Origin of the sequence: Haemophilus sp. oral taxon 036 (assembly GCF_002998595.1) — a bacterium.
GTDB lineage: Bacteria > Pseudomonadota > Gammaproteobacteria > Enterobacterales > Pasteurellaceae > Haemophilus > Haemophilus haemolyticus_K.
Window position 1 is genome coordinate 1,705,928 of the sequence record NZ_CP027235.1, and the last position, 57,671, is coordinate 1,763,598.

A 57,671-nucleotide genomic window follows, 5' to 3' on the forward strand; every position below is an offset into this window, starting at 1 on the left:
AAACCAGGGCAAAAGTTACGTGCTCGTGTGGAAAAAACTAAATAGTAAGTAACAAAAAGTGCGGTGAATTTCTACCGCACTTTTCATATGAAAAGGTATGAAAGTATATAAATCATTTTTAATCGCTACTGCCTCGTTGTTTTTATTCGCTTGTTCTAGTTTTCAAAATGATGATTATACGATGAACTATAAAGGCCAAATCGGCGATCCGATTATGGCTATAGCCATGTTGAGCGAACAACAACATGAATGGGCGGGTACACCTTATGTGCTCGGCGGTGTCTCACGTCGTGGCGTAGATTGTTCCGGTTTTGTGCAGAAAACTTTCTTCGATCGTTTTAATCTTCGTTTGCCAAGAAGTACAACTGAACAAGCTAATTATGGTAAACATGTCCGCAAAGAAGATATTCAAACGGGTGATTTAATTTTCTTTAAAACCGGCCGAGGCCCTAATGGCTATCATGTGGGAATTTATGTAAAAGAAGACAAATTCCTTCATGCTTCCACCAAAGGGGGCGTTGTCTATTCTTCAATGAATAATCCTTATTGGTCTAAGGCATTTTGGCAGGTTAGACGGATTTAGATGATTTAAGTATAAGTGCGGTTTTAACCGCACTTGTATTTACTAGAATTATTTAGCTGCTTTTAATTCTTGATAATATTGTTCATAGAATTGAATTGCATCGCCAACGTCATCTTGCCAGTGGCTATTTTTTAATACATCAGCTGGTGGATAAATCGCTGGATCTTCAGTGATTTCTTTTGGTAATGCTTTTTTCGCTTCTAAGTTAGCTGTTGGATAGCCAATTGCTAAGGTTAATTTTTCTGCAGCTTTAGCACCTAACATATAGTTAATAAGTTTATGTGCACCATCTGGGTTTTTAGCAGTTTTAGGAATTGCTAGAGTATCAACCCAAAGTACAGGGCCTTCTTTCGGAAATACCATGTCTAAAGGTGCTTTTTCTTTTTTGGCAATACGTACAGAACCATTCCATAATTGACCCACTTCAACTTCACCTGAGATGAAAGAATTCGCAGGGTTATCGGAATTGAAAGAAAGTACGTTTGGACGTAGTTTTAATAATTCTTCATAGGCTTGTTTGATAATGGCTGGATCTTGAGTATTTGGATCTTGACCAATTTTCAATAAAGCGATGTTGAATACTTCGCGCGCATCGTCTAATAATTGAACTTTGTTTGCAAATTCTGGTTTCCACAAGTCAGCCCAAGAAGTGAATTGAGTTCCTTTATAAGTGTTGGTATTGAATGCAATACCTGGTGCACCTAATAATTGAGGAAGAGAGTATTTGTTACCTTTATCATAAGGTTTATTGAGCCAATCAGGATCTAATTCTTTAATAACAGGTAATTTGCTGTGATCGAGCTCCATTAACATGCCTTCTCTAGACATTTTAGAGACGAAGTAGTTAGATGGTGCAATAACATCATAGCCACCAGCAGCACCTTGAGTTTTGAGTTTTGCATACATTGTTTCGTTTGATTCTAAGCTTGAAACGATAACTTTGATGCCTGTTTCTTTAGTAAACTCATCTAAAAGACCATCTGGTACATATTCAGTCCATGTGTAGAGGTACACAGTGTCATTGGCAGTAGCCGGAGATTTTGCAGCTTCAGCTTTGCTATCTTTATCATTACAAGCAGTTAAAGTTGCAGCTACTAAGCCTGCAGTAATTAAACCTGCGAATTTTTTCATTTTTGTTTGTTCTCCGTAAAGAGTCGTAAAAAAACCACCTGACGAATGACAGGCATAAAAAAACGCCTTGATTGTGCGTCAAGGCGTATTCTATTTTAAATTCAAAGGTTTGTGAAACCTTTTGTTTATTAATGGTTATTTTTTCGTGTAATTAGCTGACTTAAAACGACAAGAGCCAGTGAAAGCACGATCATAATCGTTGCTAAAGCATTAACTTCAGGTGTTACACCGGTTTTCACTAGGGAGAATATTCTCAATGGTAAGATTTCATAGCTTACACCGCTGACGAATGATGAAACGACAACATCATCTAATGAAATAGTAAAACTTAATAACCAACCAGATACAACTGCAGGTAATGCTAAAGGAAGGATAATTTTACGTAAAATAGTCACTTCGCTTGCACCTAAGTCTTTCGCCGCTTCTAACATTCTAGAATCAAAGCCATTTAAGCGAGAGAAGATAGTTACGGTCACATACGGTAAACAGAAGGTCACATGAGCCAGTAATAAAGACCAGAAACCTAATGAAATACCGACAACCATAAATAATGCAAGTAAAGATACTGCCATTACAATATCTGGTGACATCATGACGATAAATAACATACCGCTTACCGCTTGTTTACCGCGGAATCGATAGCGATAAAGTGCGATTGCAGTTAATCCACCTACAATTGTAGCTAGGGTAGCCGCAAAAAATGCAATAGTTACTGAATGAATCGCAGCTTGTATTAAGGTATCGTTATTAAATAAACGCTCGTACCAGTTCCAGCTAAAGCCTTTCCAACTTAAACCATAACGATCTTCGTTAAAGGAATTGGTAACCAAAATAATAATTGGGATATACAAATAAGCGTATACCACAAACATAAATGCATTACGTAGTAAACGACTCATTATTCTAACTCCACTTTCTTATTTAATAGTTTATTCGCGCGGTAGTACACGAAAATCAACAATGCCATTAGAACAGTTAAACCAATACTGATTGCAGAACCAAATGGCCAGTTACGGGAAATTAAGAATTCGCTCTTAATTACGTTACCAACAAGCAATACTTTTGCTCCGCCCAGTAAGTCTGCAACGTAGAACATACCCATTGCAGGTAATAACACTAATAAACATCCTGCGATAATGCCTGGCATGGTTAGTGGTAAAATGACACGGAAGAAACGTTGGAATGCATTTGCGCCTAAATCTCTTGCTGCCTCTAATAAGCGACCGTCTAATTTCTCAATCGCAGAGTAGAGTGGCAAAATCATAAATGGCAATAGCAAATAAACTAAGCCAATGATTACCGCAATTTCTGTATTCAAAATGCGAATGGGTTCACTCAAAATTCCCATGTCCATCAACATAGTGTTAAGTACACCTTTCACACCGAGAAACACTTTCATTCCATAAATACGGATCAATGAGTTTGTCCAGAATGGTAAAACTACAAGGAACAATAAGAGCGGTCGATATTTAGGATTAATTTTGCTCATCATGAAAGCAAATGGATAGCCAACTAATAAGCAAATAATGGTAGCTATGCCCGACATATACAATGAATTCCACACAACTTGTGCATAAAGCGGATTAAATAAGTTTGTGTAGTTTTCAATGGTGATTGGGAAAGCGTAAAAGTCGCTACCGTCTCTAGTCAGAAAACTTACGGCGAATACCAATAAGTTTGGAATCAACACAAAGAAGATGAGCCAACTGAAGATAATCGCAACAGTAATTTTCTGGAATTTATTATTGATTATCTTCATCGTTGAGAACAACCTCCCAGCCTTCATGCCATGTTATGCCTACGCGTTGACCTACGCTATGATCCATATGTGGATCGTCTTCGTTAAAGAATTCACTTACAAGTACATGCATGCCATTATGATCAAATTCTACCGTTGATTCTAATGTCATTCCTTTGTAAGTGCGGTCAACAATGTGGCCAATAATTGCTTTAGAATGTTCATTTTCATCTAATTCTTCAATCACAATATCTTCAGGACGAAGTAGTACTTGAAGTTTTTGATCTTTCTCAACAGGCATATCTGTGTAAATATCACAAACTCGACCTTCAACATTCGCGAGTACAACTTGTTCAGACTTACGTTCAATCACAGTCGCTTCAAATACGTTAATTTCACCAATGAAACGAGCAACGAATAAGTTAGCTGGATCTTCATAGATTTCACGTGGAGAACCATCTTGTGCAATTTTACCTTTACGTAACAACACGATGCGATCAGACATTGTAATTGCTTCTTCTTGATCGTGGGTGACGAAAATAAAGGTAATGCCAAGCTGACGTTGTAACATTTTGAGTTCATTTTGCATTTGTTTACGCAATTTGTAATCTAATGCAGATAAAGACTCATCAAGTAACAACACTTTTGGTTTATTTACTACGGCGCGAGCGATGGCAATACGTTGTTGTTGCCCGCCAGAAAGTTGGGTTGGCTTACGATCTGCCATTTCTTCTAGCTGTACCATACGCAAGGCTTCTAAAACACGCGGTTTAATTTCGTCGTTTGGTACTTTTTGCATGCGCAAACCAAAAGCCACGTTCTCAAAAATTGTCATATGTGGAAATAGTGCATAGCTTTGGAATACCGTATTAATATGACGTTTTTCCGCTGGCACATTGGTGATATCTTCACCGTCTAAAATAATGCTACCTGAATCCAATTCTTCTAAGCCTGCAAGTAAGCGCAAAACTGTGGTCTTACCACAGCCTGAAGGGCCGAGAATAGTGACAAATTCACCGTTATTAATTGTAAGATTGAAATCGTTAATAATGGTGTTAGAACCATAGGATTTTTTGATTGAACGAAGCTCAATAATAGGCTTGTTTTGAAGCTGATTTTCCACTAGCTTTGGTTTTCTCCCTAATTTCACCAATGATTTGGTACTGAGTAGAAATAAAACCTGCAAGACTGCAGGGGCGACATATAAAAATAGACGCCTATGATATAGTGAATTGTTAATAATTAAAAGGACTTAATACCTTAGAAAGTAAAAAAACTGCCGTTCATAAAAATAACAAGAAATTTAACCGTACTTTAGATGAATTTTACTTCGTTAATTTTATAAATATTGTTATATATCAAGATGTTTTCTATTTTTCTCGTTAAACTAAAAAAGATATTTTTAAAAGGAGTGAGAATATGATTTCTCAAACAGATAAAACAGAACTTTTAGAACGATTTTTACATTATGTGTCTTTTGACACCCAATCAAAACCTCATGCGAAGCATTCTCCCAGTTCTGTCGGGCAAATGAAGTTAGCCATGCAGTTGCAAAAAGAATTAGTCCAACTTGGTTTGGAGAATGTTGAAGTCAGTAAATATGCGGTGGTAACAGCATTTTTACCCGCTAATGATCCTAACTTAACGAAAACCATTGGTTTAATTGCGCATCTTGATACGTCTCCGCAATGTAGTGGTAAAAATGTACGCCCAGAAGTGATAGAGCAATATCGTGGCGGAGATATTGCATTAGGTATTGGCGAGGAGTTTATTAGCCCTGTTTATTATTCTTTTATGCAAAAATTGGTGGGGCAGACTCTGATTGTTGCCGATGGAACGACTTTGCTTGGGGCGGATAATAAAGCAGGAATTGCAGAAATTATGACCGCACTTTCCATTCTTCAAAAAGAAAATATTCCTCATTGCAATATTCGCGTTGCTTTTACGCCTGATGAAGAAATTGGTTTGGGAATCCATTATTTCCCAATGGAAAAATTTTCCTGTGATTGGGCATATACCATTGATGGGGGAGAAGTAGGGGAATTAGAATACGAAAACTTTAATGCTGCAACGGCAAAAGTGCGTTTTTTTGGGCGGAGTATTCATCCCGGTTACGCAAAAGGAAAAATAGTGAATGCACTGACTTTAGCTTGTGAATTTCAGCAAGTTTTTCCTGTTGATGAAGTACCAGAAAAAACGGATGGGAAAGCGGGCTTTTATCATTTAGAAGATTTTTCTGGCGATATTGAGCAAGTAGAGCTCACTTATTTGATTCGTGATTTTGATGAGCAGAATTTCGCACAAAGAAAAGCTTTTATTAAAAGTCAGGTGGAAAAATTTAATGCTAAGAAAGGTTTGAAAAAGCCTATTGAGTTAGACATTCAAGATAGCTACCAAAATATGTATGATGTGGTAAAAAATGTTCCTCAATCAATTGAACTTGCCGATCGAGCAATGAAAGCGGTAGGGGTTAAACCAAGTCATAAGCCGATTCGAGGTGGTACAGATGGGGCATTTTTAGCATCTAAAGGTTTAGCATGCCCGAATATTTTTACTGGCGGCTATAATTTCCATAGTAAACACGAGTTGGTTTCTTTACGAGGCATGGAAAAGACTGTCCAAGTAATTATCGAAATGCTGAAATGTAAAGATCTGTAAAGAAACGTAAAGATTTGTAAAGAAATGTAAAGATTTCTCTTGCTATTCTTTAGATTAGTCAATATAATGACCCTGTTTTATCGAGATTCCTTTGATAAAGCTAAACTTTAGAGATTTTATTCATAAATTCCTTTTTGATGCTCCTAATGATTTAGGGGCTTTTTTTATCTATTGTAAATGCATTGTGTCATTTAGTTTTTCAAGGCTAAAGCCTTTTTCACTGTCATAATGAATAATGCTAATAGCAGTATTTAATAAAGATACTGATTTGTTTTTGTCTCTGTGATTTTGCCAAGTTGCGCCATTGAGTAAAGCAATTAATAGACGCAAGGTATGCCCATGCGATACCACTAAAATATTCCCTTCTTGATGAACCTTAATGATGTCTTGTAGTGCTGCGATAGCTCGTTTGGCTAGTTCTTCATAGGTTTCTCCACCATTCGATTCAGCTTTATAGTTTGCAGGATCATTAATCATTTGTTGGAATTCTGGCAAAGGTCGGATCAATTCTACATTTGTTCCTTCCCAACTACCAAAATAATGTTCATTTAATCCACGATGTTGGAATAAGGGAATGTCTTGATCGCCAATAATATAATTGGCTGTGTCAATGGTACGTTGTAAACAGCTCGAATAGGCCGCAATAAAATCGACATTTTGTAAAGCTTGCCCAGTTTTTACCGCACTTTGAATGCCTTCTTCTGTTAATGGAGAATCTCCACTGCCTTGCATTAATCCTTGTTCGTTCCAAACAGTGCGGCCATGACGAATAAAATAAAAGGTCAGTTGTTTTTTCATTTTTAGGAATATTTATTGGTAAGGTTTATACCTTAAGTGAGGAATGTAATATTAAAAAGGGCGCTTAAAAACGCCCTATGTTTGGTTTTATTAACGAGAGTAATATCCCGCCATTGAGCTATATACCGCATTTTCACTTTGCAACACTTGATATTTCGCGTTCAAAATCGCAAGTTGTGATGATTTTTCAGTATTGGCTGCAACTAACCATTCGCGTAATTCGGACACGCCAGCATTATAGCGATTTCGATAATATTGCGTGATACGCTGATTGTAACTATGGGTTTGCTGTAAATTACTTAATGTACTTTGCGCTTGAGTAAAGGCAAAGTAGTTGGTATCCACATTATTGAGAGCCGTGGTAATACGTTGTTCGTAATTTAAACGTGCAGTTTCATAGTCAGCTTCAGAAATTTTAACGTTCCATTTTACGGTGTTCCAATTTAAGAACGGTAGGCTAATTCCTACTGTGCCAGCTGCCACAGGATTGTGTAACGCCGTGCCAACAGTACTTGCTGTTGACGATAGGCTTCCACCTAAATTTACTTCAGGGAACCAACTTTTTTGAGTTGCTTTGGCATTTTTGAATGCACTACTTAAACGGAATTGTGCTGCTTTTACATCAGGACGATTTGCAATCACAGATACAGGAACATTCAAATTCACCCCAGCAGTTTTCACATTCATAATATGAGGGAATGTGATATTTAACGTATCGTTTGGTTTTAAGTTCAGCAGATTGCGTAAGGTTTGTTCTGCCGTTTTGCGTTGGGTTTCAAAATTTAATTTGTTATTACGCGCCGTTAATACTGCTTGTTGCGCTTGATCAACACTGACCCCATCAGCCACACCTTGGGCTAAACGCGTTTGCATAATATTACCAATGTCAGTGTAATATTTGATTGTTTCGTTGGTTGTGCTAATTGCATCATTTAAATAAGCAATTTGATAATAAGTTGTTACTACAGAATTGATTAATGATAAACGAGCAGATTCCATGTCTTCTGCGCTTGCTTTGTGCGACCATTCCGCAGCATCAGCGGCATTGGCTAAACGTTGCCAAAGATCTAATGTATAGCTCACATTTAAAGAACCTTTGTGTGAAATGGCAGAGTTTGCACTTGTGTCAACTCGACGTTGTGCCGCAGATGAAGTTGAACCATTAAACGCAGGCACTAAATTTGCGCCCACTAAATTTGCACTATAAAGCGCACGGTTTACCGCCACTGCTGCTTTAGCTAAATCTTTATTGTTTATTAAAGCTTGTTCTACGACGCGATTTAATTGCGCATCGTTATACAATGACCACCAATTTTCTTTTACATTATATTGCTTGGTAATTTCTTCATATTGCTTGTAATCTTCAAGGCTAGCTTGATAAGAATCGCCAATATTGGTACATCCCACTAATGCACCAGACATCAACAAAGCAAGCGTCATATTTTTCATTTTAAACATTGAGTTTTCCTTCTTACGAAAATGAGTGGAAAGTGCGGATGATTTTAACCGCACTTTTGTGTTTTACAAAATGTCTTTATTCTCTTGCAAGAGCTGTAATTGGATCTAATTGTGCTGCGCGTTTTGCCGGCATATAACCGAAGATCACACCAATCAAGGTCGAGAAGACCACTGCAGCAACAATTGAGCCCGTTGAGAATGCCATCGTAAAGTCAGTCATAAATACGTTAAATAGCAGACCGATTAAGCCTGAAAGTAGAATACCCGTCACACCGCCAATTAAACAAATCAGAACGGCTTCAATTAAAAATTGTTGCAGAATATTGAATTGTCTTGCCCCAATAGCCATGCGCAAACCAATTTCTTTGGTTCGCTCTGTTACGGAGACCAACATAATATTCATCACCCCAATCCCACCAACGATTAATGAAATAAAGGCGATAGAGGAAATGAGTAATTTCATCGTGCCTGTTGTGCTTTCAATAGTTTGTTTAATGGTATCGCTATTCATGATAAAGAAATCTTTTTTACCATGACGCATAGTGAGCAATTCAGTAATTCCTTTTTCAGCGACAGTCGTATTCACTGAATCATCAACTTTAACGGTAATCGAACCAATTTTTTTGCTACCCGAAATACGATTCATCACGGTGGTGTAAGGTGCATACAGATTAAGTGAACTGCTTGCTCCGCCCATTTGTTTATCAGATACCACACCAATAATACGTAATGGACGTTTATTAAACATCACAATTTTGCCGATAGGATTTTCATCCGGGAAAATCGACTTTTTCGCACTTTCATCGATTAAGGCTACTTGATTGTTATCAGCCACATCTTGAGCAGAAAATAAATTACCGGATTTTAGTTTTAATCCATCTACATCAAAATATTGTTCGCCTACACCTTTTAAACTGGTTGAAGAGAAAGTCTGGTTACCATAAATTAATGTGCCACTTGATGAGCTATTTGGTGTGACACTTTGTACATAGCTTTGTTGATTTAAAGCAGTGGCATCATTAATTGTAAGGTTCTGCATCTGTTCAGCACGACGATCACCAAAACCAGTACCATTAAAGATGGTCATGGTACTTGTACCAATGCCTTTAATGTTAGCCAAGATTTTTTGTTGAGAACCATTTCCCAATGCCACGACGGAAACCACAGAAGTAATCCCGATAATAATCCCGAGCATGGTTAAAAGAGAACGCATTTTGTGGGCAATAATTGCACTCACAGACATACGAAAGGCTTCAACAAATTGATCTTTGCTGAACCCAAAGTGCGGTTTAGATTTGGTTGGATTTTCGACCGTACTTTTTACCGCTTCTTTTTGCGTATCGCCAATGATTTCGCCGTCTTTAATTTCAATCACGCGATTCGCACTGGCGGCAATTTCTCGGTCGTGAGTTACCATAATAATAGTATGGCCTTCTGCGTGTAATTGACGCAGAATTTCCATCACATTTTGACCGCTTTGAGAATCCAATGCGCCAGTGGGTTCATCAGCTAAAATAATTTCACCGCCATTCATCAATGCACGCGCAATACTCACACGTTGTTGCTGACCACCAGAAAGCTGGCTTGGTTTATTTTGCCATTTATCGCCTAAACCTAATTTTTCTAAAAGTTGTTTCGCACGAGAAAGACGTTTTTCTTGGGACATCCCCGCATAAATTGCAGGCAAGGCGACGTTTTCTGCTGCGGTCAAGCTCGACAATAAGTTATAGCGTTGGAAAATAAAGCCGAATTTTTGGCTACGTAAATCTGACAGCTGATCTTTGCTTAATTCAATGGTTTCTTTGCCATTGATTTTGTAAGAACCACTGGTGGCAGTATCCAAACACCCGATGATGTTCATCAAGGTTGATTTACCGGAACCAGATTGCCCAATAATCGCGACGAAATCGCCTTTTTCAATATTTAAAGAGACATTCTTCAAAATATGAACACGATTTTCGCCTTCACCGAAGTAACGGTTGAGATCCTTAATTTCAATAATATTCATTAATTTTCTACCGCACTTTTAGAACATTCTTGGACCACGAGGCATAGAGCCTACTTTTTCACCATTGGCCACTTGTGACACGATAACTTTTTCACCTTCGTTTAAACCAGATTTGATTTCAGTGTGGAAATCATTTTGTACACCGGTTTCAACTTCACGCTGTTCAGGTTGATTTTTGTCATTCAATACATTAACAAAGCTTTTGCCATCACGTTTTTGAATCGCCATATTGGAAACCAATAACACGTCTTTCGCATTGGCAATTTTGATGTTGTTTTCTGTCGTCATTCCGATACGTAATGTTCGATCAGGGTTATCAATCAATACATTAGCGTAATAGTAAATGGCACTGGTTGTGGAATTACTATTGCTTGAACTTGTCGAAGATGATGTTGAAGAACTATCTGTTGTCGTGGTATTGGCTGGATCAACAGAATCAATGACAGAGTGATACAGGGTTTGGCTATCCGATAAAATCGTAAAGCTCACTTTTTGGCCGGCTTTAACTTTGGTAATGTCGCCTTCTGAAATTTCAGGTTTAATTTTCATTTTGCTTAAATCGGCAATGGTTACAATTGTTGGTGTCGTTTGGTTGGCATTAACGGTTTGACCTTCTGAAACAGGCACAGAAATAACGGTACCATCCATTGGAGCGGTGATTTTGGTGTAGCCCACATTGGTTTCTGCGGTATTCACTTCAATTTCAGCTTGTTTGATATTGGCTTCAACTGCTTCCACTTCAGCTTTTGCATTATCAAGAGTGCTTTTAGCCGTATTCACATTATCTAAAGATGTCGCTTTTTGTGTATAAAGTTTTGATAGGCGGTTATAGCTTGAAAGGGCAACATCATAAGCGGTTTTCTTCGCTCTTAATTGTGCTTGATAGCTCACCAATGCAGCCTTTTTAGTATTTAGGGTATTAATTTGGGTTGTAGAATCAATGTCTGCGATCATTTCGCCTTTTTTGATTTCTTGCCCTAGTTTGACATAGAGTTTGGTGATTTTACCCGAAGCCTGGGCGCCGACATCAACTTCATTCACGCTTTCAACCGAACCAGAAGCGACAACGGTTTTTTCCACATTGCCACGGGTAACGGATTCCGTCAGATAGGTGGTTTCTTGTTTGTTATTGCTTGAGAAAAAATAATAAGCTGCACCAGCAGCGACGAGTAATCCGAGTAAAATAAAAAAGCGTTTTTTCATAAAGACTTTGTTATCCTAAATAAAAATGAACGTTTGTTCAGTAAAGGTTTATTCTAAAGGTAAACTTTTCAGTTTGCACGAAAAATCTTCAAGTTAGACCTAAAAATCCTAAAAGATTCAGTATTAATTTAATCAAAGTGCGGTTAGTTTAGCGATCAAATTCACAAAGCCTTGCTTTTCGTATAGAATGGCAAATTATTTTTTCTATTTATGAGAAAGTTATGAGCAATACAGAAATTCTAGAAAGTGCAGAAAATACTCGCACTCACAATTTTATTACCCAAATTATTGATGAAGATTTAGCTTCGGGTAAACATAAAAGCGTTCATACCCGTTTTCCGCCTGAGCCGAACGGCTATTTACATATCGGTCATGCGAAATCTATTTGTTTAAACTTTGGCTTAGCCAAAGAATATCAAGGTTTATGTAACCTACGTTTTGACGATACCAATCCGGTGAAAGAAGATGTGGAATATGTGGATTCCATCAAAGCTGACGTGGAATGGTTAGGTTTCAAATGGGAAGGCGAACCGCGTTATGCATCTGATTACTTCGATGCGCTTTATGGCTATGCGATTGAATTAATTAAAAAAGGCTTGGCCTATGTAGATGAGCTTTCTCCAGAAGAAATGCGTGAATATCGTGGTACGTTAACCGAGCCTGGTAAAAACAGCCCATATCGTGACCGCACTATTGAAGAAAACTTAGCTTTATTTGAAAAAATGAAGAACGGTGAGTTTGCAGAGGGTAAAGCAAGTTTACGTGCAAAAATTGATATGGCATCGCCATTTATGGTCATGCGTGATCCAGTAATTTATCGTATTAAATTCGCTAGCCATCATCAAACAGGTGATAAGTGGTGCATTTATCCAATGTACGATTTCACCCACTGTATTTCTGATGCAATCGAACGTATCACTCATTCAATCTGTACATTAGAATTCCAAGATAACCGTCGTTTATATGATTGGGTGTTGGAAAATATCAGTATTGAGCGTCCATTACCGCATCAATATGAATTCTCTCGTTTAAATTTAGAAGGCACGTTAACGTCTAAACGTAAATTATTGAAATTAGTGAATGAAGGCATTGTGGATGGTTGGAACGATCCGCGTATGCCAACGATTTCTGGTTTACGCCGTCGCGGTTATACACCGGCTTCGTTACGTGAATTCTGTCGTCGTATTGGTGTGACTAAACAAGATAACGTGGTGGAATATTCTGCGCTTGAAGCCTGTATTCGTGAAGATTTAAACGAAAATGCACCACGCGCAATGGCAGTGATTGATCCTGTTCGTGTCGTGATTGAAAACTTTGAAGGCGAAGAAACCTTAACGGCACCAAATCACCCAAATCGTCCTGAATTAGGTGAGCGTCAATTACCGTTTACGAAAGAGCTATATATTGATCGCGCAGACTTCCGTGAGGAAGCGAACAAACAATATAAACGCTTAGTATTAGGTAAAGAAGTACGTTTACGTAATGCTTACGTGATTAAAGCTGAACGTGTCGAAAAAGATGCAAATGGTGAAATTAGCACGATCTTCTGTACTTACGATCCTGAAACTTTAGGTAAAAATCCTGCTGATGGTCGTAAAGTCAAAGGTGTTATTCACTGGGTTTCTGCAGCACGTAATCACCCAGCTGAATTCCGTTTGTATGATCGCTTATTTACCGTACCAAATCCAGGTGCTGAAGATGATATTGAAAGCGTGTTAAATCCGCATTCTCTCGTGGTAAAACATGGTTTTGTAGAACAAAGCTTGGCTGCGGCAGAAGCAGAGAAAGGTTATCAATTTGAACGTGAAGGTTATTTCTGTGCAGATAGTAAAGATAGCCGTCCTGAACATTTGGTATTTAACTTAACAGTAAGCTTAAAAGAAGGCTTCTAATTTTAATCAACCAAGTGCGGTCAAAAAAAAATGTGATTTTGACCGCACTTTTTATTTGTATCTACCATGCAATCCAGTATGCAACTTGAACCTAATTTTTGGCAAACAAAATCCCTGCTTGAAATGACCGAATCTGAATGGGAATCCTTATGTGATGGCTGCGGCAAATGCTGTTATCGCAAATATATTCAAGGGCGAGGTAAACGCCAAAAACTCTATTACACCAGAATTGCTTGCAACCTTTTAGATGTTGAAACAGGAAAGTGCGGTAATTATTCAGAGCGTTTTAAAATTGAAACCGACTGCACCAAACTCACTAAAAAGAATTTACCTGATTTTCATTGGTTGCCTGATACTTGTGCCTATCGTTTGCTTTATGAAGGAAAAACACTCCCTGAATGGCATCCACTCATTTCTGGTCATTCAGATTCCTTGAAAAATGCTGATGTTTTAATCAAAAATGGTGTGCATGAACGCGATGTGATTGATTGGTTTGAATTTATTATTGACGAAGATCACACTTTTAAATAAAGCCGGTTGTCATCACTTTCAGCTTGGTTATAATCCCTAACAAGAGTTATACAGTTGTCATGTGGTGTCTATGCAAATCTCGGATTCTCTCAAACAAAAAGCAGAAAAATGCGGTATCGCGCTTTCTCATTATGATATTGATGGACATCTTATTTTCGCAGATGAAAAGACGGTTTCAACTTTTGTTGAGCTTTTGCAGCCTCCGCCAAAAGCGAAAGGACAGTTTGATGATGTACTGGCAGCATTTGAAAATGAACCGATTGATTATCGACTCAATCGTCTAGATTTGCCGCCTGCCAGTGAATATCGTTATCAGCTGATTGATGAATCTAATGCTATTCTGGTAGAAAAAACACTTTCAAATTTATCCGCACTTTCCTTGCCTCCACTTCCTTTTGGCTATTATCAATTATCTATTTTTTCCGATACTGAACAGTACCGTGTTCGTTTACTTATTTCTCCTAAAACAGCGTTTCAACCACCCGTATTAAAAAATAAAAAAGTGTGGGGCGTGAATGTGCAACTTTACAGTTTACGCTCAGAACAAAACTGGGGCATTGGCGATTTTGGTGATTTAGCCTATTTGATCGAACAAAGTGCAAAACAAGGTGCGGATTATGTGGGAATTAATCCATTACATTTGCCATATCCAGCTGTGCCAAACTGGGCGAGCCCTTATAGTTCATCCTCTCGTCGTTGGTTGAATTTTTTATATTTAGCGATTCCAGCGTTACCAGAATTTAAGCGTTGCCGTTCAGTGCAAAATTGGTTTAAGCGTGAGGATATTCAAGCAAAAATTGGTGCTTTGCGTGAAAGTGATTGCGTCGATTATTCTTCAATATTGGCTTTAAAATTAACCGCACTTGAATCCCTGTTTGATTTCTTTCAACGTAGTCAATCCGCTGAAATTGTGACACGTCGAAAAATCTTTGCTGATTATTTAAAAAACAAAGGTGAACCTTTGTTGTTACAGGGGTTATTTAATGTATTAGATTTACAAGAACACGCCGATCATCAAGCAGAAGAAAATAGCATCGGTTGGCTTGGCTGGCGTAAGGAATGGCAACATTTAAGTGCAGCAAAAAGAAAAGCCCTATTAAAAACAAACCATGAGCAAATCCAATTTTTTGCTTGGTTGCAATGGCTCACGGAAGAACAACTTTCCGCATTACAAAATCTTTGTAAACAATCTGGTATGAAGTTGGGCATTTATGGCGATTTAGCGGTGAATAGTTCTCGTGGTAGTGCTGATGTATGGAGCGATCCTGATTTATATTGTGTAAATGCCTCTATTGGTGCGCCACCTGATCCCTTAGGCCCTGTCGGACAAAATTGGAATTTGCCACCTTATAATCCAACCGTGCTAAAAACACGTGGCTTTGCACCATTTATCGATATGCTACGTGCCAATATGCAATATTTCGGTGTGCTACGCATCGATCATGTTATGGGCTTATTCCGTTTGTGGTGGATTCCGGAAGGAAAAACCGCGGCTGATGGCGCTTATGTTCATTATCCTTTTGATGAATTAATGGCGATTCTTGCCATTGAAAGTGTACGTAATGAATGTTTAATTATTGGTGAAGATCTCGGCACCGTGCCTGATGAAGTGCGGTGGAAATTAAACGAGTTTCAAATTTTCTCTTATTTTGTATTGTATTTTGCCCAACGAAATGGCGAATTTCCTCTTATATCTGATTATCCTCGAAATGCTTATGCCACCATTGGCACGCATGATGTTCCCTCATTACAAAGTTTTTGGCATTGCCGTGATTTAGAATTATTTAATCAACTCAGTATTCTGAATGGGGAAGTGCTCAAGCAAAAATACGATCAGCGCGTTGTTGATAAACAATCCTTATTAAATAGTTTACATCGTGATAATTATTTACCACCGCATTATGAAGGTGATGCGCTTTCTATGGCGATGCACGATCATTTAAACCGAATGATCCATCATTATTTAGCGGAAAGTAATAGCCGATTGATTGGTGTGCAATTAGAAAATTTACTTAGCCAAGAAATCAGTTTTAATTTGCCGGGCACCTCAAATGAATACCCAAACTGGTGTAAGAAACTTTCTCAACCGTTAGAGTTTATTTTTAGCAATGAAGCTTTAAAAACGTTCTTTGTGCAAATTAACCAAGGGCGAAATGTATAAGGAGTAAATATGACAACCGCAGTAACACAAGCAATTATTGATGGTTTTTTTGATGCGAGCAATGGCGATCCTTTTGCTACGCTTGGTATGCACGAAACTGAGCGAGGAATTGAAATCCGTACGTTATTGCCAGATGCCAATCGAGTGGTAGTTATTGAGCGTGAAAGTGGTAAAGAAATAACGGAACTGGATTGTGTCGATGAGCGTGGCTTTTTTGTTGGTGTTATTCCAAATTGTCGTCATTTTTTTGCTTATCAATTACAGGTTTTTTGGGGCAATGAATCGCAAATAGTCGAAGATCCTTATCGTTTTCATCCTATGATTGATGATTTAGAACAATGGCTACTTTCTGAAGGTTCTATGCTTCGTCCATATGAAGTGCTTGGTGCGCATTTTATGGAATGTGATGGTGTGAGTGGGGTGAATTTCCGCTTGTGGGCACCGAATGCCAGACGCGTTTCTATTGTGGGTGATTTCAATTACTGGGATGGTCGTCGTCATCCTATGCGTTTTCATCTAAAAAGTGGTGTTTGGGAGCTCTTTTTACCCAAAGCCAGTTTAGGACAGCTCTATAAGTTTGAATTAATTGATTGCTATGGCAATCTTCGTTTGAAAGCCGATCCATTTGCCTTTAGTTCGCAACTTCGCCCTGATACAGCATCGCAAGTGAGTGCATTGCCAAATGTGGTGGAAATGACGGAACAACGTCGTCAAGCAAATCAAGCGAATCAACCGATTTCCATTTATGAAGTACATTTAGGATCTTGGCGTCGTAATTTAGAAAATAATTTTTGGCTAGATTACGATCAAATTGCTGATGAATTAATTCCTTATGTAAAAGATATGGGCTTCACCCATATAGAATTTTTACCGCTTTCTGAATTTCCATTTGATGGTTCTTGGGGCTATCAACCACTCGGACTTTATTCGCCCACCAGTCGCTTTGGTTCACCCGAGGCATTCCGCCGTTTAGTAAAACGCGCACATGATGCGGGAATTAATGTGGTTTTAGATTGGGTGCCAGGTCATTTCCCAAGTGATACTCACGGCTTGAGTGCTTTTGATGGCACGGCTCTTTACGAACACGCTGACCCTCGCGAAGGTTATCATCAAGATTGGAATACCTTGATTTATAACTATGGGCGTAATGAGGTCAAAAATTTCTTATCCAGTAATGCACTGTATTGGCTTGAACGCTTTGGTGTAGATGGTATTCGCGTGGATGCCGTGGCTTCGATGATTTACCGCGATTACAGCCGTGCAGAAGGTGAGTGGATTCCAAATCAATATGGCGGACGTGAAAACTTAGAAGCTATTGAATTTTTAAAACATACCAACTGGAAAATTCACAGCGAAATGGCCGGTGCTATTTCTATTGCGGAGGAATCTACCTCTTTTGCTGGTGTGACTCACCCGAGTGAAAATGGTGGATTGGGATTTAATTTTAAATGGAATATGGGCTGGATGAACGATACGCTCGCCTATATGCAGCTTGACCCAATTTACCGCCAATATCATCACAATAAAATGACTTTTGGGATGATGTATCAATACAGTGAAAATTTTGTGCTACCACTTTCACATGATGAAGTGGTGCATGGCAAATATTCGCTTCTCGATAAAATGCCAGGTGATGCATGGCAAAAATTTGCGAACTTACGTGCTTACTACGGCTATATATGGGGGCACCCGGGTAAAAAATTGCTCTTTATGGGCAATGAATTTGCTCAAGGTCGTGAGTGGAATTACGAAGAAAGTTTGGACTGGTTTTTGCTTGATGAAAATATCGGTGGTGGCTGGCATAAAGGCGTATTGAAATTAGTAAAAGACTTGAATCATATTTACCGAGAAAACTCACCGCTCTTTGAACTGGATTATTCACCTGAAGGCTTTGATTGGCTTGTCGTTGATGATGCGGCAAATTCTGTATTTGCTTTTGAGCGTCGAAGCTCAAATGGAGAGCGCATTATTGTCATCAGTAACTTCACACCTGTGCCACGCTATAATTACCGTATTGGGGTAAATGTTGCAGGCACTTATGAAGAAATTTTGAATACTGATTCTATGTATTATCAGGGCTCCAACGTGGGCAATTTTGGCTATGTAACAAGTGAAGAAATTGAAAGCCATGGACGAGAAAATTCTATTTCGATTTCTATTCCACCGTTGGCGACAGTTTATTTGAAATACAATTTGTAAGATATGTTTACGATTTATAACAACGGCAAACCAGCACCAATGGGCTATTTAATATTCACCGAGAATGGCGTGAAGGTGACTAATTTTGCACTGTTTTCTGCTGCAGCGAGTGGGGTTGAACTTTGTCTGTTTGATGGCGATAAGGAAACGCGCTTTCCTATGGTTCGCACAAATAATGTATGGCATTTAGCTGTAGCAAGCGTAGAGGTTGGGACAGAATATGGATTCCGCATTCATGGTGAACATGCCAATCCGAATAAATTAATGCTCGATCCTTATGCGAAAGCGGTGAATGGTAAACCGGATCTAACTACCGAAGAAAGTCGTTCTTGGTTTTTAATGAATGATCATCGCGATAATGCTCATATTGCGCCAAGAGCGGTGATTATTTCTGAAGATTTTGATTGGGAAAATGATACCGCACCCAATACGCCTTGGGCTGAAACCATTGTGTATGAATTGCATGTCAAAGGTTTTAGCCAACTTAACGACAAGATTCCCGCTGAATTACGGGGTACCTATGCGGGCTTAAGTCATCCTATTAATTTAGCTTATTTAAAAGAATTAGGTGTGACTGCTGTGGAATTGCTGCCTGTAAATTTCCATATAAATGAACCGCACTTACAGGCACGAGGCTTACAAAATTATTGGGGATACAATCCCTTAGCGATGTTTGCGGTCGAACCTAAATATGCGGCAACAAATAATCCATTAGCTGAATTTAAATCGATGGTGAAGGCGTTTCACAAAGCGGGTATTGAAGTTATTTTAGACGTGGTATTTAACCATTCTGCAGAATCAGAGCAAACTTACCCAACATTCTGCCAGCGTGGTATTGATGATCAAACTTACTATTGGCGCAACGATCAAGGGCGTTATATCAATTGGACAGGCTGCGGCAATATGCTCAATTTATCCTCTGATGTAGGGCGAAAATGGGTCGTAGATTGTTTACGTTATTGGGCTGAACAGTGTCATATTGATGGTTTTCGATTTGATTTAGCCTCTGTGCTTGGGCGTGATACACCAGATTTTAATGCACAAGCTCAGCTTTTTACTGACATAAAAAATGAGCCAAGTTTACAAAATATTAAATTGATTGCAGAGCCTTGGGATATCGGACATTACGGTTATCAAGTAGGAAATTTCCCAAATTACTTTGCGGAATGGAATGATCGTTTTCGTGATGATCTTTGCCGTTTTTGGTTATGGAAAAGTGGTGAAATCGGCGCATTTGCAGAACGCTTTGCAGGTTCTAGCGATTTATTTAAGAAAAATGATCGCTTGCCACATACGACGCTTAATTTTATTACCGCCCATGATGGTTTCGTCATGCAGGATTTGGTGAGTTATAACCAAAAACATAACGAAGCGAATGGCGAAGAAAATCGTGATGGTCGCAACGAAAATTACAGTTATAACCATGGGGTAGAAGGTTCTACTGAATCCCTTTCTGAACCGCAAAAAAGTGCGGTGGAAAATAACCGCACTTTTGCACAAAGCGGATTATTAATGAGTTTATTGCTGGCGAATGGCACGCCTATGCTTTTGGCGGGCGATGAGTTCGGTAACACTCAATATGGTAACAATAATGCCTATTGCCAAGATAACGAAATTACTTGGCTGAAATGGGCAAATTTTAACAAGGAATTATTTGAATTTACCAAGCAAACGATTGCGGCGCGTAAGCAAATTGGTAGTTTAAATCGGAATCAATGGTGGTCAGGTGACAATGTGCAATGGCTTAACATTCACGGTAATCAGATGACAGTTGACGATTGGCAAAATCAACAAACCAAAGCATTACAAGTAGTTTTAGATAAGCATTGTCTTTTATTGATTAATGCCAAAGCCGAAGGACAGGTTTTTCATTTACCCGATGGAAAATGGACACCTCAAATCGGCACACATAATTTAACCCTCGATGCACAACAAGCTGAGCTTAGCTCAATGGGCTTTTGTATGCTGAGTGACGAATAACTATAAGACTATGGAGATCCTTATGAAAACTGGTGACCTTAACAAATATGATTTAGTTAAAAATACTTTGGTGCTTATTCTTGCGGGTGGACGTGGTTCACGCTTGCATGAACTTACGGATAAACGTGCAAAACCCGCCCTTTATTTTGGTGGTAATCGCCGTATTATTGACTTTGCACTTTCTAATTGTATTAACTCTGGTTTGAATCGAATTGGCGTAGTGACTCAATACGCAGCACACTCTTTACTTCGTCATTTACAAACAGGTTGGTCTTTCTTACCACAAGAAAAAGGGGAGTTTGTTGATATGCTTCCTGCTCGTCAACAAATTGATGATTCAACTTGGTATCGTGGTACGGCGGATGCTGTTTATCAAAATATGGCGATTATTCGTGATCACTATCGCCCTAAATTCGTTTTAATTTTGGCGGGTGACCATATTTACAAACAAGACTATAGCGTTATGTTGATGGACCATGTTAACAGCGGTGCAAAATGTACGGTGGGTTGTATTGAAGTCCCTCGCTCTGAAGCACATGAATTTGGTGTCATGGCAGTAAACGAAAATTTAAAAGTCAAAGCCTTTGTTGAAAAACCAAAAGATCCGCCAGCAATGGTAGGTAAACCTGATGTTTCACTCGCATCAATGGGGATTTATGTGTTTGATGCGGATTATCTTTACAAAATGTTGGATAGAGAGGTCAATACACCACAAACTAGCCACGATTTCGGTAAAGATGTATTACCAAAATGTTTAGCAGAAGAAACCCTTTATGCGCATCCTTTCAGCCGTTCTTGCATGGGACGTAATACTGAAGGTGAAATTTATTGGCGTGATGTGGGTACATTAGATAGTTTCTGGCAGTCTAATATTGATTTAGTATCTGAAAATCCACAGCTTGATATTTATGACCAAAGTTGGCCAATTCGCGGTAATCCAATTCAAGCTTATCCGTCAAAATTCTTCTACAAAAATTCAAATGTTCATCCAGTCGATAATTCTTTAATTGGCGGCGGTTGTGTGATTACTGATGCGTCTATCAGTAATTCTGTGCTATTTGATCGCGTTAAAATTGATGCTTTCTCAAAAGTGGATCATTGCGTGGTATTGCCACAAGTTAAAATCGGTAAGAATTGTATATTGAAAAACTGTATTCTCGACCGTGAATGCATCATTCCAGATGGCATGGAAATTGGTGTGAATATGGAAGAAGATAAAAAACGTTTCCGTATCAGTTCAACTGGTAAAGTAATTCTAGTTACCCCGAAAATGCTGAAAAAATTAGAAGGGGAAGAAGTCGTCTCTGAAGAGCATTTAGATTGATGATGAAAAGTGCGGTGAATTTTGACCGTACTTTATAACCCCCTCTTTTCTAAAGAGGGGAGTTGATCGAGCATTATTTATATTTTATAGGGAAAATAAAAATTAAATGAAAGTTTTACACGTTTGCTCTGAATTTTATCCGCTCCTTAAAACAGGCGGTTTAGCCGATGTTTTAGGAGCTTTGCCACAAGCCCAAAATCAAATAGGGCTTGATGCACGCATTTTATTGCCAGCTTATCCAGCGATTTCTGCAGGTATTTCTAATACACAAGTTGTGGCTGAATTTGATAATTTTGCGGGACATGTTGTGTTGCGCTACGGCGAATATAATGGCGTAGGCGTTTATTTAATCGATGCGCCACATTTATATGCGCGTGAGGGGAATCCATATCACGATTGTTACTATAATGATTATGGTGATAACTATAAACGCTTTGCCTTACTTGGTTGGGTTGGCGCTGAATTATCTACTGGCTTAGATAGCTGGTGGCATGCGGATGTGGTTCATGCTCATGATTGGCATGCAGGTTTATGTGCCGCTTACTTATTTAATAAAGGTCGCCCAGCAAAATCCGTATTTACAATCCATAATTTAGCGTATCAAGGACAATTCCATTATCAGCATTTATTTGAAATTGGATTGCCAGCAGGCATGTTTAATGTTGATGGTTTAGAGCTATTTGGACAGATTTCCTATTTAAAAGCTGGCTTATTTTACTCCGATGCCAGCACTGCAGTGAGCCCGACTTATGCTAAAGAGATTACAACACCTGAATTTGCCTATGGCTTGGAAGGTTTACTTTCTGGCTTAAAATCTCAAGGGCGTTTAGTGGGGATTCTTAATGGTGTAGATGAAAATATTTGGCATCCAAATGACGATCAATATATTCAGCATCGTTACAAATTGAAACATATGGCAGGTAAAAAACAGAATAAAGTTGAACTGCAAACTTATTTTAATTTACCGCAAGATGAAAATGCATTGGCATTTGTGATGGTAACCCGCTTAACCGAGCAAAAAGGCGTGGATTTATTGATTGAAAGTGCGGATGAAATTGTAAAACAAGGTGGCCAGTTGATGATTTTAGGTTCTGGCGCACCGCACTTTGAACAAGGTATTCGTGAGCTTGCTGAACGTTATCCACAAAATGTTGCAGTCAAAATTGGTTACGATGAAACACTGTCACATTTATTAGTGGCTGGTGGTGATGTGATTTTAGTGCCAAGCCGTTTTGAACCTTGTGGCTTAACACAACTTTATGGTTTGCAATATGGCACACTTCCTCTTGTTCGTAAAACTGGGGGTTAGCCGATACGGTGGTGGATAGCACACCAGAAAATATTAAAGATCGCACGGCAACTGGTTTTGTGTTTGAGCAAGCTACCGCTGAAGATTTACGCAGAAGCATTCAACAAGCGTTTGATATTTGGAAAAAACCGAGAGTGTGGTCAGCATTGCGAGCGAATGCGATGACACAAGATTTCAGCTGGCGTAAAGCAGCAGAACAATATTGTGCGCTTTATGAACGTTTGTAGTTTTATTTATAAACGTTAAGAGTAACAGTCTGTTTGTAGATTATTGTTGCAAGCTCTGTGATTATGCTTGTTTTTCGACAAGATAAGCATAAAATTTGAACGAATTTATTAGAGGTATAAAGGTTCTCGGATACAAAGAGCGGTCTATTTCGATTGATTTTTTGAAATGTGCGTGAATTTTTAAATCAACATCTCTTTTATTATAGATAATTTTTTAACATTCAAACCGAGGTTTTACTTATGATAATGGATAATTTTGATTCTCCATTCCTATACAATCGCCCACAAATGACTGTTGAGGCAATCAAAAAATCAATTGTTTATAAGCTTATTTTTTTAATTGGTCGATCACCGCGTGAAGCGAGCCAACGCGATTGGCTTAACGCAACACTCCACGCTGTGCGTGACTTAGTAACAGAAGGGTGGATTACCACAGCTCGCCAAACTCGAGCAGAAGATGCTCGCCGTGTTTACTACCTTTCAATGGAATTCTTAATTGGACGTACCCTTTCTAATGCCATGATTGCAGAAGGTATTTATGGATTAGCACAAGAAGCCTTATCTGAATTAAATGTGGACTTAGAAGAAGTTTTAGAAAAAGAAGTTGATCCTGGCTTGGGGAACGGTGGTTTAGGTCGTTTGGCTGCTTGCTTTATGGACTCTATCGCCACTTTAGGCTTACCCGGTATGGGCTACGGGATTCGTTATGAATATGGTATGTTCCGCCAAAAAATCGAAAATGGTCAGCAAGTTGAGTGCCCAGATGCATGGCTTGAAAAAGGTGCACCTTGGGAGTTTATTCGCCCATCTAAACGCTTTACTGTAGAATTTGGTGGAAACATTCATTTCGAGGGCAAAAAATGCATTTGGCAAGATACCGAAAAAGTGACCGCACTTGCTTACGATCAAATGATCCCGGGTTATCAAAACAATTCTGCAGCAACATTACGCTTATGGTCTGCTCATGCAGGTGAAGTATTTAATCTTGCAGATTTTAACCGCGGTGAACACCTAGCCGCATTAGAAGAACACTCCGCAAATAAAAACTTATCACGTGTGCTTTATCCTGATGATTCTACGTGGAATGGTCGCGAATTACGTTTACGTCAAGAGTATTTCTTAGTATCTGCATCACTTCAAGATATTTTACGCCGTCACAAACGCACCCACGATAGCCTTGAAAACTTGGCTGATAAAGTGGCGATCCACTTAAACGATACCCACCCTGCGTTAGCAATTCCTGAATTAATGCGTATTTTAGTGGATGACGAAGGTTTCGAGTGGAAAAAAGCGTGGGAGATGACGCGTAACATTTTCTCTTACACCTGCCATACTTTAATGTCAGAAGCATTAGAAACTTGGCCAGTGGAAATGATGGCGAAAATCTTACCACGTCACTTACAGATGATTTTTGAAATTAACGATCACTTCTTAGAGTATGTTCGTTCTTACGTCACCACGGATAACGATTTTATTCGTCGAGTTTCATTGATTGAAGAAGGTTATCAACGTAAAGTGCGTATGGGATGGCTATCTGTTGTGGGTTCACACAAAATTAACGGGGTTGCCGAAATCCACTCTGATTTGATGGTCACATCAACTTTCTCCGATTTCGCACGTATCTTCCCAGAACGTTTCACCAACGTAACAAACGGCATCACGCCACGTCGTTGGTTAGCGGTGGCAAACCCACAATTAGCCGCATTGTTTGATAAATATATCGGTTCAGAATGGCGTTGTGATTTAAGTCAAATTGAAAAACTTAAACCATTTGTGGAAGAAAAAGCGTTCAAAGAAGCGATTGCCGACATCAAGTTTGCGAACAAAGTGAAATTGGCGGAATACGTGAAATCTGAATTAGGTGTTGAACTTGATCCACATGCGTTATTTGATGTTCAAGTCAAACGTATTCACGAATATAAACGTCAAATGTTGAACGTATTGCATATTATTGCTCGCTACAATGAAATGCTTGCTCATCCTGAAAAAGATTGGCAACCGCGTGTATTTATTTTAGCTGGTAAAGCAGCTTCGGCTTATTATGCAGCGAAACAAACGATCCATTTAATTAATGATGTTGCTAATGTCATCAATAATGATGAGCGTTTGAAAGGCCGTTTAAAAGTAGTGTTTATTCCAAATTACAGTGTGAGCCTTGCCCAGTTAATTATTCCAGCAGCGGATATTTCAGAGCAAATTTCACTTGCAGGCACAGAGGCTTCTGGCACCAGTAATATGAAGTTTGCCTTAAATGGCGCATTGACACTCGGTACACTTGACGGTGCAAACGTGGAGATCTTGGAAAACGTGGGTGAAGATAATATCTTTATTTTCGGTAACACAGTGGAACAAGTTGAGCAACTTCGTCGAGAAGGGTATCGATCATTTGAATACTATCAAAATGATACTCAATTACGCACAGTCGTGGATCAAATTATTGAGGGTAAATTCTCACCAGAAGAGCCTCAACGTTATCATCAACTATTACAAGGCTTGCAATATCACGATTATTATCAAGCTTTCGCTGATTTCCGTAGTTATGTAGAAACTCAAAAAGCCGTAGATGAAAAATACAAACAACGCGACCAATGGATTGAAAGCACTATTCAAAATATCGTGAATATGGGCTTCTTCTCATCTGACCGCACGATTAAAGAGTACGCAGAGAGAATTTGGAAAGTTGAGTCAGTTCAATTAGGTGATTAATTTTATATTAATAGCCAATAAATAAGTTATCTGCATCAAGCCCGAGTTTGATGCAGATTTTTTTATATTTAAACTAATGAAAAATAACAGAAATTATTGATGTAAACTTTATGGGGTAATATGGAAAACAAAAACTTTATATTGGAGCGCATAGTCGTGGTACATTAACATAAGTAATGCATTAAAAGCGCTAAATACAGAAGATAACCGAGATAAAAAGCTACTTTCAGGTACGACAATTAAAATGGTTGGTCCTGCAGCAGATGTAACAAGAGCGGATGGTTATTTAAGTCAATTGCAAACGGGTAAAGAAAGAACAACTTCAGATGGTTCAATTCGTATTGAGAATCATTCTAGTGACCCAGTAGGTAGTATGCCGATTTTATTGGGAGGAAACCCTGCAACGACATCTGAAAATAATCTCAATAAAGGTTGGATTGCACGTATTAGCGATATATTTGGTGACAATTCATCAGTACATAATTGTTATGGACTAGGGCAAATACAATGCGTTACTGATGGATATCGAACGAAGGTAGATCTAAAAATGGGAAATGAGCAAACCATTTTTAATTTAAATAAATCAAAAGGAGAATGATATGAAGATTCTATTTTTTATATTTGGTTTGCTAACAATCAATGCTTGTTCTTTTGGTGGATTTCAACCACCACCACCACATTATCATTGGCGTTTGCATAATTCTAAGATTTTATTTCCTAACTCAGATCCTCAAGGACGTATTAATTTTCTTGAAAGAAGAAAAAAAGACATGTCGGATTGTGGTATGGATTTTGTGACAGGTGAAAGTGTTAATCCAGAAGAGAATCTTTGTTTAGAGAAAAAGGGTTGGTATCTTGAAGGTGGTCCAGTTTGTGAAGAAAGGCTAATGTGGGATAGTCCAATATGTATCCAATGGCGAAAAAAACACAGTAAACCTGATGCTAAGCCTTGGCAGTAATTAACAAAGGTGCTTAAAAGTGCGGTCAATTTTCAGTGAATTCTAAAATCTCTTGAATATTGACCGCACTTTTTGTATTTTCAGTGATGCTTATTTTTAAGCAAATCTTATAATTTCACATTCAACTTTAGCGTAGGTTTTCTATGCTTTTTTCACAGAAATATCATGAGTGAGTAAATAAGATACTTAAACCCCGATAGTCATTTACTAAAAGTGATGAAACCATTTATGTTGCAAGCCATGTAGGCGATAGTCAAAGTAAAACTGTGATTAATGCAGGTGGTGATGCCAATATTATTGGCAGCCAAGTAAAAGGCAAACGAGTAGAACTTAATGCTGAAAACCTGAATATCGAGAGCTTGCAAGATAAATCTCGCTACCATGGTAAACAGATGAATATGCAAGGTAGTGTGACAGTAGGCTATGGTTTTGCCGCAGGGGGAAGTTTCAATAAATCGAAAATCAATGCCGACCACGCCAGCATTAATGAACAAGCTGGAATTTATGCTGGAGATGAAGGTTATGATATTAATGTTAATAAGCATACCGATCTTAAAGGTGCATTGATTACCTCTACCCAAAAAGCAGAAGCAGATGGTAAAAACCATTTTAGCACTGACAGCATTACTCATTCAGATATTGAAAATCGCTCAAATTATAGTGGCAGCAGTTTTGGTGTAAGTGGCAGTGTGTCAGCTAACTTTGAAACACCATTTGGTAAAAATGGTGCAGCTCAAAGTACAAAACAAGCCACGGATAAAGATGGTAATCTGCTTTATACCGATAAAAATGGCAACACAACTGTTAATTCTAAAGGAGTAAATGGACAAGAGAACACCAAGAAATTGGCTGAAGGCAAGGAATCTCTCCAATTCTCCTATGGCATGGGCTATGGTAAAGATTCCGATAGCCAATCTAGCACAACAAAAAGTGGTATTAATACACAAAATATCATTATTAAAGATGAAGCAGAGCAATTAAAACGTACAGGTAAAACGGTACAAGAAGAGATTGCTGCGATTAAAACCGATATCACTACAGAGAGTGCACAAAGTCAAAGTGGCAAATTAGAGAATCGTTTTAATAAAGATGATGTTCAAAAAGAACTTGATTTCCAACGTGAGGTGACAGAGAAATTTGGGCCAAATGTCGTGGAAGCTGGAAGTTTGCTTGCTAATAAATTTGGCGAAGAAGCGAAAGCAAAACGTCATGAAGCCGCAATTGCGTTAGAAGAAGCAGAAAAAGCCAAGGCAGAAAACAACAACGAAACGAACCAAGCTTTAGTCAAACAAGCACGAGATAATTTTGAGACAGCGAGTCGCAAAGCCAAAGAATGGGAAACGGGCGGAAGTCAACGTCTTATCATTGATTCAGCATTAAATGTTATCAGCACCGCTTTAGCCGGCAGACCGGCAGCGGAAGTGGTGGCTTCAGGATTATCACCTGCGGTGAATAATCAAATTAAGAAAGCGACAACAGATGCAAAAGGCAATGTGAATACGGCTCTCAATTTGACTGCTCATGCACTTTGGGGCGCGGTAGAAGCTTATGCAGGCAATCGTAATGTTGCTGCGGGTGCGGCAGGTGCAGTAGGCGGAGAGGTGGCTGCTCATTTCTTAGCGTCAACACTTTATAATAAAGCTCAGCGAAGAAGAAAAACGTACGGTATCGTCTTTAAGCCAAGTAGCAGCAGGTGCCGGTGGTAGTTTATCGGATAGTTCTGATGGAGCGATTATTGCGGCTAAAACAGCGAAAGATGCTGTGGAGAATAATTATTTGTACAACGGAGAGGTAAATAGCCTCGTTAAGAAATTGGCAAAAGCTGAAAAGGAAGGGGAAGATACAAGACCTATTTTTGAAAAATACGCAAAATTAAGTGAGAAGAATCGACAAGAAATATTGAAGCTTTGTGGTAATAATCCAGCTTGTTATATACCACATATTCAGATGATGCAATCAGGCGATGAAGCGGCATATGAAAACTTTAGTTATTTAAGATTAGGTAGCTATTTTAATAATCTAAGCAGAGAAACTCAGGTTAAATTAAGTGATTTTGTGGAATTGGAAAACGGTAAAACAAGAAACCAGTTACCAAAGAGCGTACACTATGCAACTCTTGCTTTAGGTGCTGCGGAAGCTGTGGGGTTAGGAGGGATAGCCTTAACTAAGTTGCCAAAAGGAGCCAATGCAAACGAAAAATTGCCGATTGTTGGGGAGACTAAGGGATATCGCACTACAAAAGTTAATTTAAATAACTTAGAAATTGAGATATCTAAGCAAAATAAGCATTTAGAAAACACAAATGAGTATAAAGTTTCTCTTGCTAATGGACAACAGAAAAGCATTATCACTGTAAGTTTAGATTCTTTAAAAGGTTATGTAGGAACTGGACAGCAGGTGGGAAAAACTGAAATTGGGCTTCCTGGTTCTAAAGAAAGGGTGAACTTCAATAAAAATATCGGTATTTATATCGATCCTGTTACAGGAAATCAAACCCCAACAACTATGGGGATTATTCATTATAGTAAAAATGGATATCATGTAGTTCCGGCTAAACCAAAGGAATAATAGTCTATGAATAATGACATTATAAGATTAAGAATTGTTACCCAAAATGCCTTGATAGGTAAAATTACCAAAGAGGTTAGAGGTGTTTATGTAAGAATCAATGAAAATTGTATAAGTATTTATATCGTTATTGATGGAGATATCTCTACCTATTGGAATGAAGAGATTTATGAAATTGGTACAGATATTATTTCTAATTTTGGTGAGGATTATACTATTGATGAGAATTTAGTTAGGATTGATTACCCTAAATATTTATCTTTTGATAATTATATATGTGTATATAAGCGCCATGAAAAATATGAATAAGATTGGAACCTAAAAATTGGACCGAAGCTAATTTGCATAAGTCCATAGAGAAGTTTGTAGGAAAGAATCCTATCATTACAATGACAGACAAAGGAAAAAGAATATATGAAAATCCTACAATTAAAGTTCAAGTTGTTGAAGATATTAATGGGAAATATTTCCGTATATATGATCCAAGTATAAGAGGTAAGAGAAATTATTTAGATCTTAATGGAGTTGTTTCTAATAATAAAACTCTTGAATAAGGCTATTAAAGAGGTAATTCCATTTAATAGAAATAAAGATGATTTTAATCGATATCTTAAGCAATTAAATAAATAAGGATTCATATGACATTATTTGATGAATGTAAAGAGGCTTTATCGGAGGATTTCCACCTTCTGTCTGAAGATGAAAAGGAGCAAGTTCTAAAAGAGTTTTATAAATATCCATTTATATATGGAAGCATAGATAAAGATAGTAAGAAAATAAAAATATTGAATCCTGATAGGTTAATTGAATTAATTGAAAAGAAAATAATTAACCAGAATGTTTATGTTTTAGCAGATATAAATGATGTTCCAATATTTAAAACTAATTTGCTATTAGCGCTAGATAAATTAGATGATATTTCTGCTTTATTAACAAGAGTTTTTATTCTTGGTATTGGGTATTTAGCTCAGGTTGTTTCTAGAAATCCACCTTTAGACATTGTAATTCCAATAAATGGAGATATAAGTAAATTTTTGTAAAACGTTTTAGACGGTTTGATAGAGCTAAAGTACGGTCAATTTTCAAAGAGTTTTTAAACTTCTTAAAAATTGACTGCACTTTGATTTGCACCCCAAAACCTGAACACCTAATTTGAGGTGTTTTTATATGAGATTTTTCGTGATCCCTATCACAATATCTTGTAAAACCAGTTAAAAACGTTACCTATTTTCATTCAATCAATGATACAGTTGTATCCGTTTGACTTTTTGTCATTTTAACGATGAATAGGCGAAAGTTTGTTCATTAATCTCATCAACCCAATCATCAATCAGAGGGAAACAGTATGTTAATTGGTGTACCTAGAGAGCTGCTTGAGAATGAGAGCCGTGTGGCGGCAACGCCGAAAACGGTTCAGCAAATATTGAAATTGGGCTTTGACGTGATCGTGGAACACGATGCAGGTTTTAAAGCTAGTTTTGAAGATCAAGCATTTTTAGAGGCAGGAGCGAAGATCGGTACGTCGGCTGAAATTTGGCAATCGGATATTATCTTCAAAGTAAATGCACCGACAGATGAAGAAATCGCTCAAATGAAGGAAGGCGCAACGCTTGTGAGCTTTATTTGGCGTATGCAAAATCCTGAGTTAATGAAAAAACTCACCGCGAAGAAAATTAATGTGTTAGCAATGGATGCGGTGCCTCGTATTTCTCGTGCGCAAGCATTGGATGCGCTTTCTTCTATGGCGAATATTTCTGGTTATCGTGCTGTCATTGAAGCTGCGCATGAATTCGGTAGCTTCTTTACTGGACAAATTACTGCAGCAGGTAAAGTTCCACCAGCAAAAGTGTTGGTAATTGGTGCAGGTGTGGCTGGTTTGGCGGCAATTGGTGCGGCAAATAGCCTTGGGGCGATTGTTCGTGCTTTTGACTCTCGTCCTGAAGTGAAAGAGCAAGTTCAAAGTATGGGGGCAAGCTTCTTAGAAATTGATTTTAAAGAAGAAGGCGGCAGTGGTGATGGTTATGCAAAAGTGATGTCGGAAGAATTTAACCGTCGTGCAATGGAGCTTTATGCAGAACAAGCTAAAGAAGTCGATATTATTATTACTACGGCAGCAATTCCGGGTAAACCAGCGCCTCGTTTAATCACCAAAGAAATGGTGGATTCAATGAAACCAGGTTCGGTGATTGTGGATTTAGCGGCTGCAACTGGTGGTAACTGTGAATATACGCAAGCAGGGAAAGTTGTTACAACTGAAAACCAAGTGAAAGTGATTGGTTATACGGATTTCCCAAGCCGTTTACCAACACAATCTTCTCAACTTTATGGCACAAACTTAGTCAATTTATTAAAACTTTTGTGCAAAGAGAAAGATGGCAAGATCAATATTGATTTTGAAGATGTGGTTCTTCGTGGTGTAACCGTTGTTCGTGATGGGGAAGAAATTCCACCAGCACAAATTCAAGTGTCTGCACAACCAAAACAAGAAACCAAAGCTGCACCAGTGGCAGAGAAAAAAGAATCTAAACCAACAGATCCTCGTGTGAAATACGGTGTGATGGCAGGTGTTGGCGTGTTATTCCTTTGGTTAGCTTCCGTTGCGCCCGCTGCATTTTTATCACATTTCACCGTATTTGTTTTAGCTTGTGTGGTGGGTTATTACGTGGTTTGGAATGTTAGCCATGCACTTCACACACCATTAATGGCAGTAACAAATGCAATTTCAGGCATTATTATTGTAGGGGCGTTATTACAAATTCGTCAGCCAACAGGCAATCTATTTATCGATGCCTTAGCTTTTGTGGCGATTTTGGTGGCAAGCATCAATATTTTTGGTGGTTTCCGTGTCACACAACGTATGTTAGCAATGTTTAGAAAAGGTTAAGGAGCGCACAATGTCTGAAGGTTTAGTACAGGCTGCGTATATTTTAGCAGCATTACTTTTCATTATGAGCTTGGCAGGACTTTCTAAACATGAAACTGCTAAAGCGGGTTGTTGGTTCGGTATTGTTGGTATGACCATTGCTCTTATCGCAACCATTTTTGGCCCTCATTCTGAAGGAACATTTTGGATCATTATTGCGATGATCATCGGTGGTGCAATCGGTGTTCAACGTGCATTAAAAGTAGAAATGACTGAAATGCCAGAACTTGTGGCGATTCTTCACAGTTTTGTTGGTTTAGCGGCTGTACTCGTAGGCTTTAATAGCTATGGTTTACACAATGAGGCGTTAATGCCAGAAGGATTAGATGCAGCAGCACAAGCCGCATTTGTAGCAGAGCAAGCAGTATTAACGAATATTCATAATGTTGAAGTATTTTTAGGTATCTTTATCGGTGCAGTAACTTTCACTGGTTCTGTTGTCGCATTTGGTAAATTAAGCGGAAAAATTAATTCAAAAGCATTAATGTTGCCACATCGCCATAAATTAAATTTAGCCGCACTTGTGGTATCTGCATTATTGATGGTTGCATTCTTAAATAATCCAGAAAGCATTTTCCCTGTGTTATTAATGACTGCGATTGCGCTTGCATTTGGATGGCACTTAGTGGCTTCAATCGGTGGAGCAGATATGCCAGTTGTAGTATCAATGCTTAACTCTTATTCTGGTTGGGCAGCGGCTGCAGCAGGTTTTATGTTGAATAATGATTTGCTCATCGTTACAGGCGCCCTTGTCGGTTCTTCTGGTGCAATTCTTTCTTACATCATGTGTAAAGCAATGAACCGTTCATTTGTGAGCGTAATTGCAGGTGGTTTTGGTAACGATGTTGAAGTTTCTTCAAGAGAAGAACAAGGCGAACACCGTGAAACTACAGCAGAAGAAGTGGCTGAATTGTTGAAAAATGCAAGTTCTGTAATTATCACTCCGGGATATGGTATGGCTGTGGCACAAGCACAATATCCAGTTGCTGATATTACGGCAAAATTGCGTGAACGTGGTGTGAACGTTCGTTTTGGTATTCACCCTGTTGCAGGACGTTTACCAGGCCACATGAACGTGCTTTTAGCCGAAGCGAAAGTGCCTTATGATGTGGTACTTGAAATGGATGAAATCAATGATGATTTCGCTGATACCGATGTGGTATTGGTTATCGGTGCGAACGATACGGTAAACCCAGCTGCGATGGAAGATCCAAATAGCCCAATCGCGGGAATGCCTGTGTTGGAAGTATGGAAAGCACAAAATGTGATTGTTTTCAAACGTTCAATGGCTGTGGGTTACGCAGGTGTACAAAACCCATTATTCTTCAAAGAGAATACGCAAATGCTCTTTGGTGATGCAAAAGATCGTGTTGAAGATATCTTAAAAGCATTATAAAAAACACGCATAAAAATAACCGCACTTGAGGTTGCCTAAGTGCGGTTTATTTTTAGGTATTTTATTGTCCCATGTTTTTCACTGATTTTAGGAAACCTTGGGCACTATCAAACACAGAAGATTTTCCCTGTGCTTGTAAAATCATATCTGACATTTCTCTGAAGGCACCTTTGCCGCCATGTGTAGAAAGTACATGATCAACAGCATTCTTCACATAAATAGGGGAGTCTGCCACAGCAAAAGAAGTTCCACACACTGCAAAGGCGGGAAGATCTACACTATCATCGCCAATATAAGCGGTTTGCTCGGCAGTGACGCCAGCTTGTTTCATAAGATCAAAACAGGCTGTTTCTTTTTCAAGTTTGCCGAGAAAGTATAATTTAATGCCTAGATCGGCAATACGACGACGTAAAATAGGGGAGTCTCGACCAGAAAGCACTGCCACTTGAATACCTGCATCCATCAGCATTTTTATGCCTAAACCATCTCGCACATGAAAACTTTTAATCGCTTCACCATTAGCATCATAATGGAGTTGTCCATCGGTGAGCACGCCGTCCACATCAGTAATAACAAATTTAATATTTTCTAATTTTTGTTGCATTGGGATTCCTTAGCTTGAAAATTCCACTAAACCCACCACGTGATTTCATCATTAACAACAACTAGCGAGTGAATTTTTTTCGCTTTCATAAAGTCTTCTGCTTTTGCTAGGAATTCATCTTGGTGAATTGTCTTAGGTGAGTTTGTCATAAAATCTTGTGCAGTTTTATTTAAGGTATCAGCGCCATTTGTCGTTAATGCTCGACGAATATCGCCATCCGTAATAATGCCTTTTAATTGATTATTCTCCATGACTAATGCAACGCCCATTCGGCCTTCATTCATTATAGTTAAGCAATCAGTGAAATTGGTTTCCGGTTTGATAATTGGTAAACGAGTTTGCATTTGATCTTTTACTTTACAGAGTAAACGGCGACCAAGACTACCACCTGGATGGAATTTAGCAAAGTCAGCGGGTTGGAAATTGCGTGCCGTAATGAGCGATACAGCGAGTGCATCGCCAAGCGCAAGCGTTACAAGTGCGGATGTTGTTGGCGCGAGATTATTCGGACACACTTCACGCTCAACAGTAATATCTAGAACATAATCTGCATGGCGTGCGAGCGTGGAATTTTTATTACTCGTCACGGCAATAATTTTATTACCAAAATTTTTTAAACTTGGAATTAGTTTATTGACATCATCAGTTTCACCGCTATAGGAAATTAACATCACGATATCAATTGGTTTCAACATACCTAAATCACCGTGGAAGGCTTCCGTTGGATGTAAAAAGAAACTTGGGGTGCCCGTAGAGGCAAATGTCGCTACCATTTTTTTGCCGATTAAACCGGATTTGCCTATCCCGCCGATGACTAATCGTCCTTCGCAACTAAGGATTAAATCTATGACTTGATTAAAATCTTCACCTAAACGTTGGCTGAGTTGTAAAAGTGCGTTACTTTCCACTGAAAGAGAATCCTGGGCGATTTTTAGATAGTTCATTCTTCTTCCTAAAAGAGCGGTTGAAATTGGCGTTATTTTAGCGGAATCATAAAAAAATACGAATGAAAAATTCGATGCAAGCTAGGCATTATTGTTTATAAGATTGACGCGTAATATCTAAAAATTGGGGATTTTATTGACCTCACTAATGATTGCCCCTATACTACGCGCCGAGTTGGTTAGACAATCGCTGGTTTATTGAAGCCCTTAACCGTATTTATACGACCTAGTGGGACAAGTAAACGAGAGGAAAGTCCGAGCTACACAGGGCAGAGTGCCGGATAACGTCCGGGCGGCGTGAGCCGACGACCAGTGCAACAGAGAGCAGACCGCCGTGTAAACGGTAAGGGTGAAAGGGTGCGGTAAGAGCGCACCGTGCCTCCGGTAACGGTTGGCAGCAGGGTAAACTCCACTCGTAGCAAGACCAAATAGGAATCCAATGAGTGGCCCGCTCAGGATTCGGGTAGGTTGCTTGAGCGACAGAGTAATTTGTCGCCTAGAGGAATGATTGTCCACGACAGAACTCGGCTTATCGACCAACTCAATTTTTCTAATTATTTATCCAAGCATTCTCATCAAGAATTTTTCCAAAATGACTTTCAACTAAACGACGAGTAATTTCAGTTTGTGGTGCGCTAAATAATGTTCTTGGTGGCCCATATTCAATCATTTTTCCCTCATCCATCACAATAACTTGATCGGCAATATGTTTAATCATGCCAAGATCTTGTCCAACATAAATATAGGAAATACCAAGCCGTTGTTGTAAATCTAATGTTAAGTTGAGTAGTTGTATGCGTACGGAAGCATCAAGATTACCCAGTGCATCATCAATAATGATAATTTCAGGTGATAGAATAAGAGCTCGAGCTAATGCAATTCGTTGTTTCTGGCTTACAGAAAGGTTTTTGATTTTTAAATTGGTGTAATCAGGATAAAGTCCAACAAGTAAAAGTGTATCAAAGATTTTTTGATTACGGAGCGACTCATCCCAATTAGTAGCCAGACGTAAAGGGGTATCAAGTATCTCACCAATATTTAATCGTGGATTGAAAGCTGAATTAGCATCTTGGAAGAGCATGCGAATATGCTGGGCTCGATATTGGATATCATCATGTTGTAATTCATGATGATTAAATATAATACGACCTGAAGAGGGGGGAATTATACCCGCGATCATTTTGACCAATGTGGATTTTCCCGAGCCATTTTTCCCAATAATAGCGATTGTTTGCTGGCGTTCAAGAGAAAAACTTATATTTTCTACTGCATTAAAATAGCTGGTACCAAATAAGCGTTTTCGACCTTTGAAAGTTTTAGTTAAATCTTCTACTTTTAATAACGGCATTATTCATTTCCTTTACGATGGAGCGTTAATGGTGTAGTAGTGGTTTTTTCTTTGAAATTTTTCTCGCGAAGATTAACGGGGTAATGGCAAGAAAATTCATGTTGCTTAATTTTGGTCTTGTTCGGCTTTTCAATACATTTCTTTTGTGCGAAAGGACAACGTGGTCCAAGACGACAACCTATAGGCATTTGTTCTAGAATTGGTACTGTTCCTTCTAATGTACCTAATTTAGTTTTGAATCCTAAAGGCTGAGTAAAATCCGGGATCGCATTAATTAATGATTGAGTGTAGGGGTGGTGTGGCGATGCTAATAATATTTCTGTTGGGGCAGATTCAGCATTTTGTCCACAATAAAGAACAGAAATGTGATCACACCATTCACTGATGCTTTTAATATCGTTACTTGCAAGTAAAATAGTCGTACCTTGGTTTTTATTCATGCTAGAAAGTAATCGAAAAACTTGTAGCGCAGTCGTAGATTCTAGAGTATTTGTAGGTTCATCTGCAATGAGTAGACGAGGTTGGTTTGCTACGGCAATAGCAATCATTACTTTCTGACCTTCACCTTCAGTAAGTTCGCTTGGATAGCTGGACATAATATCATGGTGATCTTTAATACCAACACGGTGTAATAATTCAATAGCACGGCGTTTTTTCCATCCGAACCATTGCCACCATTTTCCCTTAAATGTCCAATTAGGAATATTTTGGATAAGCTGCTTACCAACTTTTCGACTTGGTTCAAGGCAAGAAAGAGGATCTTGGAAAATCATAGATATTTCTTTACCGACAAGTTTACGACGTTGATTTGGATTAAGCTTTAGTAATTCTACATCGTCAAATCGGAAACGATCTGCGGTGATAATCCAGTTTTCTTTGACCGCATTACAAATAACTTTGGCGATTAAACTTTTACCAGAACCTGATTCACCCACAAGTCCACCGATTTCTCCTTCATTGAGTGATAAATTAATACCGTCCACAATTTTAATGCGACCGTTTGGTGTTTTTATTTCAATATTTAAGTTGCGAATATCTAATAGTGCCATAAGTTATTCATAATATTGATTAATGGCTTTAATTAAGCCGTTACTAAAAATAATACTGAGTAAAATAGTGAAAATAATAGCAAAACCAGGTAAAAGTACTGTCCATGGCGCAAGATAGAGTAGCTCAAGTGAATCTTTGATCATCGCTCCCCATTCTGGTGTAGGACGTTGAGCGCCAAGAGATATAAAACTTAGTGCGCTGATATCTAGTACTGCAACAATAAAAGCCCGTGAGATTTCTTGAATATACACAACTGTGATATTAGGCAAAATGGTGGTTTTTAATAATGCCCAGTTAGAAATCCCCTCAAGTTTGAGCATGATGACATAATCTTTTTTTAATTCTTCTTGAATTGCGCGATAAATAGCATGGATAAAATAAGGTAAAATTGCGAATAGCGTTGCAAACATAGCATTCCATAAACTAGGCTCCATTAATGTGGAAATGATGATTGCAATAAGTAAAATAGGTAAAGATAAAAAAGCATCGAAAATATGTCCCACAAAACGTGCCTTTATCCCTTTTAACATACCAGCAATAATACCAAGTGCCCCTCCAATGAGTGCGGTGGCAATGAGTACTAATAAGGAAGAGCCCAGGGTATAGCGAGTACCCATAATTAAGCGACTTAAAATATCTCGTCCTAGATCATCTGTGCCAAAGAAAAAAGCTATTTGTCCTTTATCAACCCAAGATGGTGGCATTAATTCTTGCCCAACAAACTGTGTGTTATCAGAATAAGGCGCTATCCAACTGCTGAAAAGTGCGGTCAGAGTTAACAACGCTAATAAATAAAAGCTGAACAACGCAATGGTATTTTTGCGAAATAGTAGCCAAATTTGGAATATTGAGGTATTTTCTCGAAATTCTTCAGGTTCTTTATCTTGCATACCAACCTTTCTTTTTAAATGGATCGAGTATAAAAGTGATACTTTTAATTAAGGTATCAATTAAAATAATACATATACCAATAACTATAACGCCTGCTGCAATACTGTTATAGTCTTGTTCAGCTACAGCATTAATAAGCCAACGACCAATACCTGGCCAACCAAGTGCTGTTTCGACTAACATACATTGCGTTAGCACAAGTGTAAATACACGTGGCACTTGGGGTATCAATAATGGAAGGGTATTACGAAAAACATATTGATGTAAAATTTTCCATTTTGACCAACCTCGTGTTGTTGCTACCTTAGCAAAGTTTTGACAAAGAATGTATTCAGCCCGTTGTTGAATAAGACGAATAATTTCCATTGTAGGTAAAATACATAAAACAAGCGTAGGCAATGCTAGATGTTGTAAGACGTTTTGTATAATCTTAGTGCGATATGGCTCATTAACGAACCAAACATCAATAACTGGAAAGCCTGTAATCGGTATGATTTCATAGAGTAAATTATATTGTCCTATAGCGGCAATCTCCCAATGATTGATGGATGCGGTGTAAAGTAAAAGAGGTGCAAGCCAAAATATAGGAATGGATAAACCTAAATAGGATAAGCTTTGTAAACTTTTAGTAAAAATTTGTTGAGAACTGACCGCTCTGATGATACCGAGAGGTAAGCCAAAGATAAAAGCTAATAAGAGTGCAGTAAAGCAAAGCTCTAGAGTAGGAGGTAATACAGTCAAAATTAAATCAATTAAGGATTTTCCTCCGTTATAAGTGATGCCAAAATCACCCTGTAACAATGTTTTTAAATAGATGTAATAAGCGTTATAGATATTTTGTGTGATAAGATCAGCATTGAGTGGATCACGCAATAAGATCATAAAACTGATTAAGGATAATACTAATAATAATATGATTATCCAGATAATATGACGAATAGCAGACCACAACATTAAGGTTTCTCCTTACTTAAATGTAAAGTCGAAAAATTTAGGCTACCAAAAGGTGTCATTTCAACACCTTTTACACGAGTATTGGCAACTAAGATGCGTTTTACATTTGCAATGGGAATAATGGGTAATTCATGTAATACGAGATTTTGAGCATCGTTATAAAAACGAACACGTTCTGCTAAGTGTGTTATTGCAATAGCACTATCCATTAAATGATTAAAATCCTGATTACACCAATTAGATAAGTTAGTTACTTCATTTTGTGTATTACAACTTAAAATTGGTCGCATAAAACCATCAGGATCAAGATTCCCTGCTAACCATCCTGTAAGAATTAAATCATAATTTTCTGTTTTATTACGAAGTTGTTCACTTAAAAAAGTACGTGTTACTGCTCGAACGTTAATTTTAACTCCGGTTTGTGCTAAATCCCATTTTATCATTTCAGCCATTTTAAAAGGTGCGGGATTATATACTTGTTCTTCATTAATGACCCATAAATTAAGTGAAAGATGTTTATTTTTTAAGACTTTTTGAGCAATTTTGGGATTATAATCAAACTCAAATTCTGGGCTATTCACATTTGATGCCCAAGAAACCTCAGGAATAATATTATTCGCAACAGTTGCTGTATTATGATAAATATTGTGAATAATACGCGCCCGATTTAAACTTTGCGAGATAGCTTCCCGAATAGTGCGATCCTGCATGATCGGCTTATCAAAATTAAATGCTAAATATGCCAAGTTCATTCCATCAGTAGATTGCATATAATAGTGTTTGTCATCGCTTTTTAATAAACCAATTTGGCTAACATCAGGATAAGAAGCAATTTGGCATTCGTTGTTAAAAATTTAACTAAACGACCATTTCGGTCGGTAGAAAGATCAACAACAATATTTTTGATTTTCGCTTCTTTTTTCCAGTAATTTTCGTTACGCACTAAGCGGACATGTTGGTTATATACATAGTCTTTCACTTGATAGGGTCCCGTACCAACAGGGTGGGTATCTAATTGGGCAAGATTATCATCGGCACTGAGTTGATACGCATATTCTTGTGAGAAAATAATTGCATATTGGCTAGCAAGATGTGACAAAATAGATGAGTCTTGTGTAAATAACTCAATTTTGACTTGGTAAGGTGAAAGAGCGGTAACGGATTTAATTTTTTCGTTTAGCTTTATACTTTCAAAATATGGGAAATGTACCTTCTTAGCTTGTTCATGAAATACACGATACTGTGGATTTTTATACGTAATAAGATTTTCGCTTAATTGTGGCAAATAAGTTGTATGGCCAAGTACCCGATTAATAGAAAATACTACATCTTCTGCATTAAAATCGCGTGTTGGGGTAAACCATGGTGTTTGGTGAAATTTAACACCACGACGCAAATTGATTAATATTTCTTTTCCATCAGGTGAAATAGTATAAGACTGAGCAAGAACAGGTGTAACATTCGCGCTATGGTTTTTTATTTCAAAAAGTTTGTTATAAATTTGCTCTGTGACGACATTCATACTTGTGCCAGCATCCGCTGTTTGCGGATTAAAAGAAAATCCAGAGGCATTAGTACAATAAGTTAGTCCGTTTTCTGTTAGGTGTTCTGGTACGCGCGGAGCCGCTTGAAGTTGGGAATTCAAACCAATACCAAATAGAAAGCAGAAAAACGTAAGATTTTTGCGTAACATAACAAATGCATTGTGATAAATTATGTGCCAAATTGTAAGGCATATTAGTAAAAATGGCTAGGATATTGAATGTTTAATAGGGTTCAAAACGAAATCAATCAATTTATTAATCGTGGTTTTGACCGCACTTTACGTTTGGCGGTAACAGGGTTAAGTCGGAGTGGAAAAACAGCGTTTATTACAAGTTTAATCAATCAACTTCTCTCCATTAATCAAAATTCATCACAGCATTTGCCCTTGTTTGAAGCAGCTAGAAATGGTGCGATCTTGGCGGTGAAACGAGTATCTCAACAAGATCTCAGCGTGCCACGTTTTGATTATGAAAGTAATTTAAATGATTTGTCACAAAATCCGCCTCAGTGGTTTCAATCTACTCGTGGCGTGAGTGAAACACGTCTAGCAATTCGTTTTCAACGTCAATCTGGATTGCTACGCCATTTGAAAGAACGCGGCACGCTTTATTTAGATATTTTTGATTATCCGGGGGAATGGCTGCTAGATTTGCCGCTGTTAAATCTAGATTTTCAACAATGGTCACAAGAGCAAATTAAGGTTACCACTGGCGTTCGTGAAGAATTGGCACAGAATTGGCTTCCCATGTTACAGGATTTGGATTTAAGTGCGGTCGCAAATGAAGATGTTTTAGCTAAGATAGCGAAAAGTTATACGGATTATTTACACCAATGTAAGTCGCAAGGCATGCAATTTATTCAGCCAGGACGATTTGTATTGCCAAGTGATTTAGAGGGGGCGCCCGCATTACAATTTTTCCCATTAATTCATCTTTCGGAAGAACAGTGGCAAACCTTGAAAAAAACAGCCAAATCGAATAGCTATTTTGCTGTGCTGACAAAACGTTATGATTATTATCGCAATAAAATTGTGAAAGGTTTTTACGAAAATTATTTTTCTACCTTTGATCGCCAAGTTATTTTGGCGGATTGTTTAACGCCTTTAAATCACAGCCAGCAAGCCTTTTTAGATATGCAAATGGGTTTAAACCAGTTATTTAATAATTTCCATTATGGCAGCAGAAATTTTCTTCATCGTTTGTTTTCTCCGCGAATTGATCGATTAATGTTTGTTGCGACGAAGGCGGATCATATTACTCGTGATCAAATTCCTAATTTAGTGAGTTTAATGCGCCAAATTGTGCAAGAGGGTGGTCGCCATGTGGAATTTGAAGGAATCGATACGGAATATACCGCTATTGCTGCTGTTCGTACCACAAAGCAAGTGATTGTGAATCAGCAAGGAAAAGAAATTAAAGCAATTCAAGGGATTCGTTCTATTGATAAACAACCTATTACGCTTTATCCAGGCACTGTACCGAGCAAATTACCAAGAGCAGAATTTTGGCAAAAACAACCGCACTTTGATTTCGATAGTTTTGAACCTCAGCCTTTAGAACAAGGCGAAACGATTCCTCATTTGAGAATGGATGCGGTTTTACAATTTTTATTAAGTGATCGATTTGAATAAAAAAGTGCGGAAAATTTTCCGCACTTTTTTCATCTTGCTAGCCCGTATTGCGCATTCCAGCCGCGATACCTGTGATGGTAATCATCAATGCTTGTTCTACATCGGGATTTACTTGCTCTGGATTTTCACGGAAACGGTGAAGCAATTCCACTTGCAGTAGATTGAGCGGATCCGTGTAGATATTGCGCAATGCAATTGAATCTGCAATCCAAGGTAAATCAGACATCAATTCACTTTGGTGAGAAAGTGAAAGCACAGTTTGAATATCATCTTCAAGTTGCTTACGTAAATTTTCGCCTAAATACCAAAGTTCTTTTTTCACCAATCGTTGATCATATTGTTGGGAAAGCCAAGTATCCGATTTACTAAATACCATTTCCAACATACCGATTCGCGTTGAAAAGAACGGCCAGTTTTCGCACATTTCATGAATGACATCGCCTTTGCCTTGTTCAATAATCTGACGGATAGATGCTCCAGCGCCCAACCAAGCGGGTAGCATTAAGCGATTTTGCATCCATGCAAAAATCCAAGGAATGGCGCGTAAACTTTCCACGCCGCCATTTGGATTGCGTTTTGCAGGGCGAGAGCCAAGCGGCAATTTGGAGAGCTCCTGTTCTGGCGTCGCACTGCGGAAATAAGGAACAAAATCTTTATCACCACGAACCACGCCGCGATAAATGTCGCAAGAGATAGTGGAAAGCTCATCCATTATAGTGCGCCATTCTGGTTTCGGTTCTGGTGGCGGTAAAAGATTTGCTTCTAAAATGGCACTGGCGTAGAGATCAAAGGTTTCTACCGCTACAGCCGGTAAACCCAGTTTGAAGCGAATCATTTCGCCTTGTTCTGTCACGCGTAAACCATTTTTTAGTGAACGAGGTGGTTGAGAAAGTAATGCCGCATGTGCTGGCGCACCGCCACGACCAATCGTGCCACCACGTCCGTGGAATAAAGTGAGTTCAATGCCAAGTTTTTCTGTTAAATTCACTAAGGCTTCTTGGGCACGATATTGCGCCCAAGAGGCAGCCATCATGCCCGCATCTTTTGCCGAATCTGAATAGCCAATCATCACCATTTGACGATTATTGATCACGCCACGATACCAACCCACATTGAAAAGTTGAGTCATCACTTTTTCAGCTGCATCTAAATCGTCTAAGGTTTCGAATAATGGCACAACAGGAATATGATATGGCACGCCTGCTTCTTTTAAGAGTAAGTGAACAGCTAAAACATCAGATGCACTGCGTGCCATCGAAATAACATAACACGCAATGACACCTTGTTTTTGTTGAGCAATGACTTTGCAAGTATCTAAAATTTCTTTGGTTTCTGGTGATGGCGTCCAGTTTTGCGGAATTAATGGACGGCGTGAGCTTAATTCACGAATTAAGAAAGCCTGTTTATCGTCTTCTGTCCATTGAGCGTAATCACCCAAACCAATATAGCGCGTGATTTCTGCAATTGCCTCGGTGTGACGAGTGCTTTCTTGGCGAATATCCATTTGAGAAAGCGTTACGCCAAAACAACTAATACGGTGCAAAATATTCAACAATGAACCATTCGCAATAATGCGCATACCGCATTGAATTAAAGATTGATAACAATCGTAAAGCGGCTCCCAAAGTTGATTATCTTCCAAAATAATTTCGCTTTCGGATACGCGCGGTGTGCGATCTGATAGGTGATCATCAAAATAAGCTAATGTTGCTGTAAGCTGATTGCGTAAATTTTTCACCACAAAGCGATAGGGCTCTAAATGCTCGCCATATTTAGCACGAAACTCATCGCTACATTTCACCATTGAAAGTTCATCGGCTAATTTGCTGATGTCTTGTAAGAATAAATCCGCCGCTTTCCAACGGGCAAAATAAAGCACTTTTTTGGTGATTTGTGCGGTAACAAACGGATTTCCATCACGGTCACCACCCATCCAAGAGGAAATGCGTACGGGTTTTAATCCTACTGGCAAATCGTAACCTAAAAATTCACGGGCGGTTTCGTTTAGTTGGCGTAAAAACTCTGGCACAGCTTGCCATAAACTGTTTTCCAACATCGCAAAGCCCCATTTAGCCTCATCAAATGGCGTTGGGCGAACAGTACGAATTTCGTTGGTATGCCATGCTTCAGCGATTAAGCGAAGTAATAGGCGCTCAATAATATTGCGTTCTTTTTCAGTTAAATCATGATGTTCTAGCTTGCTTAAACATTTATTGATTTCAATGTGTTTATGAATGAGTGAACGACGTGTTGTTTCTGTTGGATGTGCGGTCAGAACCAGCTCAATTAATAATTTTTCGACTGTTTTATGCACATCTTCCACTGAGGCATTTTGTTCTTTTAAGTGTTTGAAAAGTTCGCTTAAGGATTGAGAAGAACTTTGTGCAAGAGAATGTTCACGCGAAATTGTTTGATATTGTTCAGCTATGTTAGTGAGGTTTAAAAATTGGCTGAAAGCACGCGCGACGGGAATAATATTGTCATTAGAAATACTACCGAGCGTGTCGAGCAATTCTTGTCTTGCTTTATCATCGCCAGCACGAGAATTACGAGAAAGTTTACGAATATTTTCGATTAATTCGAGAATATCGGCACCTTGGGCATCGTTGATGGTTTCTCCGAGAAAACGCCCTAACATACTAATGTTATTGCGTAAAGTGCGGTACTCTTGTGTCATAGGAACTCCTAAAAGTAAAAATAAAAATTCGTAAGTTGTCGATAGATATAGCTAAAAACAGAAGATAGGGCAAATGCTATTCAAGGAAACCTTGAAGATAATCAAGAAAAGCTAAAAAATAGATAAAAAAGAACCGCACTTTTTATGGATTGTTTAAAAAGTGCGGTTTATTTTTAATAAGTTTTATTAAATTGATTTAACGGATTTTCTAATAATAAGTTCGGGGCCAATGTCAATACGGCTATATTGCTGAACGCCTTGATCTTTTTGACTGATTCGTTCTAATAAAATATTTACCGCCTGTCTGCCTAATCGTAGCTTAGATTGGTGAATAGTGGTTAATGGTGGCGCATAAAAACGCGAAGCATGAATATCATCATAGCCGATAATAGACATATCATCAGGCACGCGTAACCCTTTTTCTGTCAGTGCAGAAATTGCACCAAGTGCCATGACATCGTTACAACAGAATAGAGCTGTTGGTAATTCCTCTTGAGCTAGCAAACGATTCATACATTCATAACCATCTTCAGGCTCAAATGCACCTTCCAGTACCCAAGATGGATTGATTGTCAATTTAGCTTCTTCCATTGCTTTTACAAAGCCTTCATAACGAGTTCTTGCAGTAGTTTTATTGAGTTCACCGCAGATAATACCGATTTTTTTATGACCGCAATCAATGAGGTGTTTGGTTGCTAAATAACCGCCATCAAAACTATGATCATAAATAATATCTGTATTGGCATTTGGGCCCCAATCCATCACAACCATTGGAATACTGGAAAATGACGAAAGCAAATCCAATGAGTCTTGCGTATATTCAGAACACATCACCAGCAAACCATCTACCCGTTTTTTTGTTAGCATTTCTAGATGGTTTTTTACTTTTTCAGAATCATTTTGTGTATTACATAAGAAAAGGGAATAACCTTGACGATAACAATGTTCTTCGACGGAATGAATGATCTCAGCAAAGTAGGGGGCTTCACTAGTGGTGACAATCATGCCGATCGATTTGGTTGTATTCACTTTTAAACTTCTTGCAACAGCGCTTGGTGAATAATTCAGTTGTTTAATTGCAAGTAATACAGATTCTTCTGTTTCTTTTGCAACAAAACGCGTTTTATTTATTACATGTGATACTGTCGTGGTAGATACGCCAGCCATTTTTGCGACATCTTTAATTGTTGCCATACATTGACCCCTAGAAAATTTTTCCTATTATAAAGGTTTATAGAATATTTCGTTACTTTTATTATAATTTTTTTGTAAAAGAGATGATTTTTTCTAATAAATATTGCTAGAATGTACGTAAATTTTTTATTTAGGAGAAAAAGATGAGTGATTTTGGTTACGCCATGATAATGGTTGTTTTTAGTATGACTGTTGTTGTAGGGCTAGCACTATCAATTTTTTAATTGTGTTTATTTTATGAATTACCGCGCTTTGTTAGAAAACAAAGGGCGGTATTTTTTTAGGTTTTTGCTTGAGACGCAAAAGTATGGTAAAAATAACAACGTTTTATTCATTAACTAATAGGAATTATCATGTCAAATTTACAACAAATTATTGAAGCTGCATTTGAGAAACGTGCAGAAATTACCCCAAAAACCGTTGATGCGGAAACGCGCGCGGCAATTGAGGAAGTGATCGAAGGATTAGATTCAGGTAAATACCGTGTTGCAGAAAAAATTGATGGTGAATGGGTAACACATCAATGGTTAAAAAAAGCGGTTTTACTTTCATTCCGTATAAATGACAACCAAATCATTGACGGAGCAGAAACAAAATATTACGACAAAGTAGCATTAAAATTTGCGGATTACACCGAAGAACGTTTTGCTGAAGAAGGTTTCCGTGTTGTGCCTTCTGCAACGGTGCGTAAAGGTGCATACATTTCTAAAAACTGCGTATTAATGCCATCCTATGTAAATATTGGTGCTTACGTTGGCGAAGGCACCATGGTAGATACCTGGGCAACGGTTGGTTCATGTGCACAAATCGGTAAAAACGTTCACTTATCTGGTGGCGTAGGCATCGGTGGCGTATTGGAGCCATTACAAGCTAACCCCACCATTATCGGCGATAACTGCTTTATTGGTGCACGTTCAGAAGTGGTGGAAGGGGTTATCGTAGAAGATGGCTGTGTTATTTCAATGGGCGTATTTATCGGTCAATCAACCAAAATTTATGATCGTGAAACCGGTGAAATTCACTACGGCCGTGTACCAGCGGGTTCTGTGGTGGTATCTGGTAGCCTTCCATCAAAATGTGGAAAATATAGTTTATACTGCGCAGTGATCGTGAAAAAAGTAGATGCAAAAACTTTAGGTAAAGTTGGCATCAATGAATTATTACGTTCTATTGAAGAATAATAGAACGTAAATAAAATAATGACCGCTCTTTTTTCATAAAGGCGGTCATTTTTTTATAAATGAGTGATTATTTCTTTCTCGCTAACATTGTGGCAAATTTCATTTTAATGCGATTGCCATTTTCATCGGTTTTGTGTAATTCGCCCATATTTTCGTTATATTCTAAGAATTCCCAATCCTTGTAATATTCTTTTAATTCGTTTTCAGCGAAGGTGAAGGAGAATGGAAGCGGGCAAGGCACATCATCTGTGGACATAGCCGCAACGATTAAGTTATACCCGCCAACATTGGTATGTTCTTGCATATTTTTAATGATTGACGGCACACGTTCACGATTTAAGAACATAAACACCACCGTTGAAACAATAAAATCATAGTTTTCTTGAATGTTGGCAGAGTTAATGTCGTAAAGTGCGGTAGAAATATTAAGGTTTTCTTTCTCTTTGGTTTCATTTAAAAAGGCAATGCTGTTTTCGTTGTGATCCCAAGAAGTCACATCATAGCCTAATAAACTTAAATAAAGTGAATTACGCCCTTGTCCGCAACCTAAATCTAATACTTTACAAGGCGAGATGATTTTTGCTGCATCCACCACATCGCCGTGAGTGGCAGTCATATTGTATTTTTTACTGAAATAATCTTCTTTTTTGCAATAGAAACCTAGGGTACATTCTAGGTCATCAGAAAGCGCTTCAACACGATGCCATGCTTGAGGTTCAACAAAAGGAATGTCACTTTCTGGGGTAAAAATATGCTCGGCAACAACATCACCATTTTCGGTTAGCTCATAAAATTTAAGCTTACCTTTTAATACGGTTAATTTCCCCCAAGTACCGACTTTTGTGTTGTGCTTTTCTTGGAACATTTGTGGCAATTTGTCTTTTGTCCACACTGGCATTTGTTTATAGCAAATTAATTCGTTTTTCATAATATTCTCCAAACAGATAAATAGTTGAGTGTTATAGTAGGTTATAAGTCACCTATTTTCAACAAGAAAATAAAAGGGCAACGTAATGTTGCCCTCATTTAGATTGAATTGATTATTTTACTTGCATGCCCGCAGTGACACCGCTATCGGCAGATAACAAGAATAAATCACTACCGCCTGTTCCTGCGGATAGAATCATTCCCTCAGACACGCCAAATTTCATTTTACGTGGTGCAAGGTTTGCTACCATAATCACAAAACGACCTTCTAATTCTTCAGGCTTATTGTAAGCCGCTTTAATGCCAGAGAAGACTTGACGAGTATGATCGCCGAGATCTAATTCAAAACGTAAAAGTTTATTAGATTCTGGCACCGCTTCGCATTTCAAAACTTTTGCTACACGCATATCAAGTTTAGCGAAATCATCAATAGTGATAGTTTCAGCAATAGGTTCAACAGCAGAAAGTACGGTTGGTTTTGCTTCAGTTTTTTCTGCGGCTTTGTTGGCTGCTGCAAATAAGGCTTTGGTTTCTTCCACAACAGCATCAATTTGTTTTTTCTCTAAACGAGAGAATAAGGCTTTGAATGGTGCAAGGGTATGACCAAGCAGTGGTTGATGAATATTATCCCAACGTAATTCAGCTTGTAAGAAGGCTTCTGCACGTTCTGCCAGTTTTGGAAGAACAGGTTTTAAGTAAGACATCAACACGCGGAAAAGCTCAATCCCCATTGAACATACGGCTTGTAATTCAGCCTCTTTGCCTTCTTCTTTTGCAATTACCCAAGGGGCTTTTTCATCAATATATTTATTGGCTTTATCGGTTAATGCCATAATTTCACGAATGGCTTTATTGTATTCACGGCTTTCGTAGTAAGCAGCGATTTGCTCGGCTTGGGCGGTAAATTCTGCAAATAATGATTCGTCTTCCAATTTATCCGCAAGTTTGCCTTCAAAGCGTTTCGCAATAAAGCCGGCATTGCGTGAAGCCAAATTTACTAATTTGTTTACAATATCCGTATTGACACGTTGTACGAAATCTTCAAGGTTAAAGTCTAAATCTTCAATGCGATCATTTAATTTTGCCGCATAGTAATAACGCAAACATTCAGGATCGATATGATTCAAATAAGTGCTGGCTTGAATAAAAGTCCCGCGAGATTTTGACATCTTCGCCCCATCCACCGTGACATAGCCATGAGTGAACACATTAGTCGGTTTACGGTAGCCACTGCCTTCAAGCATTGCTGGCCAGAATAGACTGTGGAAATAAACGATGTCTTTACCGATGAAATGATAAAGCTCCGCATCGCTGCCTTCAGCCCAAAATTCATTGAAATCAATGCCTTCACGATTGCATAGATTTTTGAATGAAGCCATATAGCCGATTGGTGCATCTAACCAAACATAGAAGAATTTATCTTTTGCCCCCGGAATTTCAAAACCGAAATAAGGTGCATCGCGTGAAATATCCCATTGTTGTAAACCGCTTTCAAACCATTCTTGCATTTTGTTCGCAATTTCAGATTGAAGTGAGCCAGAACGAGTCCATTCTTTTAACATGCCTTCAAATGCGGGTAAGTCAAAGAAAAAGTGTTCAGATTCTTTTACCACAGGTGTTGCGCCAGAAACAGCTGAGCGAGGATTAATTAAATCCATTGGACTATAAGTAGAAGCACAAACTTCGCAGTTATCGCCATATTGATCTTCTGCTTTACATTTAGGGCAAGTGCCTTTCACAAAACGATCGGGTAAGAACATATTTTTTTCAGGGTCGAATAACTGAGAAATAACTTTACTCTTAATAAAGCCATTGGCTTTGAGTTTATTGTAAATTTCTGCAGTGAGCTGTTTGTTTTCTTCGCTGTGAGTGGAATGATAGTTATCAAAACTAATGTTGAAACCTGCAAAATCACGCACGTGATCGGCTTTTGCTTTAGCAATTAATTCTTCAGGTGTAATGCCAAGTTTATCGGCATTCAGCATAATCGGCGTACCGTGCGCATCGTCTGCACAGACAAAATGGATTTTATTGCCACGCATACGTTGAAAACGCACCCAAATATCCGCTTGGATATGTTCTAACATATGACCTAAATGAATTGCCCCATTGGCATAAGGCAAGGCGCAAGTGACTAAAATTTTACGAGGTTGAGTTGTCATTTATTATTCTCTTTTTTAACATATAAAAATTGTGGACATCTTACCCGATACAGGGCTTTTTTTCTAGTTTGAAAAACTTTAACTTAACATACCGCACTTTCCGTGATTAAATATGCCCGACAAATTTACTCTACTAAACAGGAAGTTATTATGGCAACCTACTTTTCTGATAATTTGACTGCCGAGCAGCAAAATCAAGTTCAGCAGATTATCCAACAATTTCAGCATCCAACCCTGCAAAAGGATCTGATTGCGCTTAATACTTTGAAAAAAGTGGAAAAGGGCGGCGATACTTTACGTATTGAATTGCAATTACCTTTTGCGTGGAATTCTGGTGCAGAACAGTTAAAACAAGCGGTTTCAGATGCGTTGTTGAAAGCAACAGATTGCAAAGCAATTAAATGGGCGGTGTCTTATCAAATCGCCACACTTAAGCGAGCAAATAATCAACCCGCCGTAAAAGGTGTAAAAAATATTATTGCGGTGAGTTCTGGTAAAGGCGGTGTAGGGAAATCATCGATTTCTGTTAATCTAGCTTTAGCATTACAAGCACAAGGTGCACGTGTTGGGATTTTAGATGCGGATATTTATGGCCCTTCTATTCCTCATATGTTGGGTGCAGCGGATCAACGCCCAACTTCACCAGATAATCAACACATCACCCCAATTAAAGCACATGGTTTATCTGCAAATTCCATTGGCTTTTTAATGAATGAAGACAGCGCAACAATTTGGCGTGGCCCAATGGCGAGTAGCGCACTAAGCCAATTATTAAATGAAACTCTATGGGATAGTTTAGATTATCTTGTTATCGATATGCCTCCAGGTACCGGCGATATTCAACTTACCTTATCACAACAAATTCCTGTAACTGGCGCAGTGGTTGTGACAACCCCACAAGATATTGCTTTGCTTGATGCGGTGAAAGGTATTTCAATGTTTGAGCGAGTATCCGTGCCGGTGTTGGGTATTGTGGAAAATATGTCAATGCACATTTGTAGCAAGTGCGGTCATCATGAAGCAATTTTTGGCACAGGCGGTGCAGAGAAAATGGCTGAAAAATATAATGTAAAAGTATTAGCTCAACTTCCTTTACACATTCGTATCCGTGAAGATTTAGATGCGGGCAATCCGACTGTTGTGCGAGTGCCTGAAAATGAAATTTCACAAGCATTCCTACAACTCGCAGAAAAAGTCTCTACAGAACTTTACTGGCAAGGTTCCGTCATCCCAAGTGAGATTTTATTTAGAGAAGTAAAATAAAAAAAATTGACTAGGGCTGCAATTGCAGCCCGTTTTTTTCCTGTGTTGATCTTCTTACTGTTTCTCAATAAAATCTAGCGCAATTTTTTATTTGGTGGATCATTATGATGAAAAATATATCAAAATATGCTTTGATAGACCTCCATCTTCATTTGGATGGTTCGCTTTCTCCTGAATGGATTTTTGAGTGGGCGGAAAAACAAAACATCAACTTACCTGTAAATGACATTGAATCACTTCTTAGATTAATTTCAGCGCCTAAAGATTGTAGTGATTTAAATCAATATTTAAATTGTTTTGCAATTCCTGTTTCTTTATTACAAACACAAGATTCTATTTCTTCTGCGGTTTTTGACTTGGTAAAACGTTTAGATAAACAAGGTGTAGTTTATGCTGAAATTCGTTTTGCACCACAGCTTCATATAAAAAAGGGATTAAATCAATCAGAAGTGGTGGAAGCCGCATTAGTTGGCTTAAAACAAGGACTAAAAGATACCGCACTTTTTAAAGTAAATTTAATTTTATGTTGTTTAAGAGGAATTGGCTCTTTAGAAAATAACTTAGAAACTATTAATATAGCCAAAAAATATCTGACTATAAAAGATGCCGGGGTCGTTGCGGTGGATTTAGCTGGACCAGAGGCAGGTTATCCAACCCAAAATTTTTCCCAAGAATTTCAGCTTGCTAATCAACTTGGTATTCCTTTTACGATTCATGCAGGTGAAGCAGCTGGGGCCGAAAATGTGCAACAGGCAATCAATCTTGGTGCTAGTCGTATTGGACATGGTATTCGAGCAGTAGAATCTGAGCAAGTTATGTCTGATTTAGCTATAAAACATATTGCAGTAGAGATGTGTCCTTGTAGTAATTTACAGACAAAAGCAATTAATAATTTAAAAAATTATCCACTTAGAACTTTTTTACAAAAGGGGATTATGGCAACGCTAAATACAGATAATATGACTGTATCACAAACTGAAATTAAACAGGAATTTGAATTATTAGAGTCTGATTATCAATTAACTGAATTTGAAGCAAAAAAATTGCTGAATAATGCTATTAATGCATCATTTCTTAGTATAGAAGATAAAATTGCATTAAAAACATATATTAAAATGAAAGGAATAGATTAATTTATGTTGTGTGCAATTTATAAAAGTAAAAAGAAACCAGGAAGTTATTTATATTTAGCAAAACGAGATGATTTTTCTTCTTTGCCAGAAGCACTGTTAAAGCAATTTGGTAAACCTGAAATCGTGATGATGTTTAATTTATTAGGCTCAAAAAGATTGCATTCTGTAGATAATCAAGAGATTTTGGAAAAAATTAAACAACAGGGATTTTATTTACAAATACCTAAACAGGATGATGGTTTATTTAATAGTTTGAGTGAGATCAAATAATCTGTTTATTTTTAAATCTAAAAAGCAAAAGTTTGCGTTACCTCAATTTCTTTCTTCAAAAATTCTTTTAAAATCGCCCGCACTTTTTTAAGGAGAACGAAATGAGTAGCTTTTTTGTTGCGGGGACTGATACAAATGTGGGAAAAACCACTGCTTGTCGAGCAATTATACAAGCCTTACAAAATAAGGGAGTTCAAATAGTAGGATATAAACCTATTGCCTGCTGTGGAGAGGATAGGGTTTATCCTACAGTTCAAGTTGAGAAAAATGATTCAGATTATGACAATTTCAGCAATTCTGATGTTTTAACATTGATGGCTTCAACAAATCAGGATGTAAAGTATCAAGATATTAATAGCTATACATTTACTCATCGTTTTCCGATGCTTACAGAAGATAGAATGAGAATTAAGTTAGAGAAGATTAATCAGGATCTTATGCGTTTAACTTCCCAGTATCAGTCTGTTGCGGTAGAAGGATCCTTTGGATTAATGACTCCGATGTCAGAGGAAAAAAGTTTTGCAGATTGGATTGTTTCCCATAAAATGCCTTTAGTGCTTGTGGTGGGAATTAAAGACGGTTGTGTTAATCATGCTTTATTAACAGTTCAAGCAATTCAGCAACTAGGTGTACCTTTATTAGGATGGGTTGCCAATCGTGTTAATCCTTTATTAGGTCATTATGCTGAAATAATTAGTCTTTTAGAGAAGCATATTGAGGCACCTCTATTAGGACAAATACCCTATTTACATAAACCAGAAGAACAGGAATTAGGGCATTATTTAACAAATATTGAACGTTTAATGTATATGAAAACGGAATTAGTTAAATAAAATTCTTAATAAAGAGTACTACTTGTTATTTAAAAAATTCCTGTATCCAATGTAAGTTTACCTTGTTCAATTAAAATCTTTTTTGCAAATTTTTTTATAAGGACATCACGCATATTGTTTTTATCTAATGTATAAACTGGAATATGCTCCAGTAATTTAGCGACATTCTCATTTAAAAAAGGCATGATTGCTTGCATTTGTTGCATATATTGTTGTGGTTCTCCTGACCAATGTAAAATACGCATCGCTTTTAAATAAACGGCACCTTCTTCGGGATTATAATAAGGAATTGTGTCGAAGGTCAGATTTAATTTTCCAGGCAATTTTTTATTGCCAAATTGAAATAAACCCTCTAAAGTACCGCTCATTTCTACGCGTTTATCATTAGCTTGCCCAATTTTTGTACTTAAATTTCTTACTTGATAATCAAGAAAAAATAATCCTGGTAATCCAAATTTATCCGAAATAGCTCCTTTTTCTTGTAGATATTGATTGATTTGAGATTCAGTTATTGAAAAAGGTGAAGCCGATATATTGGGGGATACCGCTAAAATAGACGTTAATGTAAGAAATAATAATTTAAATTTTTTCATATCTAATTTTTTTGTTAAGTTGAAAGCAAAATAAAAATGGTGGACAAATATACCATAAATAGCAATGGAGTGATGTAGTAATGAGCCCTGAGTTTAGGGAATATGTTAATCAATTAGTTATAGCGCATCGTGATGAACGAATTTATCCTTTTCAATATGAAGGCAAGAAATTTTGGTTGAAGCAACCTGAAAAGTTGAAGGGGATTTGGCTACTATTGAAACCGTATCCGAAGCAATCTTTTAAAAAGGAACTACAAACTTTGTTGAATCTTGCTGAAAAAAAAGCACCTGTTCCAAAAGTCTCTTATCATAATGAGGATTTCTTTGTATTGGAAGATGCGGGAATCTCTTTATCACAATGGTTATGTGATAAGAGTGCAAATAATCAGCAAAAATTTTCTATAATTTATGATACGTGCCTTGCTTTGATTGATTTACACGCTAAGAATCTGGTGCATGGTCGTCCTGCTATTCGAGATATTACTTGGGATAAGGGAAAAGTTACTTTTCTTGATTTTGAATCTCGTTCAAGTAGTCAAAATCAAAATTGGTTAATCGTTCGAGATATGTTATTTTTCTTTGATAGTTTATGTCGAGAAGAAGATATTTCGAATACTTTTATTCAAAAAGTAGCATTGTATTATAAAGCGCATTGTGAAGCAGAAAATTGGCAGAATATGATTGTATTTTTGCAGCGTTTTCGCTGGGTTTATTATCTTTTATTGCCTTTTAAACCTATTGCAAAGAAAGATCTAATTGCAGTTTATCGCTTATTTGAGATTTTATTAATAAAGGAAAAATCATGAAGAAAACACTTTTTATTATTGCATTATCAAGCATATTAGCGGCTTGTTCTGTAGGTGGTGGCGTCAGTGCGGGTGGCGGAAGCAACGGAGTCGGATTAGGACTAGGGATTGGCTCTGGTATTCGATTCTAGTGATGATGAAAAGTGCGGTAAGTTTTGACAAAGTTTTTAAGGAACTTAGTAAAACTTCTTGCATTTTAAATTTTTATCACTATAATACACCCCATATTTCGGACGCGGGGTGGAGCAGCTTGGTAGCTCGTCGGGCTCATAACCCGAAGGCCGTCGGTTCAAATCCGGCCCCCGCAACCAATAATAAGTTCAGTAAAAGAACCCCAGTTTTGGGGTTTTTTTCTATAAGAAATTTAATAAAAACTGGGCTTAGGTTCCTGTGAACCTAACCCTTTTTTTATGCCTAAAATTTTTTGTAGAAGTTTTTAGATTAATCAAAAGAAGTGATTTTGACTAAAAACTGACACTACAGTATAGGAGTAGAAATTGGCTACATTAGAACAAAATTTACAAGAAATGCTACAAGGCGCAGTAGAGGATTTAGGCTGTGAACTTTGGGGCATTGAATGTCAACGTGCAGGCCGTTTTATGACTGTGCGTTTATTTATTGATAAAGAAGGTGGCGTAACTGTCGATGATTGTGCTGATGTAAGTCGTCAAGTGAGCGCAATTTTAGACGTGGAAGATCCAATTGCGGATAAATACAATCTAGAAGTGTCGTCACCAGGTTTAGATCGTCCGCTATTTACCTTGCCACAATTCGAACGCTATATTGGGCAAGATATTGCCGCGCATTTGCGAATTCCAGTAATGGAACGCCGTAAATGGCAAGGTAAGTTAGAGCGTATTGAAAACGATATGGTGACTTTAATTATTGATGGACAGGAACAAGTTTTAGTCTTTGGTAACATTCAAAAAGCGAATGTTGTTGCAAAATTTTAAAAGGAGCAAAAGAAAAAATGAGTAAAGAGATTTTACTGGCAGCAGAAGCCGTATCCAATGAAAAGTTATTACCACGTGAGAAAATTTTTGAAGCGTTAGAAAGTGCTATTGCGCTCTCTACCAAGAAAAAATACGAATACGAAACTGATATTCGTGTATCAATCAACCCAAAAACAGGTGATTTTGATACTTTTCGTCGTTGGTTAATTGTTGATGAAGTTAAAGTACCAACGAAAGAAATCACTTTGGAAGCGGCACAATTTGAAGATCCAAATCTTCAAATTGGCGATTATGTAGAAGATCAAATCGAATCTATCGAATTTGATCGTATTGCAATGCAAACAGCACGTCAGGTCATTAGCACTAAAATTCGTGAAGCAGAGCGTGAAAAAGTGGTTGAACAATTCCGTTCAGAAGAAGGTAAAATTGTAACTGGCACGGTGAAAAAAGTTACTCGTGATAATATTATCCTAGATTTAGGAAATAAAGCAGAAGCCATTATTGCCCGTGAAGATATGCTTCCTCGTGAAAATTTCCGTCCAGGTGATCGCGTACGTGGTGTGCTTTATAAAGTGAACCCTGAAGGCAAAAATGCACAATTATTTGTGACGCGTTCTAAACCAGAAATGTTGATCGAATTATTCCGTATTGAAGTGCCTGAAATTGGTGAGGAGATGATTGAAATTCGTGGGGCGGCTCGTGATCCTGGCTCTCGCGCTAAAATTGCTGTGAAATCAAATGATAAACGAATTGACCCAGTTGGTGCTTGTGTAGGTATGCGTGGTGCGCGTGTTCAAGCTATTACCAATGAACTTGGTGGTGAGCGCGTTGATATCGTGCTTTGGGATGATAATCCGGCACAATTCGTGATCAATGCAATGGCTCCAGCTGATGTGTCTTCTATTATCGTTGATGAAGATAATCATTCTATGGATATTGCAGTTGAAGCAGCTAACCTGGC

General features: G+C 38.1%; 47 protein-coding genes, 1 tRNA gene, 1 other RNA gene and 3 pseudogenes (2 of these 52 running past the window's edge). 32 read left to right on the forward strand and 20 right to left on the reverse strand.

Features of this window, described 5'->3' with window-relative positions; translation table 11 throughout:
* Nucleotides 1–45, forward strand: partial view of an integration host factor subunit alpha gene (locus C3V42_RS08195; protein ID WP_106014238.1) — the 3' portion only. Its footprint begins 246 nt before the window's first position; the window shows 45 of its 291 coding nt (coding positions 247–291); the start codon falls outside the window, past its left edge; the stop codon is at nucleotides 43–45.
* 52 nt (nucleotides 46–97) lie between these two features.
* On the forward strand, nucleotides 98–583 hold the full coding sequence (locus tag C3V42_RS08200; protein ID WP_106014239.1) for an NlpC/P60 family protein: 486 nt from the start codon (nucleotides 98–100) through the stop codon (nucleotides 581–583).
* Between the two features lie 48 nt (nucleotides 584–631).
* Here C3V42_RS08200 and C3V42_RS08205 read toward each other — a convergent pair whose 3' ends face one another.
* From C3V42_RS08205 to potA, 4 genes are all read right to left on the reverse strand, one after another.
* On the reverse strand, nucleotides 632–1,714 hold the full coding sequence (locus tag C3V42_RS08205) for an extracellular solute-binding protein (RefSeq protein WP_005628174.1): 1,083 nt from the start codon (nucleotides 1,712–1,714) through the stop codon (nucleotides 632–634).
* 128 nt (nucleotides 1,715–1,842) lie between these two features.
* Nucleotides 1,843–2,613, reverse strand: coding sequence for a spermidine/putrescine ABC transporter permease PotC (gene potC / locus C3V42_RS08210; RefSeq protein WP_005628794.1), 771 nt, complete (start codon nucleotides 2,611–2,613; stop codon nucleotides 1,843–1,845).
* The gene (gene potB / locus C3V42_RS08215) at nucleotides 2,613–3,473 is read right to left on the reverse strand and encodes a spermidine/putrescine ABC transporter permease PotB (protein ID WP_005638601.1); all 861 of its coding nucleotides are present in this window, start codon (nucleotides 3,471–3,473) and stop codon (nucleotides 2,613–2,615) included. The genes potC and potB overlap by 1 nt, the downstream gene beginning before the upstream one ends.
* The gene (gene potA, locus C3V42_RS08220) at nucleotides 3,457–4,575 is read right to left on the reverse strand and encodes a spermidine/putrescine ABC transporter ATP-binding protein PotA (RefSeq protein WP_164994238.1); all 1,119 of its coding nucleotides are present in this window, start codon (nucleotides 4,573–4,575) and stop codon (nucleotides 3,457–3,459) included. Before potA ends, potB begins: the two co-directional genes overlap by 17 nt.
* A gap of 296 nt (nucleotides 4,576–4,871) precedes the next feature.
* On the opposite strand from potA, the gene pepT reads away from it, so the two are divergent.
* Entirely contained in the window at nucleotides 4,872–6,110 is a 1,239-nt protein-coding gene (gene pepT / locus C3V42_RS08225; protein WP_106014240.1) for a peptidase T, read from the forward strand.
* 168 nt (nucleotides 6,111–6,278) lie between these two features.
* On the opposite strand, the gene C3V42_RS08230 is transcribed toward pepT, so the two are convergent.
* The 4 genes from C3V42_RS08230 to C3V42_RS08245 form a co-directional block, all read right to left on the reverse strand.
* Nucleotides 6,279–6,908 (reverse strand): histidine phosphatase family protein, encoded by a 630-nt coding sequence (locus C3V42_RS08230; RefSeq protein WP_106014241.1) that lies wholly within the window; start codon nucleotides 6,906–6,908, stop codon nucleotides 6,279–6,281.
* A gap of 90 nt (nucleotides 6,909–6,998) precedes the next feature.
* Nucleotides 6,999–8,366, reverse strand: a complete 1,368-nt coding sequence (locus C3V42_RS08235) for a TolC family protein (protein ID WP_106014242.1) — start codon at nucleotides 8,364–8,366, stop codon at nucleotides 6,999–7,001.
* Between the two features lie 76 nt (nucleotides 8,367–8,442).
* Nucleotides 8,443–10,374, reverse strand: a complete 1,932-nt coding sequence (locus C3V42_RS08240) for a MacB family efflux pump subunit (protein WP_106014243.1) — start codon at nucleotides 10,372–10,374, stop codon at nucleotides 8,443–8,445.
* Nucleotides 10,375–10,392: 18 nt separating this feature from the next.
* Complete coding sequence (locus tag C3V42_RS08245; RefSeq protein ID WP_106014244.1) at nucleotides 10,393–11,577, reverse strand: efflux RND transporter periplasmic adaptor subunit; 1,185 nt, start codon at nucleotides 11,575–11,577, stop codon at nucleotides 10,393–10,395.
* A gap of 221 nt (nucleotides 11,578–11,798) precedes the next feature.
* On the opposite strand from C3V42_RS08245, the gene glnS reads away from it, so the two are divergent.
* From glnS to pntB, 17 genes and pseudogenes are all read left to right on the forward strand, one after another.
* Nucleotides 11,799–13,469, forward strand: a complete 1,671-nt coding sequence (gene glnS / locus C3V42_RS08250; RefSeq protein WP_106014245.1) for a glutamine--tRNA ligase — start codon at nucleotides 11,799–11,801, stop codon at nucleotides 13,467–13,469.
* Nucleotides 13,470–13,547: 78 nt separating this feature from the next.
* On the forward strand, nucleotides 13,548–14,000 hold the full coding sequence (locus tag C3V42_RS08255) for a YcgN family cysteine cluster protein (protein WP_164994239.1): 453 nt from the start codon (nucleotides 13,548–13,550) through the stop codon (nucleotides 13,998–14,000).
* A gap of 70 nt (nucleotides 14,001–14,070) precedes the next feature.
* Complete coding sequence (gene malQ / locus C3V42_RS08260) at nucleotides 14,071–16,161, forward strand: 4-alpha-glucanotransferase (RefSeq protein ID WP_164994240.1); 2,091 nt, start codon at nucleotides 14,071–14,073, stop codon at nucleotides 16,159–16,161.
* 9 nt (nucleotides 16,162–16,170) lie between these two features.
* On the forward strand, nucleotides 16,171–18,360 hold the full coding sequence (glgB, locus tag C3V42_RS08265; protein ID WP_106014248.1) for a 1,4-alpha-glucan branching protein GlgB: 2,190 nt from the start codon (nucleotides 16,171–16,173) through the stop codon (nucleotides 18,358–18,360).
* Between the two features lie 3 nt (nucleotides 18,361–18,363).
* A complete protein-coding gene (glgX, locus tag C3V42_RS08270) occupies nucleotides 18,364–20,340 on the forward strand; it encodes a glycogen debranching protein GlgX (RefSeq protein ID WP_106014249.1) in 1,977 nt (658 codons plus the stop codon).
* A 22-nt stretch (nucleotides 20,341–20,362) separates the two neighbouring features.
* The gene (glgC, locus tag C3V42_RS08275) at nucleotides 20,363–21,664 is read left to right on the forward strand and encodes a glucose-1-phosphate adenylyltransferase (protein ID WP_164994241.1); all 1,302 of its coding nucleotides are present in this window, start codon (nucleotides 20,363–20,365) and stop codon (nucleotides 21,662–21,664) included.
* 106 nt (nucleotides 21,665–21,770) lie between these two features.
* Nucleotides 21,771–23,200: pseudogene (gene glgA, locus C3V42_RS08280) on the forward strand (glycogen synthase GlgA).
* Nucleotides 23,201–23,440: 240 nt separating this feature from the next.
* On the forward strand, nucleotides 23,441–25,906 hold the full coding sequence (locus C3V42_RS08285) for a glycogen/starch/alpha-glucan phosphorylase (RefSeq protein ID WP_106014251.1): 2,466 nt from the start codon (nucleotides 23,441–23,443) through the stop codon (nucleotides 25,904–25,906).
* 244 nt (nucleotides 25,907–26,150) lie between these two features.
* On the forward strand, nucleotides 26,151–26,504 hold the full coding sequence (locus C3V42_RS08730; protein WP_106014252.1) for a hypothetical protein: 354 nt from the start codon (nucleotides 26,151–26,153) through the stop codon (nucleotides 26,502–26,504).
* Between the two features lies 1 nt (nucleotide 26,505).
* Nucleotides 26,506–26,865 (forward strand): hypothetical protein, encoded by a 360-nt coding sequence (locus C3V42_RS08295; protein WP_048953124.1) that lies wholly within the window; start codon nucleotides 26,506–26,508, stop codon nucleotides 26,863–26,865.
* A 266-nt stretch (nucleotides 26,866–27,131) separates the two neighbouring features.
* Nucleotides 27,132–28,571, forward strand: a complete 1,440-nt coding sequence (locus tag C3V42_RS08300) for a hemagglutinin repeat-containing protein (RefSeq protein WP_240610351.1) — start codon at nucleotides 27,132–27,134, stop codon at nucleotides 28,569–28,571.
* The gene (locus C3V42_RS08645; RefSeq protein ID WP_240610375.1) at nucleotides 28,501–29,433 is read left to right on the forward strand and encodes a polymorphic toxin type 50 domain-containing protein; all 933 of its coding nucleotides are present in this window, start codon (nucleotides 28,501–28,503) and stop codon (nucleotides 29,431–29,433) included. Before C3V42_RS08300 ends, C3V42_RS08645 begins: the two co-directional genes overlap by 71 nt.
* A 6-nt stretch (nucleotides 29,434–29,439) precedes the next feature.
* Nucleotides 29,440–29,742, forward strand: a complete 303-nt coding sequence (locus C3V42_RS08310) for a hypothetical protein (protein WP_049332258.1) — start codon at nucleotides 29,440–29,442, stop codon at nucleotides 29,740–29,742.
* 2 nt (nucleotides 29,743–29,744) lie between these two features.
* Nucleotides 29,745–29,987, forward strand: coding sequence for a hypothetical protein (locus C3V42_RS08315; RefSeq protein ID WP_106014254.1), 243 nt, complete (start codon nucleotides 29,745–29,747; stop codon nucleotides 29,985–29,987).
* Nucleotides 29,988–30,071: 84 nt separating this feature from the next.
* Nucleotides 30,072–30,473 carry a hypothetical protein gene (locus C3V42_RS08320; RefSeq protein ID WP_106014255.1) on the forward strand — a complete coding sequence of 134 codons (402 nt, stop codon included), beginning with the start codon at nucleotides 30,072–30,074 and terminating at the stop codon, nucleotides 30,471–30,473.
* A gap of 305 nt (nucleotides 30,474–30,778) precedes the next feature.
* On the forward strand, nucleotides 30,779–32,317 hold the full coding sequence (gene pntA / locus C3V42_RS08325) for a Re/Si-specific NAD(P)(+) transhydrogenase subunit alpha (protein ID WP_005634601.1): 1,539 nt from the start codon (nucleotides 30,779–30,781) through the stop codon (nucleotides 32,315–32,317).
* 10 nt (nucleotides 32,318–32,327) lie between these two features.
* Nucleotides 32,328–33,752 (forward strand): Re/Si-specific NAD(P)(+) transhydrogenase subunit beta, encoded by a 1,425-nt coding sequence (gene pntB / locus C3V42_RS08330; protein ID WP_106014256.1) that lies wholly within the window; start codon nucleotides 32,328–32,330, stop codon nucleotides 33,750–33,752.
* 61 nt (nucleotides 33,753–33,813) lie between these two features.
* On the opposite strand, the gene C3V42_RS08335 is transcribed toward pntB, so the two are convergent.
* Together C3V42_RS08335 and C3V42_RS08340 are read right to left on the reverse strand one after the other, a co-directional pair.
* Nucleotides 33,814–34,356 (reverse strand): HAD family hydrolase, encoded by a 543-nt coding sequence (locus C3V42_RS08335; protein WP_106014257.1) that lies wholly within the window; start codon nucleotides 34,354–34,356, stop codon nucleotides 33,814–33,816.
* Between the two features lie 9 nt (nucleotides 34,357–34,365).
* Nucleotides 34,366–35,300 (reverse strand): annotated as a pseudogene (locus C3V42_RS08340) (KpsF/GutQ family sugar isomerase).
* Between the two features lie 171 nt (nucleotides 35,301–35,471).
* Here C3V42_RS08340 and rnpB point away from each other — a divergent pair.
* Nucleotides 35,472–35,848: RNase P RNA component class A (gene rnpB / locus C3V42_RS08345), an RNA gene on the forward strand.
* A 2-nt stretch (nucleotides 35,849–35,850) separates the two neighbouring features.
* Here rnpB and C3V42_RS08350 read toward each other — a convergent pair.
* The 5 genes and pseudogenes from C3V42_RS08350 to C3V42_RS08370 all read right to left on the reverse strand — a co-directional run bounded on the left by C3V42_RS08350 (nucleotide 35,851) and on the right by C3V42_RS08370 (nucleotide 41,236).
* Nucleotides 35,851–36,648, reverse strand: coding sequence for an ATP-binding cassette domain-containing protein (locus tag C3V42_RS08350; protein WP_106014258.1), 798 nt, complete (start codon nucleotides 36,646–36,648; stop codon nucleotides 35,851–35,853).
* A complete protein-coding gene (locus C3V42_RS08355; RefSeq protein ID WP_048953252.1) occupies nucleotides 36,648–37,697 on the reverse strand; it encodes an oligopeptide/dipeptide ABC transporter ATP-binding protein in 1,050 nt (349 codons plus the stop codon). The genes C3V42_RS08350 and C3V42_RS08355 overlap by 1 nt, the downstream gene beginning before the upstream one ends.
* A 3-nt stretch (nucleotides 37,698–37,700) precedes the next feature.
* Nucleotides 37,701–38,588 carry an ABC transporter permease subunit gene (locus C3V42_RS08360; RefSeq protein WP_106014259.1) on the reverse strand — a complete coding sequence of 296 codons (888 nt, stop codon included), beginning with the start codon at nucleotides 38,586–38,588 and terminating at the stop codon, nucleotides 37,701–37,703.
* Nucleotides 38,578–39,543 carry an ABC transporter permease subunit gene (locus C3V42_RS08365; protein ID WP_106014260.1) on the reverse strand — a complete coding sequence of 322 codons (966 nt, stop codon included), beginning with the start codon at nucleotides 39,541–39,543 and terminating at the stop codon, nucleotides 38,578–38,580. The genes C3V42_RS08360 and C3V42_RS08365 overlap by 11 nt, the downstream gene beginning before the upstream one ends.
* Nucleotides 39,543–41,236 (reverse strand): annotated as a pseudogene (locus C3V42_RS08370) (ABC transporter substrate-binding protein). The gene C3V42_RS08365 and the pseudogene C3V42_RS08370 overlap by 1 nt, the downstream one beginning before the upstream one ends.
* A gap of 69 nt (nucleotides 41,237–41,305) precedes the next feature.
* Here C3V42_RS08370 and C3V42_RS08375 point away from each other — a divergent pair.
* Nucleotides 41,306–42,718 carry a YcjX family protein gene (locus C3V42_RS08375; protein ID WP_106014261.1) on the forward strand — a complete coding sequence of 471 codons (1,413 nt, stop codon included), beginning with the start codon at nucleotides 41,306–41,308 and terminating at the stop codon, nucleotides 42,716–42,718.
* A 37-nt stretch (nucleotides 42,719–42,755) separates the two neighbouring features.
* Here C3V42_RS08375 and ppc read toward each other — a convergent pair whose 3' ends face one another.
* Entirely contained in the window at nucleotides 42,756–45,395 is a 2,640-nt protein-coding gene (gene ppc / locus C3V42_RS08380; RefSeq protein WP_106014262.1) for a phosphoenolpyruvate carboxylase, read from the reverse strand.
* 186 nt (nucleotides 45,396–45,581) lie between these two features.
* The gene (gene purR / locus C3V42_RS08385) at nucleotides 45,582–46,589 is read right to left on the reverse strand and encodes an HTH-type transcriptional repressor PurR (RefSeq protein WP_065264847.1); all 1,008 of its coding nucleotides are present in this window, start codon (nucleotides 46,587–46,589) and stop codon (nucleotides 45,582–45,584) included.
* 353 nt (nucleotides 46,590–46,942) lie between these two features.
* On the opposite strand from purR, the gene dapD reads away from it, so the two are divergent.
* Nucleotides 46,943–47,770 carry a 2,3,4,5-tetrahydropyridine-2,6-dicarboxylate N-succinyltransferase gene (gene dapD / locus C3V42_RS08390; RefSeq protein ID WP_065264846.1) on the forward strand — a complete coding sequence of 276 codons (828 nt, stop codon included), beginning with the start codon at nucleotides 46,943–46,945 and terminating at the stop codon, nucleotides 47,768–47,770.
* Nucleotides 47,771–47,837: 67 nt separating this feature from the next.
* Here dapD and tehB read toward each other — a convergent pair whose 3' ends face one another.
* Nucleotides 47,838–48,698: an SAM-dependent methyltransferase TehB gene (gene tehB, locus C3V42_RS08395; protein WP_106014263.1), complete on the reverse strand. Its 861-nt coding sequence runs from the start codon at nucleotides 48,696–48,698 to the stop codon at nucleotides 47,838–47,840.
* Between the two features lie 112 nt (nucleotides 48,699–48,810).
* The gene (gene metG, locus C3V42_RS08400) at nucleotides 48,811–50,859 is read right to left on the reverse strand and encodes a methionine--tRNA ligase (RefSeq protein WP_106014264.1); all 2,049 of its coding nucleotides are present in this window, start codon (nucleotides 50,857–50,859) and stop codon (nucleotides 48,811–48,813) included.
* A gap of 150 nt (nucleotides 50,860–51,009) precedes the next feature.
* Between metG and apbC the strand changes: the two genes are divergently transcribed.
* The 4 genes from apbC (at nucleotide 51,010) to bioD (ending at nucleotide 54,358) form a co-directional block, all read left to right on the forward strand.
* Nucleotides 51,010–52,122, forward strand: a complete 1,113-nt coding sequence (gene apbC / locus C3V42_RS08405) for an iron-sulfur cluster carrier protein ApbC (protein WP_106014265.1) — start codon at nucleotides 51,010–51,012, stop codon at nucleotides 52,120–52,122.
* 104 nt (nucleotides 52,123–52,226) lie between these two features.
* Nucleotides 52,227–53,255: an adenosine deaminase gene (gene add / locus C3V42_RS08410; protein WP_106014266.1), complete on the forward strand. Its 1,029-nt coding sequence runs from the start codon at nucleotides 52,227–52,229 to the stop codon at nucleotides 53,253–53,255.
* A gap of 3 nt (nucleotides 53,256–53,258) precedes the next feature.
* A complete protein-coding gene (locus C3V42_RS08415; protein ID WP_106014267.1) occupies nucleotides 53,259–53,525 on the forward strand; it encodes a YcgL domain-containing protein in 267 nt (88 codons plus the stop codon).
* A 101-nt stretch (nucleotides 53,526–53,626) separates the two neighbouring features.
* Nucleotides 53,627–54,358, forward strand: coding sequence for a dethiobiotin synthase (gene bioD, locus C3V42_RS08420; RefSeq protein WP_106014268.1), 732 nt, complete (start codon nucleotides 53,627–53,629; stop codon nucleotides 54,356–54,358).
* Between the two features lie 29 nt (nucleotides 54,359–54,387).
* Here the strand turns inward: bioD and C3V42_RS08425 are convergent, their stop codons facing one another.
* The gene (locus C3V42_RS08425) at nucleotides 54,388–54,951 is read right to left on the reverse strand and encodes a DUF1439 domain-containing protein (RefSeq protein WP_106014269.1); all 564 of its coding nucleotides are present in this window, start codon (nucleotides 54,949–54,951) and stop codon (nucleotides 54,388–54,390) included.
* An 80-nt stretch (nucleotides 54,952–55,031) separates the two neighbouring features.
* Here C3V42_RS08425 and C3V42_RS08430 point away from each other — a divergent pair, with 80 nt between their 5' ends.
* The 5 genes from C3V42_RS08430 to nusA all read left to right on the forward strand — a co-directional run.
* On the forward strand, nucleotides 55,032–55,757 hold the full coding sequence (locus C3V42_RS08430) for a hypothetical protein (RefSeq protein WP_106014270.1): 726 nt from the start codon (nucleotides 55,032–55,034) through the stop codon (nucleotides 55,755–55,757).
* On the forward strand, nucleotides 55,754–55,888 hold the full coding sequence (locus tag C3V42_RS08740) for a hypothetical protein (RefSeq protein WP_065264839.1): 135 nt from the start codon (nucleotides 55,754–55,756) through the stop codon (nucleotides 55,886–55,888). Before C3V42_RS08430 ends, C3V42_RS08740 begins: the two co-directional genes overlap by 4 nt.
* Before the next feature lie 103 nt (nucleotides 55,889–55,991).
* Nucleotides 55,992–56,068, forward strand: a tRNA-Met gene (locus tag C3V42_RS08440).
* A gap of 186 nt (nucleotides 56,069–56,254) precedes the next feature.
* A complete protein-coding gene (gene rimP / locus C3V42_RS08445) occupies nucleotides 56,255–56,710 on the forward strand; it encodes a ribosome maturation factor RimP (protein ID WP_065264838.1) in 456 nt (151 codons plus the stop codon).
* Between the two features lie 17 nt (nucleotides 56,711–56,727).
* Nucleotides 56,728–57,671 carry the 5' portion of a transcription termination factor NusA gene (gene nusA / locus C3V42_RS08450; RefSeq protein ID WP_065264837.1) on the forward strand. The gene runs 544 nt beyond the window's last position, so the window shows 944 of its 1,488 coding nt (coding positions 1–944); the start codon lies at nucleotides 56,728–56,730; its stop codon lies beyond the right edge, outside the window.

Coding starts and splice junctions, on each gene's coding strand:
- glgB (WP_106014248.1), top strand. CDS start 16,171: ATGACAACCGCAGTAACACAAGCAATTATTGATGGTTTTTTTGATGCG.
- add (WP_106014266.1), top strand. CDS start 52,227: ATGATGAAAAATATATCAAAATATGCTTTGATAGACCTCCATCTTCAT.
- glnS (WP_106014245.1), top strand. CDS start 11,799: ATGAGCAATACAGAAATTCTAGAAAGTGCAGAAAATACTCGCACTCAC.
- C3V42_RS08375 (WP_106014261.1), top strand. CDS start 41,306: ATGTTTAATAGGGTTCAAAACGAAATCAATCAATTTATTAATCGTGGT.
- C3V42_RS08425 (WP_106014269.1), bottom strand. CDS start 54,951: ATGAAAAAATTTAAATTATTATTTCTTACATTAACGTCTATTTTAGCG.
- malQ (WP_164994240.1), top strand. CDS start 14,071: ATGCAAATCTCGGATTCTCTCAAACAAAAAGCAGAAAAATGCGGTATC.
- C3V42_RS08430 (WP_106014270.1), top strand. CDS start 55,032: ATGAGCCCTGAGTTTAGGGAATATGTTAATCAATTAGTTATAGCGCAT.
- C3V42_RS08240 (WP_106014243.1), bottom strand. CDS start 10,374: ATGAATATTATTGAAATTAAGGATCTCAACCGTTACTTCGGTGAAGGC.
- C3V42_RS08730 (WP_106014252.1), top strand. CDS start 26,151: ATGGTTGGTCCTGCAGCAGATGTAACAAGAGCGGATGGTTATTTAAGT.
- glgC (WP_164994241.1), top strand. CDS start 20,363: ATGAAAACTGGTGACCTTAACAAATATGATTTAGTTAAAAATACTTTG.
- C3V42_RS08230 (WP_106014241.1), bottom strand. CDS start 6,908: ATGAAAAAACAACTGACCTTTTATTTTATTCGTCATGGCCGCACTGTT.
- C3V42_RS08285 (WP_106014251.1), top strand. CDS start 23,441: ATGATAATGGATAATTTTGATTCTCCATTCCTATACAATCGCCCACAA.
- C3V42_RS08350 (WP_106014258.1), bottom strand. CDS start 36,648: ATGCCGTTATTAAAAGTAGAAGATTTAACTAAAACTTTCAAAGGTCGA.
- C3V42_RS08740 (WP_065264839.1), top strand. CDS start 55,754: ATGAAGAAAACACTTTTTATTATTGCATTATCAAGCATATTAGCGGCT.
- pntA (WP_005634601.1), top strand. CDS start 30,779: ATGTTAATTGGTGTACCTAGAGAGCTGCTTGAGAATGAGAGCCGTGTG.
- C3V42_RS08235 (WP_106014242.1), bottom strand. CDS start 8,366: ATGTTTAAAATGAAAAATATGACGCTTGCTTTGTTGATGTCTGGTGCA.
- C3V42_RS08320 (WP_106014255.1), top strand. CDS start 30,072: ATGACATTATTTGATGAATGTAAAGAGGCTTTATCGGAGGATTTCCAC.
- apbC (WP_106014265.1), top strand. CDS start 51,010: ATGGCAACCTACTTTTCTGATAATTTGACTGCCGAGCAGCAAAATCAA.
- C3V42_RS08245 (WP_106014244.1), bottom strand. CDS start 11,577: ATGAAAAAACGCTTTTTTATTTTACTCGGATTACTCGTCGCTGCTGGT.
- potC (WP_005628794.1), bottom strand. CDS start 2,613: ATGAGTCGTTTACTACGTAATGCATTTATGTTTGTGGTATACGCTTAT.
- ppc (WP_106014262.1), bottom strand. CDS start 45,395: ATGACACAAGAGTACCGCACTTTACGCAATAACATTAGTATGTTAGGG.
- C3V42_RS08415 (WP_106014267.1), top strand. CDS start 53,259: ATGTTGTGTGCAATTTATAAAAGTAAAAAGAAACCAGGAAGTTATTTA.
- C3V42_RS08335 (WP_106014257.1), bottom strand. CDS start 34,356: ATGCAACAAAAATTAGAAAATATTAAATTTGTTATTACTGATGTGGAC.
- glgX (WP_106014249.1), top strand. CDS start 18,364: ATGTTTACGATTTATAACAACGGCAAACCAGCACCAATGGGCTATTTA.
- potB (WP_005638601.1), bottom strand. CDS start 3,473: ATGAAGATAATCAATAATAAATTCCAGAAAATTACTGTTGCGATTATC.
- C3V42_RS08255 (WP_164994239.1), top strand. CDS start 13,548: ATGCAACTTGAACCTAATTTTTGGCAAACAAAATCCCTGCTTGAAATG.
- purR (WP_065264847.1), bottom strand. CDS start 46,589: ATGGCAACAATTAAAGATGTCGCAAAAATGGCTGGCGTATCTACCACG.
- C3V42_RS08365 (WP_106014260.1), bottom strand. CDS start 39,543: ATGTTGTGGTCTGCTATTCGTCATATTATCTGGATAATCATATTATTA.
- dapD (WP_065264846.1), top strand. CDS start 46,943: ATGTCAAATTTACAACAAATTATTGAAGCTGCATTTGAGAAACGTGCA.
- bioD (WP_106014268.1), top strand. CDS start 53,627: ATGAGTAGCTTTTTTGTTGCGGGGACTGATACAAATGTGGGAAAAACC.
- C3V42_RS08360 (WP_106014259.1), bottom strand. CDS start 38,588: ATGCAAGATAAAGAACCTGAAGAATTTCGAGAAAATACCTCAATATTC.
- pntB (WP_106014256.1), top strand. CDS start 32,328: ATGTCTGAAGGTTTAGTACAGGCTGCGTATATTTTAGCAGCATTACTT.
- C3V42_RS08205 (WP_005628174.1), bottom strand. CDS start 1,714: ATGAAAAAATTCGCAGGTTTAATTACTGCAGGCTTAGTAGCTGCAACT.
- C3V42_RS08295 (WP_048953124.1), top strand. CDS start 26,506: ATGAAGATTCTATTTTTTATATTTGGTTTGCTAACAATCAATGCTTGT.
- metG (WP_106014264.1), bottom strand. CDS start 50,859: ATGACAACTCAACCTCGTAAAATTTTAGTCACTTGCGCCTTGCCTTAT.
- C3V42_RS08355 (WP_048953252.1), bottom strand. CDS start 37,697: ATGGCACTATTAGATATTCGCAACTTAAATATTGAAATAAAAACACCA.
- pepT (WP_106014240.1), top strand. CDS start 4,872: ATGATTTCTCAAACAGATAAAACAGAACTTTTAGAACGATTTTTACAT.
- C3V42_RS08310 (WP_049332258.1), top strand. CDS start 29,440: ATGAATAATGACATTATAAGATTAAGAATTGTTACCCAAAATGCCTTG.
- C3V42_RS08200 (WP_106014239.1), top strand. CDS start 98: ATGAAAGTATATAAATCATTTTTAATCGCTACTGCCTCGTTGTTTTTA.
- tehB (WP_106014263.1), bottom strand. CDS start 48,698: ATGAAAAACGAATTAATTTGCTATAAACAAATGCCAGTGTGGACAAAA.